The organism is Treponema sp. UBA3813, from assembly GCA_002368605.1.
GTDB lineage: Bacteria > Spirochaetota > Spirochaetia > Treponematales > Treponemataceae > Treponema_D.
Genome location: DFEB01000037.1, coordinates 33894 through 88506 on the forward strand (window position 1 = coordinate 33894; position 54613 = coordinate 88506).

The following is a 54613-nucleotide window of genomic DNA, read 5'->3' on the forward strand; positions in this document are numbered from 1 at the left end:
GTATATAGTTACAAGCACAAACTGCGTGTAGCAGGCTAGCCTGCGGTTTCGCTAAGTCGTTATCACGACTGGGAGCCTTTTTTTGATACAGCCAGTGATTTACAAACCTTTTGCCCAGTCATAGCTTGAAAGATATGGATCAGGCTTAACTGCACCAGGCGTCGCCCACACTTCATCAATAAGTCCGCTCTTATTGATTTTGCCGATTCGGACAGGCTTGTAGATGTGCTGGTTGTCTCCGTCCAGCGTGACCTTGCCTTCTGGCGCATCAAAGGAAATCCCATTGGCCGCAGCACGGATTTTCTCGACATCAAAGGAGCCTGCTTTTTCGGCTGCCTTTGCCCACAAGTAAACGCCGATGTAGCCCGCCTCAATGGGGTCGTCAGTCACGCGCTTTTCTCCATAAGCTTTCTTGTAAGCGGAAACGAAAGCCGTATTTTCTGCTGTTTTTGTGGTCTGATAGTAGTTCCAGGCCACATAATGACCTTCCAGATTCTCAATTCCCACGCCGCCGACTTCTTCTTCAGCGATTGAAAATGACATGACTGGAATGGAAGAAGAAGTGATTCCCGCATCGGTAAGCTGCTTGAAGAAAGCTACGTTCGAGTCTCCGTTCAGCGTGTTGATGATACAGTCAGGTTTTGCCGCCTGAATCTTGCTTACAATCGTTGCGAAATCAGTGTGACCCATGGGAGTGTATTCTTCACCAGCGACTGAGCCACCGATATTTGCCAGCTGAGCCTTGATGATTTTGTTGGCGGTTCGCGGAAAGACATAATCACTTCCTACAAGAAAGATATTCTTTCCGAACTGACTTGCGCAGAACTCGACCGCCGGAACTGCCTGCTGGTTCGGAGCCGCCCCCATGTACATGATGTTGGGGCTTGCTTCCATTCCTTCGTACTGAACCGGGTACCATAAAAGTGCGCCCGTTTCTTCCACGACAGGTTTTACTGCCTTTCGCGATGCGCTTGTCCAGCAGCCAAAAATTGTCGCCACTTTGTCGTTCTGAATCAGTTTTCTTGCCCTTTCTGCAAAAATCTGAGGCTCACTTGCGCCGTCTTCCTGAATCACTTGAATCTGCTTTCCGAGAACGCCGCCCGCCGCATTGATTTCATTTATTGCCAAAAGCTCTGCGTCGCGGACAGAAGTTTCTGAAATCGCCATTGTTCCGCTCAAAGAGTGAAGGATTCCGACTTTGACGGTCTTTGACTCTTCTTTTTTCTCGCAAGAAGAGAGGGTGAGTGTGCCCAAAACAGCACCGGCCGCCAGAACAGTTGTGATGATTCCGTTAATTGTCTTTTTCATAGTTTTTCCTCCATAGTTTATAAAAAAATGGCGTCCGCTTTCTTTGCCAGCACAAGAAAACAGACGCCATTGTCTTTATTATTTTAAATTTGTTTTTTTATTAATTTTGTTTATGCAGTTTTTCGCTTCTGTATAAAAGAAAGAACTGCGAAAACAAGCATTCCGCTTGCAACTATTATTGCTCCGAGAATTGAATCTTCAACGCTGAGGTCAAAAAATCCTTCGCCCTCAAGAACCGAAGCAACTCCGTCCATGCTCCACATGAGGCTTGCTGCCCAGAACATGAGCATCGTCGCAAAAACACTCTTTGAAACAGAGGAATTCTTCTTCTGGTAGAAATAAACTCCGCTGAAAGCAAGGGCTGCACAAATCGTAAGAATCAAGCACATTATATCGCCCCCTGCAAGGTAATTTTTTCTTGTTTTTTGTTAATAAGATGCGCTATTAGTTCGGCAATTCCCCAGACAGCCGTAACCACAATTGCCATTGAAACGCCGACCGTTGCCATCTCATGGAGCATTTCTATAGTATCCCCAGGATTTTTCATCGCGGTGAGGAAGGGTGGATAAAACACGACTTCGCCGTGATAAACATGCTCAATGGCGAGCAAAAAACTTCCGCCGTAAAGCATCTGCTCCAGCGCAGACAGTCGCTCCTTCCAGACAGGTTTTTCTTTAAATCCAAAATTCTTTGCCGCTAAAACCGCAAGTGCCTCGCCGAGCGGAACTAAAAAACATGCCATAATTGCCTCCAAAATAAAAAAGGAGCCGTGAATCTTCACAGCTCCCTTGCTCGTTACGGTGAGAATCTTATCGACATGGAAAAATTCTGTCAATTTGTATTTGTTCAACTTTAGTTCTAGGAAAATCAACTTAAAAAGTCTTACAAAAACATAAAAATGATGTATAATCTTGCCAATCCTATTCAATGGCAAGGGAGCCTTTTCGATTTTGAACGGAAAGGCTTCTTTTTTTGGCAAGGGAGCCGCTTTGGAGCAAAATCTAAGGCGGCTCTTTCTTTTTTATGGAGGTGGCTATGCTCTCACAAGACGAATTAAAGACTGTCAACGATATATTGCTTGAGTTGAAAAGAATTGAAAACATGATTCAAGATTTGATGAATGCAAATGCTGTCCAGAACTCTGTTGGATTCTGTCTCGAACATTCAATAATGAAATTCGCACTTTCAGAACGAGAAGCTGATGTTTTACGTCTCATTGCGGATGGCCGCTCCAATAATGAGATAAGCGAGCAGATTCATGTGAGCATTTCCACCGTCAAGAAGCACATTTACAACATTTTCAACAAAGCTGGCGTGAATTCCCGCTCGCAATTGCTTTCGATGATTTACATGAAGTAGGACTCTTGTTCTAGAGCGGTTTGCTGGGCGGGCTTACGGGCTTTTCCCTTATTCTTCTTCCCGAATCAGCTTGAATGCGGCCGTGTTCTGGTACATCAAAATTTCGCTGTGGGCGAAGGCTATGATTCCGTTTTCGCCCGCCCGGATTTCCTCTTTGAGAGCAGCTGTGTAAGGGTCGGTGATTTTTGCGAGGAGCTGACCGCGTTCCACTGAGTCGCCCGCATGAACGAAAGTCTCGAAAAATCCCGACACTTCCGAGCGGATATTCACGAAATCCTTGCTCTCAACTACGCGAGAAATATAACCCTCGCAGCCTTTGTAGTCGATAATGCCTTGTTTTGAGAGAAAATTGAGAATCGAATCCACCGCCTGGGCTGCGCTTTTTCTGTCGATGTCGCTGGTACTCGTCGTGTAGAGCGAAAATGCATCGGTTTCCCAAATCTGCCAGTTGTAGTTGAGCGTTGCCGTATCGAAGGGGCGCGGATTGTGCAGAACGACATAGGGAAGCCCGAAGTGCTTTGCCAATTCCACATTTTCGTGCCCGGTTTTCATCATTCTTACCTGGGGAACGAAATTTCCGCTCATGTAGAACGAGGCGAACTGAATTCCGTAGGAAAATTCCTTGGCAACTGAGAAAATGCCGTCGGCGATTCGCTGGGTGGTCTCGCCCAGGTTGTAGCCGGGAAACATGCGGTTGATGTCAGTGTTGTCGATTGTCCAGAAACGTTTTTTCACATTAACCGAGTAGGGGTTCGCGCAGGGAATCACGAGAATCTGCTTTCCGCTCGTGATTTTGCCTTTTTCTTCGAGGATTCTAAGTCTTTCAATCAGACGGGAGCAGGCGTAAATCTGCTGGTATTCGTTCCCCCGCATGGAGCCGACCACGCAGACCGATTTTTCACCTTGCCCGAAGGAAAAGCCCGTCACGCGGAAATTATCGCGGTAGAGTGATTTGATTTCATAAAGAGTTGATTGTGTCATTGAGTTTCTCCTTTTAAAATTCTTCCCAAAAGCGAGCCTTCGTCCACAACCGGGTACTCGCGTATCGTAAAAAGCCAGCCCGCTTCTTCTGCCATGATTTCAGAAAGAAGTTTTCCGTTCAATGGACTGATGATTTCCCCTATTTTTTCGCCTTTTTTGACCATTGCACCGTGATTTTTTTCCTTGATGAAAATTCCTGAGCAGGGCGCGTTCAGGTAGCAGACATCTTTTCCGCTCTCATCGTTTGAGACGACAGGTCTTTTGACTGGGGCGACTTTGCCTGACCAGATGCCGATTTTTTTCATCAGCGAGAAAATGCCGTCGACAAGCTGCTTTCCGTATTCGCGAGTTATTCTCATTCCCACACCCATTTCCACGACCAGCGTTTTGACTGAGCGGGAGTTCAGTGAGTAGGCTAAGGTGGATTCTAAGACCGTGCTCGCTCCGTGAACCCAGACGAAATCCACATTCGATTCCATGGCATAGGGAAGGAGAGTATTTTTGTGAAGGGTGTTGATTCTGATTTGCGGAACTTCCGTGAGGAATATGTTGCTGGCGTGAATGTCCAGGCAGAGCGAGGAGCCTTCAAGGTCGCGTATGATTTTTGAGGCTATGAATTCGTTCATGTCACCTGAGTCGTTGCCGGGAAAAATTCGGTTCATGTCGAGGTCGAAAGCCGGGATTCCGCGCGTGAGGCTGTCGATTCCGAAAGGATTCATCGCCGGGTAGATGTCAACAATTCCATGCAGGCAGCCGGGATTTTCCCTGATTTTTTGTGCAAGCTCGTAACACACGAACTGCCCCTCAAGCTCGTCTCCGTGAATTCCCGTGACAACAGAAATCCGCCTTCCGTTTTTTTCAAATTCCCGCTCGTCCTCTCCGCTCCATCCCTCCGGCAGGATTCTGTGCTTTTGGATTTTGAGCGACTCGTCAACGGGGAGAGATACCTTTGCAATCGTGATGATTTTTTCAGTCATAAAGCTCCTTTTATTCCGTGTCCGAAGACTCTTGAATTTCTTCCACGAAAACAGAAATTTCCTGCTTCTGAGTCCCGCACTTTTCTGACCAGCGGAACACGCCCTGGTTTATCAAGCAGTCCTGCGCGTCTCGGCCGCGTGAAATGACGATGTAAGTGTCGTCGGTGCGGCGCTTGTGGGTGGGGTCAAGGGAAAGCCATGCTCCGTTTTCAAAAACTTCGACCCATGCGTGGCTTGCCCCTTCGCCAATCATCATACCAGTCACATATCGGCAGGGGATTTTTGTTTTTCGGCACAAGGCGAGGAGGATATGTGCATAGTCCTGACATACGCCCTGAGTAAGTGCGAAGGCTTCTTCTGCCGTGGTAAAAACGCCCGTCACGCCTGTTTCATAGCGGAAAACACGGGAGATTGAATCCATGAAGAATTCGGCTTTCTCAAAATTGGAAAGGGCAGGATTCAGACAGCCCGAAAGTTTTTCATAAAAATCTGAAAGTCGCCTTCCGCAGGCGGTGAGTTTAGTCGCATATTTAAAAAGCGATTCTTTTCCGTCGCTGGAAAGAATCGGATTTTCGGGCGAAACTTCGGCGATTCCGGTCACTTCCACCGAAAAATAATTGTGCGGAATGTCGGCTTTTCCGAACACGCATTTGTTTCCGAAGGAATCTTTCTCTTCGCTAAGAAAATAATTCGGAAAAATCTCCGACCTCTCCTCGATTATTTTCTGCCTTGCGTCATCACACGGAAAACACCGCAGCGTGAAGTGATGCTCGGTCACAAAGAGTTCAAAAATCATCTGCATTTTGTAGCGAAATCGGAGCCGTTTCAATTAAAGTCCTGCCACAAGCGCGAGATTCGGTCTTTCGTTCAGCACGAGCGATTCGATTTCCTCGACAATGTTCTTGTAGTCCAGCGGCTCGACTTCGGAAAGCCAGTTGAGGTGCATGAGTTTGTGCGCGTCGTAATTTAAGCCTGTGCGGGCAAGTCGGATGTTCAGTCTTTTTAGTTCCCGCTTGATTTCCCCCGCGTTCATCTTCATGCGGGCGTAGTTGTCGATTCTCTCAATCCGCTTTCCGAGTTTGACGATGCTGCGCACATTGGATTCGTCCACGCTGTCATCGACCATGCCCCAGAATGCCACGATATTGTCGGTCACGCTTTGCAGGGCGAGCAGGGGAGCGTTGCTTTCTCTAGCCTTGTTCATCGCATAGACGGCAAGCTGAATGTAGCAGAGAGTGTCGCTCCCGATTTCCTCGCGGAGAACTATTGCGTTGTCGTAGGCACGAATCAGGTTCGAGTAGATTGAATTCGGGTCATCGCTCGAAAAGCAGTAGCGCGCGGTAAAGTCTTCTTTTGAAGCGTAGATGTTCGGAATATCCTGATTTTTGCAGAATTCGGCGTATTCGTAGTTTTTCAAGTCAATCATAGAGTCAAATTTGTTCGAGAAAAACTTGATGGTAGAATATACCCGCTCACTGTACCGCCCCAGCCAAAAAAGCCTGTCGCTGTTTTCCCAAGAAAGAACTTTCATTTTTACCTCCGTTATGGTAGTTTTTAATTTCCCGTCACCCAAGTGTCCTTGAATCCGCCACCCTGCGATGAGTTCACGATGAATGAATCTGGATTGCGGGAAAATCTTGTAAGCCCGCTCTTCCAAACCATCGGCTCGTCTGCCATTAGAACGAACGCCCGTAAGTCTGCCTTTCTGGGCAGACATTTTCCGTCCTCAAAAATCTCGATGTCCTTGAAGTCAATCACTTCTTGCGCGATGAATCGCCGCGGATTTTCTTTGAGGAGGGCGATGAAGTCCGTCTTTTGCGCCTTTGTCATCTTGCTTCCGAACATCACGCCGTAACCGCCCGCCTCGGCGACATCTTTTAAAACGAGCGTGTCGAATTTTTCTAGCACATACTTCATGTCGTTCTCGTAGTAGGGAAGGTAGGTCGGCGCGTTCTGGAGAATCGGGTCTTCGCCCAAATAGTAGCAAATCATCTTGGGGACGAAGTAATAGATACCCTTATCGTCGGCGACTCCGTTTCCGGGAGCGTTCAAAAGAGCTACATTTCCCTTGCGGTAGATGTCATAGATATGCGGAATTCCAATCACCGAGTCAGCGCGGAAGTTCATCGGGTCAAGGAAGTCGTCCGAAATCCTGCGGTAGACCGCCCCGACTTTCTCTTTTTTGCCTGAATAGTCGATGAAATAGAGGTGGTCATTTTCGACGGTCAGCTCGCTCCCCGTGGCAAGGTGCACCCCCGTCTGCTCGGCGAGATAGGAATGCTCGAAATACGCGGCGTTGTAGCGACCGGGCGAGAGAATCACCGTATGCCCGCCCGTGTTCACCGTGTCCATCGTTTTTCGTAAGAGGCTCGCATAGTTTCGGTTGTCTTCTATATGAATCTGCTCGAAGAGACTCGGCGCGCTTTTTCGGCACAAGTCGCGGGCAATCATCGGATAGCTCGCTCCCGACGGAATCCGCAAGTTGTCTTCAAGAATGAACCAAGAGCCGTCTTTTCCCTGCACCAAGTCGATTCCAGAGATGTGCGCGTAAATGCCTTTTGGCGGTGTCACGCCCTCGCACTGGGCAAGGTAGCCGCTTCCCGCGTAGATGAATTCTTCGGGAACAATGCCATCCTTCACGATGTGCTTTTCGGCGTAGATGTCCTTGATAAAGCAGTTCAATGCCATCACGCGCTGTTTTAGTCCGCACTCCAAAAAAGCGAATTCGTCCTTTTCAATCACGCGGGGAATCATGTCGAAGGGGAAAAGCTGTTCTTTGAAAGTGCCGTTTTTGTAGATGCCGAATTTCACGCCGTACCGCGCAAGCAATTCGTTCACCGAATCGGTGTTGCCGCACGCTTGTTCGCAAAGTTTTCTGAATTCCGATGATTCCATACGCACCTCCAAAGAAAAAAGGCGTTCCACCGAAATTGATGAAACGCCTTTGCTTGCAAAAATAATGCCATATCACGCGGATTTGGTCTATTGAACGAAAGTTCTAAGTTTTTGCATGTAAAATCTTAGAACTTCGTCTTTTTGACTTCTGCGAGCGGGATACAGGTAATTCCCATATTCTTCATGTCAAAGATGTTTGCATCTGCAACTTCCTTTGTTTTTGCAGAGCACGCATCCGTACAAATGACGGTGTTGTAATCATAGCTCATGGCATCAGCCGCCGTTCCGCGTACGCAGTTGGGATATTGAGTTCCTGAAAGAATAACGGTTTTTACTCCCATTCGGCGAAGAATCATATCAAGTTCAGTCTGAAAGAATCCGCTGTTTCGGCGTTTGCTTACGATGATGTCTCCTTCCTCTGGTTCAAGACCTTTTACGATTTCACAGCCCTTTGTTCCTGGCACACAATAGCCCGGCTTTCCGTCAGTAAAGAGCGGAATTCGTGGTGCATCTACATCAACGCCTGTCGGACGATGTTCACGAATGATGTAAATAATTGGCCAATTTTGAGAACGACCATATTTTATCAAATCCTGAATCGTCGGAATTGTGGGTTGCGCACCAGCAACACAGAGAACTGCGCCTGGCAGAACAAAATCATTCTGCATATCGATGACCAAGATTGCGACATCAGATTTGGGCGGATTTGAAGAAGAAGATTTCTTTGGAGCGGTGAATGCCATAGAACCAACCATAAGCAACAGTATACACAAAGCTGCAATTTTTTTCATACGATACCTCGTTTTTAATGAAATAAAAAAGGCGTTCTCTTTCGCTCTAGAAACGAAAAGGAACGCCTTTGTTGTGCGTTATTATTACGATTTGTAAAAAAACTGTAAAGTAGACTTTGGTTTACTTTTGAGACAGTAGGTAAGGCGTGTGAAGATGATAACACCGCGGATAGCTCCCCGTTCCATTGGCATTTTCCGTCTTTTTTCACTATCATAGCTGTATGACGGTCTTTATCTTCGCAGGCACAACGGAAGGGCGCGAGCTTGCTTTGCTTCTCTCTAAGAACGGTGTTCACTGCACGGTGAGCGTTGCCACGGAATACGGCGCGAACTTGCTTCCAAAAGCAGAACGGCTCACGGTTTTGCACGGGCGGCTGAGTCATGAGGAAATGGCAGAGAAATTTTCGCAAAATCACTACGATTTTGTAATCGATGCCACCCATCCTTTCGCCACGGAAGTTTCAAAAGAAATAAAAAAAGCGTGTAATTACACAAAAAACCGCTATATCCGCCTTGCTCGGGAAACTGAGGCGTTACAAGGGCAGAAAATCTTTGTTTTTTCGGACATCGTTTCGGCGGGAAAATGGCTTGAAGGGCAGGGCGGGAAAATCTTCGTCACCACGGGAAGCAAAGAACTTCCCTCGCTTACGGCGCAGATTTCCGACAAGGCGCGGCTTTTTGTGCGCATTCTTCCCACGGTCGAAAGCATTCAGATGTGCGCGGAGTGCGGCATTTTGCAAAAGCAGATTATCGCCATGCAAGGTCCGTTTTCCGAAAGCACGAACGAAATCCAATTTAAAGAAAGCAGGGCGAGCATTCTCCTTACAAAAGAAAGCGGACAGGCGGGCGGATTTTTCGAGAAAATCTCAGCGGCGGAAAAGCTCGGCATGAAGATTGCGGTGATTCAAAATCCCGAGCGGGCAGAAAATGCGGCAGGCGAGGAGCGATTTACTTCAATAAAAGAATTGTTGCAAAGAATCTTGGGGCAAGAAAATCAGTGTAATTAACGACATTCAAATTTTCTGCTATAATCATTGTAATGAAGGCAAAAAAACATTTATTTTTAATCGCCCTCGGCATGGGAGATGAAAATTTTCTCACAGCGCAGGCAAAAAATGCACTTAGAGAAGCCCAAATCATCTTTGGCGGAGAGCGAATCTTAGAAATCGCAAGGAAAATCCTTCTGGAAGAGGGGAATCCGTCAGAAAACGCGGAAGCCCCTTCAAAAAAGATTCCTTTCGAGCCGATTTACCGTGCCGAAGAAATTTTCGCTTATTTAAGCGGGCATCTTGATTTTTCTTGCGCGGCCGTCGTTTTTTCAGGCGACACGGGATTTTTCAGCGGGGCGGCGGCCTTTTGTGAGAGATTCCGGGTCAAGCCCGGAATGACAGAAACATTGAATTCAGGAATGACAGAGGCTGGGGCAGACTGGGAAATTTCTCTTTTGCCGGGAATTGCCTCGCCCCTTTATTTTGCCTCAAAATTGCACAAGTCCTGGCAGAAGTGGAAAATGTTTTCCCTGCACGGCGCAAAATGCAACACGATTGAGCAGATTCGTAAAAATCCCGCCTGTTTTTTCATTCTTTCTGGAATCGAAGATGTCAGAATGGTTGGCAAAAAGATTGAAAAAGCCCTGAAAAATGGCGTGATTTCGTCCGTAAAATGCTATTTAGGCTCAAATCTTTCTTACAATGTCGAAAAAATCATACAGATTCAACCAAAAGAGATGTCAGATTTTCAAGAAATCAACGAAACTGCCGACCGTTCGGGTGCAAAATCTCCTCAAAGTTCTCTCTTCGTCCTGCTTGTCGAAAACGAAAATGCCCTTAACGAAAGCGAAAGCCCGAATCTCAAAGACGAAGACTTTATCCGTGCCGAAAAAATCCCCATGACAAAAAAAGAAGTCCGCCAGCTTTCAATCGCCGACTTGGGGCTCTCAAAATCCTCGGTGGTCTACGACATCGGAAGCGGCACCGGCTCCATCACGGTTGAAGCCGCCAGAATCGCTGTGGAAGGGCAGGTCATCGCCGTGGACTCCAACAGCGACGCCCTCGCTCTCACGCAAAAAAATGCAGAGAAATTCTGCCTCGAAAATGTGACTTTCCTGCAGGGGAGCGCGCCTGACTGCCTTAAAAACGCGGAATTACCCCCGCCAAGCCATGTTTTCATCGGGGGAAGCCGCGGGAATCTCGCCGAAATAATTCAATTCGCCCTCAAAAAAAATCCTTCCGTGCGAATCGTGGCCAATTTCGTAAGCCTTGAAAACCTCACCGAGATGCAGAATTGCTTGAAAAACCTTGAAGAAGGCTCTTTTATTGAAGCGGACTGTGGCAAAATCCATATCGAGAATCTTGAAATCAAGCAGATTTCCGTAAGCCGGGCTGAAAAAGCTGGAAATTTCCATTTGATGAAAGCCATGAATCCTGTGTGGATTGTAAGTTTTTCAGGAAAAATAGAAAAAAAAGAAAATCAGGGGCATGAAAATGAAGCCTGATTCAGAGTCTAAGTCACAAATTTTCAACATTCCCCGCCTCATGATTGCCGCCCCGGCCAGTGGCAGCGGAAAGACCACCCTCACTTGTGCCTTGCTCCGTCTTTTACAGAATCGCGGAAAGTCGCCAGTCTCCTTTAAGTGCGGCCCTGATTTTATCGATCCCATGTTCCACGAGCAAGTTTTGGGCGTTCCGAGCACAAATCTGGACAGTTTTTTTGTTGATGACGAAGAGGTGCGCACGATTTTTGCCGAAAAAATTTTATCTCAAAGACAGAAGAAAAAAAATCCGGCAGATTTCGCTGTCATCGAGGGCGTAATGGGGCTTTTTGACGGACTTGCAGGAAAATCGCTCAAAGCCTCAAGCTACGACATCGCCCGAATCACGAATACGCCGATTTTGCTCTGCCTTGACGCTTCGGGAATGAGCCGCTCGATTGTGCCTCTGATAAAAGGATTTTTGGACTACGACAGGCTTCAGTTTGGAAAAGGCGGGAACCTGATTAAAGGAATTTTCCTCAATAAGGTTTCAAAAGGCTCTTTCCAGCTTTTAAAAGCTCTGATTGAAGAAGAATCTGCCGGCTACGGAGTCAAAGTCATAGGCTATCTGCCTAAAGATTCAGAATTAGTCTGGGAAAGCCGTCACCTGGGACTTTTTTTGCCTGATGAAATAAAAGATTTAAACAGCCGGATTCAAAAAAGCTCCCAAATCCTCGATGAAACAACAGATTTTACTGAATTAGCAATGTGCAATATGCAATGTGAGGGGGAAGTCTCCCCCTACGCGCCCACGCAGTTGGTCGCTACCCCTTCTCCTAAGGGGCAGAGCCCCTTAAAATCCCCGCGAGATGAATCTGTATTTAAAAAGGATTTTTCCAAATCCAAATTCTCACATTCCTTATTTAATGTGGCAGTCGCTCGCGATGAGGCATTTTGCTTTTACTACGATGAAAATCTCCGCTTGCTGGAAGAATCTGGGGCGAACCTGGTTTACTTTTCGCCCTTGCACGAAAAAGCACTTCCTTCTGGAGTCGGGGGAATTTTACTGGGGGGCGGCTACCCTGAGCTTCACGCAGCGGAACTTGAGGCAAACCGCTCCATGCGTGAGTCAATCAAATCGGCGGTGGAAAACGGAATCGCTGTCATGGCAGAGTGCGGCGGATTCATGTATCTTCAGGAAAAATTGACCGACAAAGACGGTGTCTCCTACGAAATGTGCGGCGCGATAAAAGGCGAGTGCCGTTACACAGGAAAGCTTGTCAGATTCGGTTACGCAGAATTTGCATCGAAAGACGAAGAAAAAACAGAGGGCGGATGGGAAAAACTTTCCGTGCGCGGCCACGAATTCCACTATTTCGACAGCACGAACAATGGCTCGGACTTCACGGCAAAAAAGCCACTTTCTTCCCGCTCCTGGGATTGCATGATTCACACGGAAAAAATGCTGGCGGGCTTTCCTCATTTGTATTACCGCTCAAATCCAAAGATTGTGGAGTGGTTCTTGGAATCCTGTAAGAAAGATTGACATATATAAAAATATTAGAGAAGATGTTTACGAGCGACAATAACACGAATATGGAAAACTCATCGCGCTTTTTCAAAAACACCGCCTGCTCATATTTTCCCTGCCATAAAGGGCTTGATTCTGACGAATTCAACTGCCTCTTTTGCTATTGCCCCCTTTACGGCCGGGAAGTCTGCCCTGGAAACCCCAGCTACATCAAAAAAGCAGACGGCAGGATCATAAAACGCTGTACAGACTGTACTTTCCCCCACAAGAGCGAAAATTATGAAAGAATCATGAATCTTTTGCGGGTGACAAAAAACGAAATCCCGCCAGAAGAATATCACCACGGGGGAGAAGAAAAGACAATCTTTGATTTTTCCGTGAACACAAATCCTCTGGGCTTGCCCGAAAGCGTAAAATCTTCTATAAAAAACGCCCTTGACCAGTGCGAAAAATATCCCGACCAGAATTGCACTCGTTTAAGAGAAAAAATCGCGGAGCAGCTAAAAGAAAGCCGTCAAGCCGATTTTATTTCTGCTTTCAACATCATCTGCGGAAACGGAGCCAGCGAGTTGATTTCCCTTCTGGTCCAGGTCCTTTCCCCCAAAAATGCCCTGATTGTTGAGCCGACTTTTTCGGGCTACGAGCGGGCATTAAAAGCGCAGGGGTGCAAAATCCACCGGCATTTTTTAAGCGAAGAAAATGATTTTGCCTTTGACGAGAAGATTTTGGATTCGATTGAAAGAAAGGCGGAAGTTTGCCGTAGCGGGCAGGGAAAGTCGGAAGAAATTCCCCCCGACATGATTTTTCTCTGCTCGCCCAATAATCCCACCGGACAGATGATTAAGCCAAACCTGCTCAAAAAAATCATCGCCATCTGTGAAGGAAAGGGAATTTTCCTCGTCGTTGATGAGTGTTTTATCGATTTTACGGAGCGGACTGAGGAAAGCGCCCTTCAATTTACGAAAGAAAATTCCCACCTTATCGTTATTAACGCCTTCACCAAGATTTACGCCATGGCGGGCTTGCGTTTAGGCTATCTCGTGACCTCAAACCAGGGAATTTTGCAAAAAATCAACTCTCTTCGCCCGGAATGGAATGTTTCGACCCTGGCACAAATCGCAGGGGAAGCGGCGCTGGACGAAAAGGCATATATTGAAAAAACGCGCGCCCTCATAAAAGAAGAAAGGGAATATCTCTCAAAAGAACTCAAAGCCTTGGGTTTTCACACCTTCCCCAGTGAGACGAATTTTATTTTGTTCAGAGATGAAAGGAAGGAAATACAGAAGGCTGACCGTGCAGATGTTCGGTTTTCTGGAAATAGCCTCAACTTGTCTGAAAATTTAGACAAAATCCTGCTGAAACAGGGTCTTTCCCTCCGTAACTGCGGGAATTTCCCTGGCTTAAGAGAGAATTTCTACCGAACGGCAGTTCGCACTCATGAAGAGAATGTACGCTTGATTGAAATTTTGTCCGGGAAAGAGTAGATCTAGGAACTTTCCAGCCTTCGCTAACGCTAACTCACTAATTTAACGATTCCGCTATGAAAAAAGCAAAAATCCCCAGAGAAAATGCAAACCCCAAAATCACGGCGAAAATACAGTCTTTTTTTGAGATTTTATTTTTCTTGTGGACTCTTTTTATCGTACAGTAATTCGTTTTGACAAAATCGTAGAATTCTTTCCATTTTTCTTCGGATTCAAAATTTGATTTCACCACAAAAAATGGACTCACTTTCGTCAAATACAGATAAATCGCGTCATCATCGAGGTAAATCGAATAAATATCTTTTGGATTCATGGTGATTTCTTCAACTTCATTCTTTACAATCACTTTTTCTTCTTGAAAAATCGCCGTCGTTTCGGGCAAATCCTTTGAAAAAAGCGTGTACATTTGTTTTGCCCAAGAAGTATTTTTCTTTAAAAGTGACAAAGTCCGCCAAATCGCAATGGCGAGTATAAAAATAAAATTAAAAAGCATCTTTTCAGTTTTCAGCCATATCGTAGTCGCCAGCCCAAGAATCGCCGTAAAATACAAAAAAACGAGAATTATCAAACGCAGGTAGACGAGGCTTTTTCTTGAAGAAATGAAATTCTGATATAAATTCTGAAAATCTTCTTGAGTGTTGCTTCTTTTTACGCAAAATTCCATAAATTTCCTCACATATTTTTAACTTGGACATTTTCGCCGACATAATTTTGCTTCACGAAGTCAACGATTTCTTTCCAATGTGATTCGTTCTCGCAATTATTTTTCAGCAAAAGAACGGCATGATTGAAATAAAAAATGTAGACAGAATTCTTTTTGAAAATTATCCTTTTTATCAGATTTTTCGGAAGATTTAATTTCATACATTCTGAGAAAGATTTTATATATTCCTCTGAAAGTTCGATACATTCGGGCTTTGAAATGCTTTTTGCCGAATCATAAGTCGATTTTAGCACAAAAAGATACCAAACTGAAAAAAGCACGAAAAAAACGCCAAGCAGAAAAATATGTCTATAAAAAACGCATTTTTGGCAAGAATCTCAATCGGAAAAAACAATTTTAGAAAAAACAAAGCGGCGCAAACAAGGAAAAATGCCAAAAACGCGAGAATCTTTTTGCGGGTGATTCCGCTCGCACTCAGCGAAAAATCACAATAATCAGAGAAATTGTAACTTGCATTTTCGATTTTCAGCATAGAAAGGATTATAACACGAAGATGATAAAAAAAAGAAGAAAAGTTTACTTTCGCGAAATTTCGTGGTATATTCTTGGTAGGAAATTTTCAAATCTTTTCGCAAGGAGAAAATTATGACTTCAACGATAACAATTCAGAACGCAAACAAAAATCTCGTGGACGCAATCAAAAGTCTTGTCAAACTCGCTCCTTCCGCACATCTGTCGGTCAAAAAAACGCCGAAAGACGATTTTTATAATGAAGAAAATATCCGCCACCTTGAAGAACTGAAACGCCTCGACGACGAAGGAAAGTTGCACTTTGTCAAAAAAACGATGGAAGAACTGGAGGCGATGGCAAGATGAGCATTCAGTTTGAAGACAGCGCGTGGGAGCAGTTCATTTATTGGCAAGGGCAAGACAAAAAAACTCTCAAAAAAATCAATAAACTCATTGCGGACATACAGCGCAACGGAAACGACGGAATCGGGCATCCTGAGCCGCTCAAAGACAATCTTTCGGGCTTGTGGAGCCGCGAAATTGACGAAAAGAACAGGCTGATTTACAAAATTGACGGAGATTGCGTGAGAATCTACCAGTGTAAAAATCACTACGATGACAAATAATTCCAATGGATTTCACTTACATTTTACATTCCGCGCTTCCAAAAAGTGAGGCTTCTAATTCCGAAAAAATCAGCGAAATCATCGACAAAAAATCGATTTTTCCCGCCTACCACATGAACAAATGAATCGCATTGCTTCGTCAAACACAGTGTTTCGCTTTCAAAAAATCCTCGCGTATCTTGAACTTGTCGTATTGTTCGTGTTCTGCTCGATTTCGTTTTTCATTGCTCGTGTGCCACTGGTCGCGGGCTTGGACTCCGACGGAACGCTACTTTTCGCCGAGGATTTTTCTTCGGGTGGAGACGACAATGCGGCACTTTCATTCATCGGCATACTTTGTATTCCCTGTGCCATCTGTTCCGTCCTCAAACTGCTTTTCAAAAAGCGGATTTTCTCCGTACTTAAGACAATTTTTTATCTTGTCGCACTTTCTTTTGCAGTTTTGGATTTTCTATTTATGATAGATTACGCGGACTTCTTCCTCTGCCTTCGTTACGGCGAAAAAATCTTGCAGTTTTGGCTTTTCCTCGGAATCGTACTTTGCCCGATAAAAGTGGTTCAGATTGTAAGCGCAATATCTCACATTCCCCCGGCAATCGCCGTGAAAAATTCCGCGCTCCACAAATCAAGTTTCCGCTCGTCTTGAATGAAGGGGCGCACATCTTTCTTGGCTTCGGCAAAATCGATTTCCTTGAAGCGCTCCGAAAGCATTTCTTTGAGAATCGGGAGCGTGAGCGTGTCGAAAGAATCCCATTTTCCGCTCTGTTCGAGGCGTTTTTGCAAATGCGGGAGATTCGGCTTCGTTTTTCGCGAGAGATACCAGACCAAATCGTAAAAATCCCTGCCTTTCACCCGATTTTTCCACGCTCGGCACAGAATTGCGTGAAGTTTGCCTGCGAAAAGCGACGGCTCATCGTACATTTTGACGGCGAACGGAATCGGAAGGAGCGCGTATTTCGTTTCATAAGTGGCGAGCGCGGGCGGATTCGTGTCGATTTCAAACTTGATTTTGACCAGTTCGCCCGAATGAACGCCCGCAATCGCAGGCTCGGTCGGCACGATATTCAGAAGTTGCACAATCGTCTCGCCCTTGATAAAAGCCGACTGCACCGCGCTTTCCTTTGATTTGACTTTTTGCTCCACCGAAAGTGAAAATCCCGCGGCGGAAAGTTCTTCTTCAAGGAACGAAAAATAATCGGAAAGCGAAAAATTTTGATTCGGCGCGCAGAGTGAAAAATCCATGTCCTCACTGAATCGGTCGAGTCCGTAGAAAATACGCAAAGCCGTTTCGCCGTAAAACGCCGCTTCCTTGAAAAAAATCCCGCGCGAAAGACCGCAGAGCGCGACTTCCTGAATGATTTCTTTGAGTGCGTTTTTGTAATCTTCGCTGTTTTTGCACTCGTAGCGTTCGAGCATTGATTGAATCGCGCTTGTCATTTTTCCTCCGTAAAGATTCCCGCGTCAAGCGCGGGAATGACAAAAATCTTGTCATTGTCGGGCTTGACCCGACAATCTGCTAATCATCTTCGCCAAAAAATTGAGATTCTTCTAAGGAAGAGAAGCCCGGCACCACGGACAAATCTCGGTCATGTGAGCACAGAAAATCTTAAGGACGCTTTTTCAGGCCGGATAATCGACAGGGAAACGGAATTCCTTGAACTTTCCAAAAAACGCCGTCTTGAGATTGACAACGAAGAAATAAAAGAAGATTATTTAAAAAGAATTTTAAAATAGATAATACCTTATGAAAACTTCGCCCAATCTCCTCGCCGAAACAATCGCCTCTGTCTCGCCCCTGAACGCCGCCGCCATGAGCGAAGCTGCCTCTTACCAGTCAAGCCTTGCCATGCCGCCTGAGAGCATGGGGGAGCTTCTTGCCATAGGGAGGAGGCTTTCTGGAATCACAGGTAAATTGCACAATTCTCTTCCAAAAAAGCGGATTATCGTTCTTTGCGCGGACAATGGAATTGCGGAAGAGGGGGTTTCCTCGGCTCCCCAGTCAGTCACTCTGGCTCAGGCTGTCAACATGACCAAAGGGCTTACTGGAATGAGCGCGCTGGCAAAGCACTTCGGCAATGAAGTTCAGGTCGTCGATGTGGGAATCAAATATGACTACGACTGTCCGCAAATCATAAATAAAAAGGTGAGGGCAGGCACAAAATCTTTTTTACATGGCGAGGCAATGACAAGGGACGAGGCTCTTCGTGCCATTGAAATCGGAATCGAACTCGCCAAAAATGCAAAAGCCGACGGAGTTTCAGTCTTGGGCGTGGGCGAAATGGGAATCGGGAATACCACGACTTCCACGGTGGTTCTTTCGGTTCTGACAGGCCTTTCTCCCGAAAAAATTACCGGGCGGGGCGGCTGCATCACAGACGAAATGCTAGCCCATAAAAAAGAAGTCATAAAAAAGGGAATCGACCTCAACAAGCCAAAGAAAAACGATGCCATCGATGTCCTGCAGAAGGTCGGCGGCCTTGATTTGGCTGCCATGTGTGGTGTTTTTTTAGGGGCGGCCTCTTGTAAAATCCCCGTAGTCATCGACGGCTACATTTCAATCGTGGCGGCCTTGTGCGCATCGCGTCTCTGTCCTTTGGCTTCTGGCTATTTTTTCCCATCCCACCTTTCAGAAGAGGCGGGTTACAAGCTTGCGATGACCGAACTTTCGTTAGTTCCATACCTGAATTTGCGGATGCGGCTGGGTGAGGGAAGCGGCTGCCCCCTTGCCTTTGAGATTATGGATGCCGCCTGCGTGATTATGAACGAAATGGCCACCTTCCAGCAGGCAAAAATCAACGACGATTACCTGGATGAAGTGCGAAGGGGAAAGCCTTCCCCCTGTGCCACACTTCGTTGCGCAACGCCCTCGCTGGAGACATAATGCACATACTCATCTCAGGTGGCTGCAAAAACGGAAAATCTTCTCTTGCACAGGACTTGGCCTATGAATATGCCAAAAAAACTGGCTGCCGTCCGATTTACTTTGCTACGATGATTCCCCAGGACAGGGAAGACAAGGAGCGAATCGAAAAACATCGTGCCGACCGAAAGGACATGGGCTTTCAGACAATAGAATGTGGCAAAAATCTCAGCGAGACAATTAAAAATATGGAAGCGAACAGGGTAGTTCTCTTTGACAGCCTCACGGCTTTGGTTGCCAACGAGCTTTTTAATCAGGATGACTTTCGGAATCCATCCCTCCCCGAAAAAATCAAATCCGACCTTTCCGCCTTAATCGAAAAGTCCGATTCTGTCATTTTTGTGAGCGACGGCATCTTCTCTGACGGCAAAATCTACGACGAAACGACAGAATTATATAGAAAAATTTTGGCAGAAACAGAAAACTTCATAGCCCAAAAATGCGACAAGGTGGTGGAAATGGTAGCTGGCAATGCAGAATGCACAATGCAGAATACGCAACTTCCAAACGGCGTGAATTCAGACAAAAATCATGCATTACAAATTATGAATTACGCATTAATTCTTGGTGGCTCTTATCAGGGGAAAACTGCTTGGGCAAGGCGGAAATTTTCCCTTTCTGACGAGGATATTTTTGTATGCGAGCCTGATTCTATGCCGGATTTCTCAAAAAAATGTCTCGCTCACTATGAAAATTATGTGGCTTATTGCCTGAAAAACAATCTTTCGCCTCGGACGGATTTTTTTGACGAAAATAATGCAAGTGCAAATAACCAAAAAGCAAAATGTCCTCAAATCATTATCTGTGATGACATTTTCTGCGGGGTAGTGCCGATAGATTCTTTCCAACGAAAATGGCGGGAAGAGACAGGTCTTGCCCTACAGAAAATCGCCGGCAGGGAAAATGTTAAGCTCTGGCGGGTCTTTTGCGGTAGGGCGGTGGAGATTCAATGAAAAAAGAGATTTTTCTTTTCAGGCACGGCCGCACCCTTGCCAATGAAAAAAAACTGTACTGCGGAAAAAGTGACCTGCCGCTTTCTCCAAGAGGGGAGGCGGAGCTTTTGGAAAAAAAACTGACATTTTCTTATCCCGATATTTCTCATTGCTCGCTTTTTACCAGCGGACTTATGAGGACAATCCAGACTCTAAAAACCTTGTATCCGGAATTGAGCGATTTGGCGATTGTCGAAAAGGGCTTTCAGGAAATTAATTTCGGAGATTTTGAGATGAAATCCTACGATGAACTGAAAGAAAATCCTGATTATCAAAAATGGCTGCGTGAAGAAGTAGACAGAATTTCCCTTAGGTCGACAGAATCTTCCGGTAACCCCTGTCCCAATGGTGAAAACTGGGGACAAATGAACGAACGGGTGTTAGTTTCTCTTGAAAAAATCCTGAATAACGAAAGGTCGGTCGCAATTTTTACTCACGGAGGCCCGATTTCGGCGATTATGACGCACTTTTTCACGGATGAAAGAAAATCCCTCTATGAATGGCAGCCGGATTTTGGCGAGGGCTATAAAATTACGATTGACGAAAAATCAGTTTTTTATGAGAAAATTCCGCAAGAAGGGGTGAGGCTATGAGCGATTTCCAGCCATTAGATTTTCTTCTTTCTCATCATGTCGCTTTTTCCCTTTTGGCGGGATTTTTCCTGGACTGTATTCTGGGCGATCCCCATTCTTTCCCTCATCCAGTGCGCTTTATGGGTTGTCTTATAGCTTTTCTCGAAAAAAAACTCAATAAATCCTCGGATTCTGCAAAAAAACAGCGTTTCAAGGGATTTCTGCTCGTTATAATCCTTGTTTCTGCTTCTTTTTTGCTTCCTTTCGGGATTTTATTTGTCTCCAGACTCCTTCATCCGATTCTTTTTCTGACAGTAGAAAGCATTTTTTGTTATCAGTGTATCGCGGCCCGTAGTTTGTGCCATGAAAGCATGAAAGTCTACAAAGCGTTGAAAATTTGTGACCTTCCTGCCGCCCGAAAAGACCTTTCAATGATTGTCGGCCGTGACACGGACATTTTGGACGAAAAAGGCGTTGCCAGGGCTGCAGTGGAGACTGTGGCTGAAAGCACCAATGACGGAGTAGTGGCACCGATTTTCTTTATGGCTCTTTTTGGTTCGCCCGGTGCTTTTGTCTATAAAGCCATAAATACCATGGATTCCATGATTGCCTACAAAAACGAGCGATACCTTAATTTTGGTTTTTTCGCCGCCAAACTGGACGACATGGCGAATTTTATTCCCGCACGATTGGCCGCACTTTTCATGATTTTTGCCTCTTTTATTCTCTCGCTGATTCCGTCAAAAAAGCGATTCAGCTTCAGAAATGCCGTCAGAATTTTTATCCGAGACCGCTACAAGCACGCAAGCCCCAATTCAGCCCAAACCGAAAGCGTAATGGCAGGCGCGCTGGGGCTAAGGCTTGCGGGCGATACCGTATACGGTGGCAAGGTCGAAAAGAAAGAATTCATCGGCGACAAAACGAGGGAAATCGAAGACAAAGACATTTCCCGCGCGAACCTTCTCATGTACGGCACGACTGTACTTTCTATAATGTGTATTCTGTCTACCCGTGCCGTTATTTTCTATCTTTTATCCTAGTCTAAGCCGGGGATTCTCTACTCTGCTCCTTTTTCTTTTGTAATTAAAAATTCGCCAGTTTTGATTTTTGCAATTATTTCATCTTTCGGCATAGGTTTACCGAAAAGGTAGCCTTGAATACGCTCACATCCGATCGACCGCAAGAATTCAAAGGCATCTTCTGTTTCTACACCTTCTGAAAGAGTCTGCATACCGATATCATTTGCCAGCGTAACAATATTCTTGAGAATCGGACGGCTTTTTGGCGTGTTAGAGAAATTCCTCAAAAATGCCATGTCGATTTTCATCATATCAAATTCATATTCTTTAAGAATGTTTAAGCCCGAATAACCAGAGCCGAAATCATCAAGCCAAAGTGAGTACTTTTTGGATTTAAGTATTCGAAGCGTTTCCTGCAAATGCTTGTCGCTTTGAGAAAGTGCACTCTCCGTAACTTCAACATGAATCAGGTTTTTGTCGATATTCTGTTTTTCAACACAGTCTTCAAGCAACTGCTCTACATCCATAAGCTCAAAGTCAATCCTTGAGAAGTTAATTGAAATCGGGAATACGGGCACTCCCTTTGCCGGCGCTTCAAGTATGTCCTGACAGACTTTTTTGACTATGTATGCGTCGAGTTTGTGAATTTGGCGGTATTCCTCAAGAACTGGAATAAATGAATAAGGCGGCATAAATCCGTATTTAGGATCAATCCATCGGGCAAGCGCCTCGAAACCACAAAGCTCTTTGTTTTTAGAAAGCACTACTGGCTGATAGTAAATCTGAATGTAGTCATTCTCTATTGCCTTATCGATATTGTTGATGACATATTGGCGGCGGGCAAAATCTTCGGCACTGGCCGTCGTGTATTCGCAATAATCAATATCATATTTCTTTTTGATGCTGTCACAAGCATAACGGGCAAAATCACAGGCTGTATTAGTATGACATGCAATATCTTCCGGAATGTATGAGCCTACTTTAAGACCAAGCTTTACATCAGGATCAATTACAGAAATCTTTTTACGGATTGAATCAAGTTTTTCTTGAAAACCTGCGCTCTCACCTTCACCTTCCCTCTTTGCAAAGACAACGAAATGATCGTCGGAAAAGCGCGCGACAGGATTGTCCCCAAAAGTGTATTTAATAGTGTGAGCGATAGAATTCAAAAGCTGGCTTCCTTTATCAAAACCGTGCCTTTCGTTGTAACTGGAGAAATTCCTGATGTTGAGGAAGAGGAAAATCCGAGAAAGGAAATCCTCCGGACTTGCAGAGCGAATCTCCCCCACTCTGTTGCGGAAGGAAACCATATTCCCAATGCCAGTCGCTTCATCGGTGATTGCGACTTCCCCCAGATAAGTGTTCACATTCTCAATATGCTCGGCCTTTTTTGCCTCAAGAAATTTCTGCTGAAAACGAACAATCGTTGTCACGCTGATTGAAAGCCAAGTCGTAAAAAGGTTCATTCTCGTGGCATAGCTTGCTGGACTTTTTGAACTCACAAGAAAATAAAAAGCAAGCAAAGAAGATGTAATAAGCGTAATGGAAGTCGCCGGTCGCCAAAGCAGGATTCCGAAAATAAAAATTTCCATTGTAATGAGGGTTAGAATCTGCTCACCTTTTAGATAATCAAGATATGAAATGTAAATTCCGAAACAAAGGCAGATAAGTGCAAAAGATGTTCGGATTATCTTTCCCCAAATTCTACTCAGCCGCTTGCCATTTATGTAATCCCGTGAGAATTTGAACAAAATGAAAGCACTTGAAAAAAGCAAAATGTAAGAAGAGAGGTGCTGGGCAATCCAAAGAATCGAGCGACTTTTGGAACCTGTGAAAAGATGGAAAAGAACATAGCCCATCATGTAAATTTCCAGCATCATGGTAATTACGGAAATAACTACTCCAGAATGGGCATTGTCAATATCAAAATAATGCTTAAAATAATCGCTATAACCTTGCAAACCAAGTATTTTTTTTATGAGCCTAACAACTTTCTTATACATAGATTTAAGCAAGGACATTTAATTCTCCATAAACAATAATACTTCAATGTTGCCAAAATCGCAAATGAATTTTATACTACTAGAAATCACTATTGGGCTATTTCTGAATGCAAAAAAAATCATATTCTGACAGGCGTTTCTTGTTCGTTTATTTAAATACTGGCAACGGTCATATTGCTCAAGCCAGGGTTTTAAAAGAAGCAATCGCAGAATATGCTCCTGAAGTCCATGTTGAGCTTCAAAGCGGATTCACTCAAAAGCAGCATATCGGGCATCGGATTCTCGAAACAACTTATGGAATCGCCTGCAATTATCTTCATGGCGCATGGCCGATTATTTATGGACTTGGCGAATATCCTTTCTTCCAAAAAATGGTTCGCTTCCACATGAAAGTCCAGACAATTTCCCACTTTAAAAAACTACTTCGGGAACACAATATCACTGATGTCGTGAGTTTCCACTTTGCCCTTTCCCCTTCCATGAAAGACGCGATTCGCTCCGTAAATAAAAAGATCAATCTCACGGTCATTGTCACAGATCCATTTACCGGTCCAGAAGCATGGTTTTACAACCGAAAGCTGGACTATATCGTTTCTTCCGAGGATTTCCGCCGTTTCGGAATACAAGCTGGTGTCCGCGAAAAAGACATCCGTGTCATGCCTTTTCTTCTCAATAAAAAATATCGTGCTCCCGTCTCAAAAGATGAGATGCTCTCTCTCCGCCAACAATACGGCTTTCCTCAAGACAAGAGGCTGGTACTTCTTGCAGGTGGAGGCGAAGGTCTTCCAGGAACCCTTAAAATCATAAACCAATGTATAATCCACAAGGCTGACTTTTCAATCGCCGTCGTATGCGGCAGGAACAAAGCTCTTCAAAAATCACTCAAACTTCTCGCAAAGGCAAACAGCCGCCTCGACCTCCATGTATTTGGCTTCGTTGATTTCATGGACAGTCTCATCAAGATGAGCGATTTAGTCGTATCTAAGGCGGGTGCCTCTACGGTCATGGAAATCGTCTCTCTCCGAAAGCCTGTCATCATCAACACTTACATTCATGGTCAGGAACTGGGAAACATGCGTTTCGTCGTTCAAAATGGCGCGGGATTTTTTATCCGTCATTCCGCAGACATTTTCCGCAAAATCAACCAGATTTTCTCCAGCGAAAAATCATATCAGGCTTGCCTTTCTCGCGCACAGGGGCTTTCAATCGACACTGATGTATCAAAAATCGTAAAATATCTTTTGGAAAAATAGGAGCAAGAATGAGCAACAAAATTATTCTTAAAGCAGAAGATTTGGACGGCTACCTCACAAGCGAGGACTTGGCCGATCTCAAAAAACTTGACGGCATGTTCAAGGAAACCATGAAGTCTTTTGATCCGGTTAATAAAGAAAAAATCATCGAAGGCTACGACAAAATGGGCCACGAGATGCACGCAATCTGCAAAAAACATCCCCGGATTAAAGTCTACTCCTTTGAAACCGAGCAGCAGGCTCAGGCCGAGGCAAGCCGGGTTATCGCAAAACTCCGAGACGAGCGCACTGACCATCAGGAATTTATGTATTACAGCCAGCGGGCCTACGAAATGCTTTTCCGCATGGCTTACATCAATCAAAAAACCGACAAAAAAGGCCATATCATCGTAAAAACACCAGTCAATTTCCCGGTTCAGAACTATGCGGTTCACAAAATCCCTGACATCGACCATAAAATCCACAATACAGTCATGTGCGTCATGCTCAGGGGCGCCCTTCTTCCCAGCATGATTGTATCAAAGGAAATCGAGGAATATTCTTCAGATTCTTACCTCACGCCTTTCGCTCTCTTTAAAATCAGCCGCAACGATACAAAAAACGAAAGCAACATGGAATATGTCCTTGACTTGGACAAGTCTTTCTTCAATCTCGAAGATTTGAACGGAAAGGACTTGATTTTCGCCGACCCCATGAACGCAACTGGCGGCTCTCTGGTCACGGTAGTAAAATACTTGCAGGATCAGGGAGTAAAACCGGCTTCAATCGCCTTCTTCAACACCATTTCCACCCTCAAAGGCTCAATCCGGGTCACCCGTGCCCTACCTAATCTCACCTGCTACACTCTCTGGATGGATCCCGTCATGAACGAAAAGGCTTACATCATGCCAGGTCTTGGTGACGCGGGCGACCGTCTCAACGGATGCGACACAAAAGATCATCCCCGCAACATCATCCAGCTTCTCGCCGATTACGGCCACAACATTTCAGCCCTTTACCGAAGCCAGATGTTTGAAATCGAACGCACGGTTTTAGGATAAACTTATAAGGAGTTAAAAATGGAATTAGTTTACGGAATCAAAGACCGCCCAAGTTTGGGTAAGGTCTTCTTGTTTGCCATTCAGCAGCTGCTTGCAATCATGGCGGCTACAATCGCAGTTCCGGCAATCGTGGGTAACGGGCTTACGGCTTCGGCAGCCCTTTTCGGCGCCGGCGTGGGAACATTCGTCTATCTTCTCTTCACAAAAAGCGCAAGCCCTGTCTTCTTGGGAAGCTCCTTCGCTTTCATCGGCTCGATGTTCTCTGCCTTTGGTGGTGCTGCATCAATCACAGTGGGCTACTGGGGCCTGATTATCGGTTCCCTCATGGCGGGAATCGTCTACATCATTATCGCACTTGCAGTTAAATTTTGTGGCATCGCTTGGATTGACAAGCTTATGCCGCCGGTCATCATCGGACCGACAGTGGCAATCATCGGTCTTTCCCTCTCAGGAAACGCTGTTCAAGACTTGATGAAGAGCAACATCGAGGGCGGAAGCTCCTATGTTGCCCTTATCTGCGGCCTTTTCACCCTTTTCGTAACAATGATGTGCTCAACCTACGGAAGCAAAATCGGAAAGCTCATTCCTTTCATTCAGGGAATTCTGGCAGGCTATATCCTCGCTTCGATTTTCGCAATCATCGGCCACGCCACCAACAATCCATCCCTCATCGTCATCAACTACTCTGCCCTCACGGAACTTGACTTCTCAAAATTCTCAAGCTATCTTTCCCTTCCACGCTTCACTTTTGTTCTTGGAGGAGCCGAGGGACTCAAAGGCGTCACGGGAACTTACCTTCTCACGATTTTCGCCGCTTATGTTCCCGTAGCTTTCGTTGTCTTTGCGGAGCATCTAGCCGACCACAAAAACCTTTCTGCAATCGTGGGCGTAAACCTTCTTGAAGAGCCGGGTCTCACCCGCACCCTTCTCGGCGACGGCGTTGGAACATTCGTTTCTACCCTCTTCGGCGGCTGTCCGAACACAACTTACGGCGAGTCAATCGGCTGCGTGGCAATCACCAGAAACGCCTCTACAATCTCAATCTGGGGCTGCGCGATTCTCTGTATCGTATTCAGCTTGCTCACTCCCCTCGTCGCTTTTTTGGAGACAATTCCGTCATGCGTCATGGGCGGCGTTTGCGTAGCCCTCTACGGATTTATCGCGGTTTCCGGCCTCAAGATGTTCCAGCAGGTCGATTTGAACAAAAACTCAAATCTTTTCGTAGCCAGCGTGATTCTGATTACGGGCGTCGGTGGCATGGTCGTTAAATTCGGAAAAGTCGAAATCCGAACCGTTGCCTGCGCCCTGATTCTGGGAATCATCACCAACATCCTGCTTTCACGCAAAAAAGAAGAAAAACCTGAATAATGTCAGAACCATTCTACAAAAATGGCCTTAAATTCGGCTGCAAGCGGTGTTCTTTCTGCTGCGGCCACTCACCGGGCTTCGTCTATCTTTCCTTGCGGGATTTAACGGAATTGCGCACTTTTCTCAAAATGAGCGTTACGGAATTCGTATCAAAATACTGTCGCTGGGCTGATTATTACTACGGCGAGCAAGTCCTAGCCCTTCTGGAAAAAAAGAATTACGACTGCATTCTCTGGGAAAATGGCTGCTCCTGCTATTCTGCCCGCCCTGTCCAATGCTCCACCTATCCTTTCTGGTCTTGGATGATAAAAGACCAGGCGACCTGGGATGAATGTGCCCAGGACTGCCCTGGAATGAGAAACGAAGAAGGAAAACTCTGGACTTTTGAGGAAATTGAGGCCAACAAAAATGCCTACGACACAAACAAGCCCCTGACCCGCGCCCAAGTGGAAAAAATGCTGAACGAAGAGAAAATGTGTTAGACAGTGCTAACATTTTGCATTATAATCCTTCTTATGATATAATAAAATTTATTAAAGCTAATTTTAGGTTTTAGGAGGATTTATGAATTCATATTTCGATTTAAAAGGACAGGTCGCCCTTGTAACAGGATGCTCTACAGGTCTTGGCGTTCAGATGGCAAAAGCACTTGCAAATCAAGGTGCCAAAATCGTGGCAATCGCCCGCCGGAAGGATAAAATCGAAGCAGTTGCAAAAGAAATCGCCGACACATATAAAGTTGAGACTCTTGCAATTCCCTGTGACATCACTGATACAGAGCGCGTAAACGCAACAGTCGATGAAATCATGAAAAAATTCGGAAGAATCGACATCCTTATCAACAATGCCGGAACAGGAGCCGTCGCCCCAGCCGAAGACATCACCGACGAGCAGTTCAACGGCGAGATGAATGTTGACCTTGCCGGCACCTTCAAAGTCGCCCGCGCCGTCGCCAAAAAAGCAATGATTCCCGCAAAATACGGAAGGGTCATCAATATCGCTTCAATGTACGGCCTTGTCGGCAACAAAATCGCGGGCAGCGCCCCCTACCATGCGGCAAAAGGCGGTGTCGTAAACCTTACGCGAGCTTTGGCCGCTGAATGGGGAAAATACAAAATCACCGTAAATTCAATTTGTCCAGGATATTTCTACACTCCACTCACAAAAGAGACTTTGGACTCAGATTTCTTCCAGCAGAACGCAAAGACAATGATTCCAATGGAGCGTTACGGAAATGAAGGCGAGCTTGACAGTGCGGCAATCTTCCTCGCAAGCCCAGCCTCAAGCTATGTCACAGGCGTAAATCTCCCGGTTGACGGCGGCTACACCTGTATGTAATTTTTAAACAAAAAAGGGGAAGGCAACCTTTCTCAAAAGGTTTCTTCCCCCTTTCAATCCCTCATCTTCCAAAGGTGGGGGATTTTTTATTCAATCATCCCCTGCTCAAAAGAAAGTGAAAACATAGCAGAAGAATCTGCGTTTTTCCAGTTTTGCATAATTCTTTCAGTGACGGTATTAATATCTGAATTAGAAATTTCCGGGAGCATGACAATAAACTGGAGCGCATTGTTTTTGGTCACCAAATCACTCTGCCTCAAGGAAGAGCACAGAACTTCCATAAATTCATCGGCGGCATCTTCAATCGGAACGGCGGCATGTTCCTTTTCTTTAAGCATAAAAAGCAATATTGCCGCTTCATTATTATAATTTGCCTTGAGACGGCTATAAAACTGATACATGGAACGGAAATGCTCAAAAGAAAGCAAAAATGCCCCCTTATTCTTGTTTCGTTCACTTAAAATTTTTATGGCATTCCTCAAATCACCAGACTGAGATTCTTCTTTTTGGTTATCCTCGGACAAATCGGTGTAGAACATGTAGCCGTGCTTGCCGTTTTGTTTTACCGTATAGAGGGCTTTGTCTGCCTTTTTATGCAAAGAAGCGAAATCAGTGCCTTCATTTGGAACAAAGACACAGCCAATGGACGCTCCCAGAGGAATTGTCATATCCTCGCCCATAAATTCTTTTGCGGCATCAAGAATATACTTGTTTATAAAGCGGGATTTTTTTTCGATTACAATGTCCTCTTTTACATTCTGGCAGAAAGCGATGAATTCGTCCCCACCGAGCCGGCCAACCACATCAATGGGACGAACGACTGCCTTTAAAATCTCGGCAAATCGAATGAGGATTTTGTCGCCCATGTCGTGACCGTACATGTCATTAACGAGCTTGAAGCTGTCCAAATCAATCATCATGAGAACGCCATGTGCCGATTTGCAGAGTTCGGCAATTTCGCCCTCAGAAGAAAATTTATTCAAGAGACCTGTCATTGGATCCATGACGGCGGCCTGCTTTAAGCCCTGGATTTTTTCGACAGTTTGGAGAATGTTCCCCACCCGTTTGAGCAGGATATCGGCACGGAAAGGCTTGTGAATAAAATCCATGGCACCGTTCTCGAAGCCCTTGCTTTCCGTTTCCTCGTTGGTGTCGGCGGTCATGAACATGAAGGGAATCTGCTCGTTGTACTCTTTCTGAAGTGACTGTTGAAGTTCGTAGCCTGACATTCCCGGCATTCGTAAATCAGAGAGAACCATATCAGGCTTTTCTTTTTTAAAAAGCTGAATTGCCTCTTCGCCGGAACTTGCGCATACCGTTGAATAGGCTGAAGAAAGAATATGATTCGTCATCATCAGAGAAATTTTTTCGTCATCAACAATCATTATCTTTTTCATAAACAGCCACCATTCATTAAAAAAAGGTAAGAGTAATATGTAAAGATTTTACCATAGGATTTCTGAATTCACAATGTTTTAAATTTCAGATTTTTTTAAAAATTTCCCGTAATTTTTCTGTGCATTTTGGAAAAAACGGTTTATAATATTTTGTTATAAGGAATTAACAAAAAAATGATTCGACGAGATACCGAATTTAAACGAACCGTTCTGGTTGTTGACGATGAAGATGTAAACCGCGCTCTTCTTGGTGCGATTATCGAACAGAAATACAATGTACTGTATGCAAAAAACGGAAAGGAAGCCTTAGACCAAATCAAACAAAACGCCGACGGTCTTTCCCTTGTCCTTTTGGACATTCTCATGCCAGAAATGGACGGCTACGAAGTCCTGGGCGAAATCAACAAAGACTCAAAACTCAAAAAAATTCCGGTTGTCGTACTCACCAGCGAAAAATCCGCCGAAGTCAAAAGCCTTGAACTGGGAGCGGCAGACTTCCTTTCAAAACCCTACGACCTTCCCGAAGTCATTCTTGCGCGAGTCCAGCATTCAATCCAGCTTTTTGAAGGCAATAAAATCATTCAGGCCACCGAAAACGATGCCCTCACCAACCTTTACACGCCGGAATTCTTCTTTGAATACGGCCATCAATACGATAAGCGGCATCCAAGTCACGAGATGGACTCAATCGTCATCGATTTCAGCCGCTTCCATCTTTTAAACGAGCTTCACGGTCGCGAAACTGGCGACGAAGTTCTTATCAAAATTGCCGATGGAATCCGAGAAATCTTCAACGAAATCTTCGGGATTGCCTGCCGCCACGACGCAGACACTTTCTATCTTTACACAAAACACCGGGCTGAATACACAAGCGTTATCGAAAAAATCACGGTCAAACTCATTTCTATCCTAAAATCTCAGGAAATTCGGATCCGAATGGGCGTATATTTTGACAAAGCCCACGAAATTCCATTTGAGTCTCGCTTTGACCGGGCTTTACAGGCTTGCAACGGCTTACGAAACAAACACGGCTCAGCGGTCGCAATTTACGACGAAGAAATGCATCAAAAAGAAATGTTTGCAGCCCGCTTGCTGGAAGATTTTGACACTGCAATCCGCGAAAAACAATTCAGGGTTTATTTCCAGCCAAAATACAACATCACTGGTGACACTCCCCTGCTCTCAAGCTCCGAGGCTCTTATCCGCTGGATTCACCCGGAACTGGGCTTCATCCGCCCTGATTTGTTCATTCCCCTCTTTGAGGAAAACGGTCTGGTTCAAAAGCTCGACCGCTATGTCTGGAAGGAGGCCGCCGAACAAATCAAAAAATGGCGTGACAAATACGGCATAACAAAGCCCGTTTCAGTGAATGTAAGCCGGGTTGACATCTCTGACCCCGACATGACCGACTATATCTGTAAAATCGTCAACGAAAACGAAATTTCTTCCCACGATTATCTTCTTGAAATCACGGAATCAGCCTACACTGACAATTCCCAGCAGATTATCGACATCGTAAACAATTTGCGCAACAAAGGATTCCGTATCGAAATGGACGACTTTGGCTCAGGCTACTCTTCCCTCAACATGCTGACCACCCTTCCCATTGACGCTCTCAAACTCGACAAAGGCTTTATCAACAATATTGCCCACGGAAACAAAGAAATGCGCATGGTAGAGCTGATTCTCGAAATAGCCGAATTCCTTAAAGTCCCCGTCATCGCAGAAGGTGTGGAAACGAGGGAACAGCTGGAGCTTTTAAAAATAGCAAAATGCGATGTCATTCAAGGCTACTATTTCTCAAAACCACTCCCACCCGAAGAATTTAACGCCCTCATCGAAAAAGACATTGAAGTACGAAAAGAACTTAAAGCAAAAGAAAAGGAAAAAGAACAGAAACAACGCTAAGTCGAAGTTTAAAAGGAGAAACTATGATTACGATTGAATCACTTAAATCTTACGGCGCAAATGTTGAAGAAGGACTGGCTCGCTGCCTTAACAAAGAAGATTTTTACATTAAAATGGTAAATCTTGGTTTAAAAGACGAACGATTTGATAAGCTGGCTGACATTCTCGCCTCAAAAGATTTGGACTCTGCTTTTGAAGCCTGCCATGCCTTAAAAGGCGTTATCGGAAACCTTGCCCTCACCCCGCTTTACGAGCCAATCAGCAAGATGACAGAATTGCTTCGTGCCAATACCGATACGGATTACTCAGAGCTTGTCGCTGAAGTCAAAAGTCAGCGCGACAAACTCCTTGCAATGTAAAATCCCCTTATCTACTTCCAAATAGAAGTAAGGGCCGGAAGTGAAAGCAAGACAGGATTTCCGCGTACATCAGTCACAAGAATTCCCTCGCTGAAGAAGTTGAGCGGGCTTGCACCGTTGATTGCAACATCACTCTTCTTTTTGAGATTAAGATTTTTATCGTAAGAAGCAAGATAGTATTTTCCATTTTCATTGACAATCACATAGAAAGCGTCCCCACTCTGCACAAGAGAAGAATTTTCTGAAAGAGTTTCCGCGCTCTGCTTTTTGATTTCCAAAGTCACTGAATCGACAAGGCAAAGCTTTACAGCCGCTTTTTTGTCGTTTACGCCACACACAGCCACAAAAGCCTCTCCCAAAGTCTCATTGCTTCCATCGTCTTTTGGAACACTTACATTTGATACAGGGAAAATAGATTTCTCACGGATTTGCTTTAATGATGACTTTTTGACAACATTTCCGTTTTCCGGGTTGACCGTCATAAGCGAATACAGTTTATTCTTTTCGTCAACAATAAAAAGACTTGTAAGATAGTTCTGATTCTGACTTTGGCTTGCCTTTGCGACTTCTTCTTTTTTAACCTCAGTCTTATCTTTTGCAATTTGCTCTCGTTCAGTCTTTACTTCTTCGCCTTTTTTATCGGCGAGCTTCTGCTGTTTCTCTGACTCTTTGGCACTTGCGCTTGCACTTACTTTGTCACCGTCTTTTTTTGCCTGAGCTGCTTCTTTCTGAGCTGCCTTTGCCTTTTCGCTGGCATCCCCTGCTTCTTTTTCTTTTATATCGGTGAGTTTTTCGCGAGTCTCCACGCTTTTGTCAGTTTCGGCCCGCAATGCCTCGATAACCTTGTTGTCACTGATTTCAGAAGTTTCGATTGAGGCAGTTCCTGCTGAAATTTCACCAAGAGGAATGACAATCTGCGTTTTGCCAGCCCAATCTTCCCAATTTGTACTCAAACCAACGGCCTCTTCGGTTAGGTATGTAAGAACTGCATTTTTGTATTTTGAAGAGAAATTTGAAAGCTGGCCGCGGTAAACCGCATTGTAGACCGTGACGAAAACTGCAAGGGTCTCGGCATCTTCCATTGAATAACCGTAGGCCGCCATGAGGTAACCAGTGATGATTCTGCGCAAATTGTTGATATGGTCAACGCCTGCCGTTGCATTCAAGAAAAGAATGTCTGCATCAAGCCCCTGCTCATCGATACCGCCAACAACATGATAGACTGAGTATTTTGCATTGGGCTGCACCGACAAAGGGTTTTCAACATCAGCTGCAACTTCGTTACCAAGTGCCGTTCCTATTCCAAGAATTGCCGCAGCCGAATCTATGATTCTGTGAGTGCCGCCATAGTTCTCAAATTGCACGGCCGCATCCTGAGCAGACTGCAATTCGTTCTTATTAACATCAAGGGTAAAAACCTGAGAAGAAAACAAGAAAATTCCTGAAAGCACGAATGCCGTCTTCATCAACAATTTTTTCATAACCTTTCCTTATGTAGCTTATGACTCAAACTGATCAACCATTGAGGATATTCTTTAAAACGAAAATGTATGATACACTCAAAAAAATCGCGACAATCAGCATTGAACCGATTGTTCCAACCAAAAGCTCGCTCTGAAGTGACATGTATTTTTTATTTTTCATTTACTCTTTCCTATATTAGTGTCGATTTAACCAATTAATCACGGCATTTATTAACTTTATTCCAAACACAATAAACAAAATTAAAAATACAAGAGAAAATATGCCAATAATTACACTTGTAATAATCATCATCATTTTAGTTTCCTTTTACCAATTCTTTCACACTGGTCAAAAATCCCGCCATGTTCTGAATGTCTGACGGAATTATGATTTTATTAGCCGCTCCTTTGCTTGCAGTCTCAAATGCCTCAAGACTTCGGAGTTTTATGACTGACTCGTCGGCTCCAGCTTCTTTAATCATCTGAATACCCTGAGCAGTTGCCTTCTGAACTTCAAGGATTGCCTCGGCCTCACCCTTTGCCTTTTGGACAGCCGCTTCTTTTTGAGCCTCGGCCTCAAGAATCATGGCCTGTTTTTTACCCTCGGCTTCAAGAATCGCGCTCTGCTTGTGACCTTCGGCAATAAGAATCTGCTCGCGGCGTTCACGCTCAGCCCGCATCTGCTTTTCCATCGCTTCCTGAATTGCCTTTGGCGGATCGATATTCTTTACTTCGACGCGGGTGACCTTGATTCCCCATGGGTCTGTAGCCTCATCAAGAATACTGCGCATTTTTGTATTGATTACATCGCGGCTGGTAAGCGTTTCGTCCAGTTCAAGTTCACCAATGATGTTTCGGATTGTAGTTGAAGTAAGATTCTCCAGCGCGAAATTGGGATTCTCAACTCCGTAAGTGTAAAGCTTAGGGTCCGTTACCTGACAGTAAACTACAGTATCAATCTGAATCGTAACATTATCTTTTGTGATTACCGGCTGGGGCGGAAAATCCATGACCTTTTCTTTGAGAGACATAGAATTTGCAATTCGATCGATAAAAGGCAGCTTAACATGAAAACCCACTTGCCATGTGGTACAATAAGCACCCAGTCGTTCAATAATGCAAGCCCGTGATTGGGGCACAACACGAACATTTGCCACAATCATCACGAAGACAATGAAAAGAACGACAACAAAAACTGGAATCATCATAAAATCTCCTTAAAAAATCACTTTTATTATAATCCATAATTTGAATTTTATAAAGAAAAATAGGCATATTTTTTGTTAATGCTCTGCCGACAATTCTCTTGTGGCAAGTGAGCCAAAAACTGACAGTCAGGGAGCAACAAAGAATTTGCCGAATTCGCATTTATTTTATTATATTTAGTACAATATGAATTTTGAACAGAACTTTGAGAATCAGACTTTTGACGAAGAACGCGCCCTTTATGGCATAAAAAATGCGCTGGTAAAGAATTGCTCTTTTGACGGCCCGGCTGACGGCGAATCAGCCTTAAAAGAAGCCAGCGATTTTGAAGTAAAGGACTGCTACATGAACCTGCGCTATCCTTTCTGGCATGTGACAAACGCAAAAATCAGCGGAAGCGAACTGACGGAAAATTGCCGGGCTGCCCTCTGGTACGACAAAAATGTAGAAATTGACTCATGCAAACTCAACGGAATCAAGGCTTTGCGGGAATGTGAGGGCATCACTCTCAAAAACAGCAGCGTCTCTTCTCCAGAATTTATCTGGAAGTGCAAGAATCTTTTAGTCGAAAATGTCGAAATCAACGAGTCGGAATATCCTTTCTTTGAGGTGGAAAATGCAAAAATCACCAATCTTAAAATGAAGGGAAAATATTCTTTTCAGTACGACAAGAATATCGAAATCTGCGATTCGGATTTGGACACAAAGGACGCGTTCTGGCACACAAAAAATGTGACCGTTCGGAACAGCACTGTCAAAAGCGAATATTTAGGCTGGTACTCAGAAAACCTTACCCTCATAAACTGCCGCATTATCGGAACCCAGCCCTTCTGCTACTGCAAAAATCTTGTTTTGGAAAATTGTACCATGGAAGGCTGCGACCTTGCCTTTGAGCGAAGTTCAGTCCAGGCGGATGTAAAAGGAAAAATCGACAGCGTAAAGAACCTGTTTTCAGGCAGCGTGACGGCAGACGAAATTGGCGATATTATTATGGAAGAAAACATCATTGACAGGGCGAAATCCAAGATTATTTGCCGGAAACGCCAGCGTTCATGATTTCATAGATTTTCTTCATGTCCAAGTGGGCGCGGAGCGTGTCGGCCAGAAGATTGTACTGGCTTTCCTTAAAATCCTGAATCGTGGGAAATCCGTTGAAAATTTGTGACTCACCTTCCCCGTCCTGTTTTTCTTTTGCGGCCAAAAAGGATTTTTCAAAATCGATTCCCTTTCGTCTGGCGAGGATTTCAACAAACTTCTGGCATAATTCCGCCTGGTCAAAAAATCCGTGAATGTAGGTGCCGAAGACATTTCCCTTAACCGCGCCGTCAAGCTTGGTCACGCCGGAAACGCTGTCAGTAACCTGCGCCAAAAAGGACTCAGCCGCCCCCGCAACAAAGCGCGTCCGTCCCATGTGGATTTCATAGCCGGAAACAGGAAGAAAATCGAGGGCAGAAAAGAGAGATTCGGAATTAACTTCGGAATGACGCAAACCATCGGATTCAGGATGACCGATTTCACCATCAGAAGAATCATTAATCATCAATTTTCCCGAAACGCGGGTGCGTGTCTTCTCCGAAGAAAAGACTGTCTCCACAGGAAGCAAGGAAAGTCCAATGAATTGTGCATTCTGCATTACACATTCTGAATTATATTCGCTTCCCGAAATCTTTTCCCCCAGCATCTGAAAGCCGCCACAGATTCCTGCGATTGGCGTACCTTTTTTTGCCTCGGATTGAATAAGAGAAGCAAGGCCAGATTTTTTGAGCCAGTCCAAGTCAGCGAGAGTGTTTTTTGTTCCCGGAAGGATTATGCAGTCGGGAGAACCTAAGTCTTTGGGTTCTGAGACATAATAGAGGTTCACCAGAGGAGAATTTTGCAGAGGAATGAAGTCAGTGAAGTTTGAAATATGAGGCAAACGAACGACCGCTAGTTGAATTTTTTCTTTATCGTCTTGAAATTTTGTAAAAGTGTGCAAATTTTCAGACAGCGAATCCTCGTCGTCCAGCTGAATTTTCATATAAGGGATGCAGCCGACTACAGGAATACCTGTTTTTTCTTCCAGCATTTTGATTCCGCTTTCAAGAATGGTCTCATCCCCGCGGAATTTGTTGATTATAAAGCCTTTTACCCGCGACCGTTCGTTAGGCGTAAGCAGTTCCACGGTTCCTACGAGCTGTGCAAAAACTCCGCCCAGGTCAATGTCGGCCACGAGAAGCACCGGGCTGTCGGCGATTTCTGCCATTCCCATGTTTACGATGTCATTTTCTTTGAGGTTGATTTCGGCAGGACTACCCGCCCCTTCAAGCACGATTATGTCATGCTGGAGGCTGAGTTTTTCGTAAGCGGCCTTTATGTGTGGAATCAGGGATTTTTTGTAGGCGAAATATTCTTTTGCGGCCATGTTTCCCAGCACTTCGCCATTCACGATGACCTGACTTCCCGTGTCGCTGGTGGGTTTAAGGAGAATAGGATTCATGAGGACACTCGGCTCTACTCCGGCCGCTTCTGCCTGCATGACCTGCGCCCGCCCCATTTCCAGGCCTTCGTTGGTGACAAAGGAATTCAGGGCCATGTTCTGGGACTTAAAGGGCGCGACTGAAAATCCGTCCTGCTTGAAAATACGGCACAAGCCCGCCACGACAAAAGATTTCCCCGCATTAGACATCGTTCCCTGCACCATCAAACAAGAATTATGTCCGTGTAATTCTTGTTTTGACGCTGCAGTACCGCATCCTTGCGGAGATTTTTCAAAGATTTTTTTCTTGCAAAATTTCTGTACCAATTCTTCGTAAGCCTTTTCTTCGTTGAAGAAATTTTCGTCCAATTCGTACAAAGCGCTCAACTGAGACTTACACGCCTTTTCCTTTCGGGAAAGTTCCCGGATTTCTTTTTTCCCGACGCAGAGGATTCGGCTGGAGATTTTAAGGGCAAGGTCGATTTCGTGGAGGGAGGCGATGATCGTGACGCCTTTCCCAGCGAGATTTTTGAGAATCGCAAGGAGTTCAAGCCGCCACTTGATGTCCAGGTAGCTGGTCGGCTCATCTAAAACCAATAGCTTTGGGTTTTGACAGAGGGCACGGGCAATCATTATCCGCTGTTTTTGACCGTCACTGACGCACATAAAGTCTTTCTGGGCAAAATCCTGAGCGTGAAGCAAGGAAATCGCCTCGTCAACCGCCTTTTCGTCATCTGAATTCAAAAGTCCAAAATAGCCGGTGTGGGGATAACGGCCAGAAGCGACCACATCACGACAGGTCAGCAATTCGGGCTTGACGCTGGTGGTAAGCAAAACCGAGATTTTTTTTGACACTTCCTTTTGCGTGTAGGATTTCAGCTCCGATGAATCAAGGAAAACCGCACCTTCAATGGGTTCTAGCTGACGGATAATCGTTTTGAGGAGAGTGGATTTGCCTGAGCCGTTGGGCCCGATAAGCGAGAGAATTTCGCCTGCGCGCAGAGAGAGGGAAATGCCACTATGGAGAGGAGATTTTCCGTAGCCCACGGCGAGATTTTTTAGGATTAGGGGGAAGGTGGCTGGAGAAAGGTTGTTTTTCATATAATCTCCCAATGTCCGCCTTTGTCTGCGCCCACGCGACGGATAATATTTTTTTCCTGTAACCTTGCAATCTGCTTGGCAACTGCACGCCTGGAAATTCCCAGTTTATCTGCCATGTCCTGAGTAGTTATATTTCCATCAGACTTTATAAGTTCAATAATTTTCTGTGAACTTTTCTGTGAACTTTTCTGTGAACTTTTCTGTGAACTTTTCTGTGAACTTTCTATGTATTTTCCATGCTCAACATCCCAAGTATTCTGGCCTGGTGCAAGGTTTTCCTTATAAATCAAACCGTCTTTTGCAGTTCCGGCCACAGCCTCAAAAGTGACAGTAAAATCGTTGTTATCTATGGAATATTTAGGAAGGGGATTTTCATTTTCTTTGCAGGCATCACAAATCTTTTGAATACCACGCCCCCAAGTTTCAATATATCCGGCCTTAAAAAAAGCTTCTGCAATCAGCGGATTATATTTTATGGACTTATGTTTCTGGAAAAGTTTTTCTTCCGTCCAATCTTCGGTGACATTTGCGGCATCATTTGAAATCACAATCTTATTATAATAAACCCGAATCTGAGTCGGATTCATGTAATTATACGCACGGTGAACAATCGAATTATAAATGGCCTCGCGAATCGCACCATACGCAAATGGAAAAGTTTCAATTCGGGTTGTTCCGTCGTAAGTTATTGTCGCCTTTAAGTATTTGGTAAAAATCAAATCAATGCACTTTTCCGCCTGCTCAAAAAGAGAACCCTTCACCTCGTCCTGATACAGAATATCAGAGTCTTCAAAATAGCCTACCTTGATATATGAATTGAATGCAACCTTATTCGGGTCTTTTGCAAACAAAAGATATGCAGCGCGGGTAAGTTTTCCGTCTTCCGTTAAAAGCTGAAGTTTTTCCAAAAGCTCGCGCTTGGAAAGATTCAAGTCATCAACAGAAAGTCTTTTGTGTTTTAAAGCCTGTTCCCTAAAAATATCAAATGAAGTGTCAGGCAACTGCTCCGGCTTTACGTTTTCTACAACCGCACTTTCCCAACTGACCCCCATTTTCTTCATTAAAAAGGAATTCAATGCATTACCCTTAAGCTGCTGTTTCGTGCTTCCAGAACGGTAATGATACTCACCCCTATAGTTCACAGGAAACTGGCTCGGCTCTACCTTTATTTCAATAACATCCTTTCCATCCTTTTTACTAAGATTCACTTCCGCAAGTATACCAAGCGCATCTCGGATTTTATTTGGTAAATCTTCCAAGGACTTTTTGGCATCACTTACACCAACAGCCTTTCCTTTGTCATCTATACCAATATAAAGCACACCGCCCTGAGCATTTGCAAAACCACAAATCCATTTGAGATATTCATCACGCCAAGATTCTTTGTATTCGACTAACTGGGATTCGGACATTATTGGGCTCCTTTTTTGGGGGTGTTCCCTGCCTTTCGGCAGGTCGGGCTTTTCGCACTTCCGCTATCGCTTCATTCCTACGCTTACGCTTCGGAACGCCTTCGGCGGTGCTACAATCCCTAACGACTGTTTTAAAATAATATATTATCTACTTTCCATTCTTTATTAAGTTTATCTCTATATGAATCAAAAACTATACAATCATCTGTCATTATTTTTGAAGTATCCAACTCAGGTATATAAAAGGATTTTATATCGACATTCTCCATCTCAATTGTGAACATCTGATTTATAGTTGCAGAAAAGACAGTAGAATTATTGATTAAAGATAACGGACTATAACGTATAGCATATAAAACAATATTAGCAGCTATGGCTTCAATAATAAATTTTAGTTTTGCATCGCTGAAAGAATTATATCTATCATGCTTTGTTTTATTATATGCATCATACCACACCAATGATTTTGTAGGATTGGAAACATTCCATAATAGAAACGGAGTTATTTTTGTCCTAAATGAATTATTTCGGAGTCTTATAGAAAAATCCGTTAGAAAGATCTTATTAATTAATTTTGCATAATCCTTAGTTGTATAGTCCTTTCCGTTTATCGGTGTAATTTTATTATGTACAAGGATACTTCTCCATTGGTTTTCAACTTCTGTACATGATAAAATTAACAATTCTCTTGTCTTATAACTATAACATTCCAAACCTTCTATTGATGGTTCTATATATATAAGCAATTCATCTAGTTTTTGTACTAATAAACGAATACTTTGCTCCTGTGAAACTTGCTCAGATTCATTAATCCTCAATGCATTACATGTATCGTACCAATAATATAATGACGGTCTCCAAATTCCTTCGAGTACATGTCCAACATCACGTGTCATAACTTGAATTTCATCAGCTCCAAATCTATATTTTACCCAATCTTCCAGAGACTTATATTTCGCTTTACCTTCTGTAACGGTCAAACCTACAGAGATAATATAAAAGCTTTCTTTTCCATAAAAATGGACATAATGTGTTGGAGTTTCATACGCATAACCATATTTTTGTTCTACATGAACATTATCTACCCATCCAGGAAGATTTGTTTTTGTGTTTTTATAACATATAGCTTTCATAATATCCTTTACATCTCCTTCACCTTAGTCTCAATAAACTCGATTTCATCTTTTGAAAGCCCATATTTCTTATACAACTGTTTATCTATTTCTGGAATAGACTTGCTCCAGTCAATGTCGCTGGTTGCGGTGAAGTCTTGGAGCGGAACAAAGCGATATGTTTTAGCGGTTGCGTCTTGGCTTGCTTTTGCAAGGCTGTGCATAAACCTTGCAAATTTTGTCTTGAAATATCTGCAAATATTATTAGCAGCTGTTTCATCAAGATTCAAATTAATACCTAAAAGTAGATATGATTCAGTACAAACAGTATTTGGCTTTCCTACAACGGCATTTAAATTATCATCATTCAACTCTGTTCCAATGTTATTTGCCCGTGAAGTGAACACCTTCCAATTGTTTATCCATTCTTTATGCGCTGGAACTTGCTCATTTTCGATATATCCAACACTCCAATTCTTTCCATAACAAAATACTGGTTTTTTAAGTCCGTCACTTGAATCTTTGAAATGGGAACTTTTTGCAAAAGTTGTGTCCAAACCAAAAGGTTTACGAGATGACACATACTCAGAGAAAGATTTTGACTTATTCTCAGAAAATATTTTTTTTATTATTTCAATCGCAACTGCACTTCTTATAAAAATCTCTGTTCCCTCTATTTTCATAGGGCGCATTATATCGCTTTCAATTCCTTTATCGTTGTGCGTGATAACCCTTGTAAGTTTTTTCGTATTGTCATAATTTTTATTTCTAAAGAAATAGCAAATTCCACCTCGATTATTTGTATCAGGAAAAAGAAGTTCTGGGTGTAAAAAATCATGAAGTTCTTGCAAATGAATATCATTCAGCATTTTGTTTCTGAATTCATCAAGATTTTTTCCACCAGCATACCATCGTGAGGGCATTATGATTGATACAAGATTCGGGTCAACTTTTTCTGAAAAATCTACAAAATCATTATAAATTGGTCTTGCACTAGCTTGTGCACCACCATCCATCACCTGATACGGTGGATTACCAATTATCGCATCAAAATTCATATCTTTAAGCTCCTTGAGAATTTCTTCATTTTTTGTTGTGTCTATCAAATCATACGATGTAAAGTCAGAATAAATATGTTCTACAGGAAGACCTAAAAGTTTGTAAATCTTCCTTGTACATTCATAGGTTACGCCCGATGTCGGAATGCTGTACACATTATTCTTTATTTTTTCGCCATATCTTTGTAAAAGCGCATTTGCAAATTCCCCGGTCTTTGAGGCAATGTCAAGGAATTTGTCGCTTGCGCAAATATCATCCGGCAGATTGTTCACCAGTTCCATTGCGACATTATCCGGCGTTACTACTTCCGAAACAGAAAGGCGTGACATTTTCTTTAATGCTATTCCAATCTTATCCGGTCTTATTTCTTTTCCAAGCTGGTTGATGTTTTGGATTTTATCTTCAAGATAAGAAAGAATCTGCGGATTGATTTTGTCACGAACAAGTTTTAATTCTTTTACATTAATCTGAAGGTTCTTTCCAATGCGTTTTCCGTCTGTATCATTTTCAATATTGAGAATTATATCTGAAACGCTCTTTTCATCTTTTTCAGAAATAAAGGCAAAAAGCAAGAGCTTAAAATAATAGCCTTGCAGCTTGCTTGCCAATGCTTTGCTGTTATCTTCTTCACTTTGAGAATTATCTTTTTTCTCTGTATTTTGAGGCTCCAAATCTCCGGCCGTTTGTGCATCTGGAATATCAATATCATCACCGTCGTCTTCTGAGCCGTAAGCTGGCACATCAAACTTAATGCCTTTTACCGTAACTTCCGGCTGTTTTTCAATTATTGAACGAATTGCTTCATCTTCAAAAATCCGCTGGTCAATTTCTATGTCGAAAGTTTCATCCATCATGCTCTTATTGGCATTGTAATTACGGATTGTATCGACAATATCTTGCGCTTCTACCCTACCCAATTTTGAATGATTCATAAAAATGATGGGAGCAATTTCAAGTTCTCTTTTTAATTTTGCGTCCAGAACTTCATTTCCTCGTTCAGATTTATTTATGTTTGCTATAAGAGACTTTTTGTGCTGCAATGTGTACATTCTGACAGGATCAAAATCAACAAGAATTGTCTGAGGCTTCATGTCTTGCCTGATTATTTTGCCGTCCTCACTCTTTATAGTCTTAATATACTGACTTTGCAAACGGAAAATTGCCTGGTCATAGTCCTGCGGACTAGATGTATTCCGCAAGAAAATCATCGTATCCCACTCTTTGACGGTCGAGCCTGTAAGCATTTTTCCTACCGTCAAAGAAATTGTCTTTTTCCCTTCTGATTCAAACTTTTCGATTTTTTCTTTGACACGAGCGGCATAATCAGGCTTATTCATTATTGTTCCTGAATCAAAACCTGCAATATTTATAATTTCGTAATCATTCAGATTATTAAAACGCTCAGCCTTTAAAAGATTTTCCATTGCATCACAGGAAGCACAATATGGAAGTACCATGACGATATGGCGGCACATTGAGCCTTTTTTGATTTTGTCATAATTTAAGAAACTGAAAATATTTTCATCCTCTTTGCTTCCGTCAATCGCGCGGAGCAAATCTATAACTTCATCTTTATATTTGAACTGATTGTGTTTTTCGTCTGCTTTTGATGTTGATTCAGGAGAAAACAGTTCATCCAAATCATAGGCATAGCCGTTATTTTTTAAGTCTGCCAGCTTTGCTTTTGCAGATTCGTTCAGATTAAAGGCAAAGCGAATCATCTGTGGAAAGCCATAATAAGGATTTTCCCATTCGTCTTTTTCAATATTTTCCTTATCCCACTTTTCTTTTTCGTTGATAATGTCGCTGTATTGAACCATTCCGACAATATCATCACTTTCAAATTCGTTATCCAAAAGAATTCTGTAAGGAGTACCTGAAAGATGGAGCTTCACTTTTGGAGAAAAGACTTTTATCTGATTCTCAAGATCATCAAAAGATTCGTCATAACCAGTTGATTTTTCTGTCTTTGAAAGTTTCGTACGATTGTTTTGGTTACTGAGCGTAGTCGAAGTACCAAGAACTTTTCCGAATTCTTCTGCCCTTGCTCCAAAATGAGTTTCATCTATAATGAGCAAATCAAGTTTTTTCTGACTGTTTAAGCTGAATAAATCGGCATGGCGAGTTTTTATATCTTCTCCAAGCAAATCCTGCATGGTAAGAAAAACAACTACAAAATGGCCTTCTGCAAGTTTTTCTGAAATGACGGCTGGATTTCTTGACATTGAATCTGAATCAATAAATTCAAAGCCGTCTAGTATTTTTGGACGCTGAACATTTTCTTTCCATTCCAAACGAACTGCTGTCTTTCCGCAAACAACAACAGTCAGTTTTGCTTTCATTGCCTTAGCACAACAAAGAGATGTAAAAGACTTTCCAAAACGCATGACTGCGAACATCAACAAATTGTTGCGGCCTTTTTTGACTGCATTTGAAAAATTCTCTATGACAGCTTTCTGATTTTCTCGCGGTTTCCAGTCCGCATCACGCTTAAAGTCAAAATCTCCTAAAGGCAAGTTATCTTCCACATCATAAAAAGCGTACCTGTTATCTTTCTTCTCAAATGATTTTTGAATGTCTTTTATAGCTTCCTCAACATTTTCCTTTTTTGCATTCATAAAAAACTCGTTTGAAAGATAAATTCCGCTTTTGACATCATCTTTTTCAATTCGGCGGAAGCCATTCTGAATCAAAAAATCATGTACGGAATAATCGCGAAAGTATGTTTTCTCGTCAACTTTTGCAATATGCTCGTATTTCTTTTTCAAATCAGAATAGAATTTTCGCCACTCATCAAGACGGACTTCGACAGGACGGTAAGTGTCACCGACTTTGAGAAAATTAGGAACGGTGTTTGTTTCAAAAGCGTAGATGTATGGATCAACACGGCCTCGAATGAGAGAATTCAGGTTTATATTTTCAATCATTTTTCTCTCCCTCTTTCATAATATCTACGAAGCGTAAAGTTTTATTCTCCTTCCAGTCACGGATTTTGCAATAGATTCCGTTGTGCTTGAAATAAGAATTTTTGCCGTAACCAAGCTTGCAGCCCTCACATGGTTTCGAAATCACATGGCTTTCAAATAAATCTTCCTCCACAATTTCTTTTGTACAACAGGAATTCGGTATAACAAACTTCAAGCCGTCCATTTGCCAGATATTCCATGCAATCACTTTGGCAAAGCCGATTAAATCCTGAGTTTGAAGTTTTTCATGGAAGTTTGCTTCATAGTGCTCTGCGACATCAAAAAGAAGATTTTCTCGTGCAATAAGAATATTATCTCCCTGCCACTCAAACCCATAAGAACTTTGTACAGCAACCATTGCCCATTTTAGCCAATCTTCGCGACTATCAGTATTCTCAGCAACAACACGAAGTTTTCTGTCCAATAGACCTATCCTATTTGGAACCTCTATATATTCACCAGTAACAGTGTCATAACGGCTCGCAAGATAAGGAGCCTCACCGCAAGTAATTTCCAGCCGGTTTGAATTGACATAATCCTGCCAACTTTTGCCTTTTTCGTCTGAGAATTGAATTTTTTCTTTTGTTGCTTCCCATGAGCGTTCCTTTTCTATATTAAAAACATCTTTTCGCCCCAACCAGACTTCATCAACCAAATTGTTCTGAAGATTGCAAACCCAGCTTGGAGTAAAGACTTCTGCTTTTTGTCTCACTCTCTTCTGCTGTTCTTCCTTTGATTTTTTTGTGCGCGGTTTTATAATTCCGCCATGCCGTGAGGTAATTAATTCTATTTTGATTTCTTTCTCAGCAGAATAAGAAAAACCATATTTGGAATAATTGTCCGTTGCCCAAATGATATTTTTTCCTGTCGTTTTGTCCTTCAGAAGAATTTCAAGCAGAGTGCGGTCAATTTTGAGAAGGTCATTTTCTTTTATATCTATCAAATTTTGGGCTTCCATCACTTTTATTCTAGCACATTCCTAGACTTTTTTCATTCAGTTTCCTCTTTAGGCCACCGCTCCGCCATCACTTCTCCCGCTTCCTTCGGTTCACCAGCATGAAAATCACCACGGGCGCGCCGAAAACTGATGTGACCGTGCTTATGCTTAGTTCCATCGGGGAAAGGACTGTGCGGGCGATAAGGTCAGATATGATGCAGAAAACTGCCCCGCCCAAAAATGAAGCCGGAATCACGACCAGACTTTTTGAAGTGAGAAGGAGCCGCTTGACCAAAAAAGGCACGGCGATTCCCACGAAGGAAACCGGGCCTGCAAAAGCCGTGACGGTAGCGGAAAGCAGGCTTGAAAGGAGAATCAAAAGCGGGCGGAAGATTTTTGTGTTCACTCCCATGGACTGAGCGTAACTTTCTCCCAGCTGAAAGGCCTGAATTGGTTTTGCAAGCAAAAAAACAAGGGCTGTAGTCACAAAGATGATTCCGAAAGAAAGCGCGCAGTCGCCCATACCGAAGCCAGAAAAGCTTCCCTTTGACCAGCCGTGCAAGTTCACGATATCGGCGTCTTCGGCAAAGGTAATCAAAAAATCCGTGACCGCCGAAGTGACATAGCCAATCATGATTCCCGCCACCAGAAGGGAACCGGCGGAAGAAATTTTCCGGGCTACCAGTAGAATAAAAGCCGTGGAAAGAAGGGCACCGACAAAGGCCGAAGCGACCAAAATAAGAGACGATGATGCAAATCCCCTTTTGAGCAGAAAAATCAGCGCGAGGGCAACCGTCATCTTGGCTCCCGAAGAGATTCCCAGAACGAAGGGACCTGCAATTGGGTTCTGAAAGTAAGTCTGTAGTAAAAATCCAGAAAGCGAAAGGGCTCCCCCCAGCAAAAACGCCATGATAAGCCGGGGAAAGCGAATCTGCATGATGATGTTGACTTCCTGTGTCGAGCCGCCATGACGCGCCAGAATCGAGCAGACCTTACCGAAAGACAGGGGAACCGAGCCAATGGAAAGAGAGAGCACGGAGGAAAGCGCGAGCAAAATGAGAAAGACGATAAAAACTAAGGGGATTCGATTTACTTTCACTTGCAATCCCTCTACTCCACCCGCTCCAAAAATGCCAACTGCCTCTCTTCCCCGCTGATAATCGCCTTTAAATCGAGAATCATATCGCCGATGCTGTCGGTAGCCTGATAGAGATATTTCCCGGTCGCCCACACTGAGCCGCTCTGCACTGCCTTGAATTCGGCAAAGAGGGGGCTTTTTGCGCGCAGATCCTTTAGGGAATGAACGCTGTTATCAATCGAGGAATTGTAAATGAGGATGTCGGCATCGGCGCACTGGGCGTAAAATTGCTCCATGGAAATCGTGACCGAGGGACTGGTGGATTTCCGCGTGGAGGCAAAGGCATAAGTTCCACCGGCCATTTCAATCATTTTTACGATGTAGTCGTCGCTGCCACGGATTACCACAAGACCGTTGGGTGTTATATAGAAAAAAGCGATTTTGGGGGAGATTCCCGCATCTAAGTGCGGGAATGACGGTGAATCATGGTGTGTGGCTGACGGTGAATCAAGTGCTGGGGTCAGGGCGGAAATCTTTTTTTGGAAGAAAGATTCAGCCTCCCTCTCCTTTCCCAGCATGGCTCCGTAAAGTTTAATCCATTCCATGCGGCCAAGGGGATTCGGCTCATAGCTGGACTTATCCACGAAAACCGGAATTCCCAGAGACTCAAGTTTTTCTTTGATTTGGGGCGAGTGATAAATCATCGTGGATTCCACGGCCAGAGACGGCTTTTCCTTCAGCAAAAGCTCAAAATCGGGGGCATTGTATTTCCCGGCGTAGAGGATTTTTTTCTCTTCCATGGCGCGGGCGGCTTCTTCTATATACCAGTCTTTTTTTTGGATAGCGGAAAAGCGGATTGCGTCCAAAGAATCAAGGCGAGCCCAGAGAGCCATTGCGGAAGATGCGCAAAGATAAGTCTTTTTTACGGGATATTGAATCAGGATAATTTCAGGAGGAAGATTTTTGGGAAGAGGCGCGTTTGCGGGAATCAAGAGATAGCGGTCACTGTCGGCCACGGTAATCAGGCGATAACCACTCGAAGCAAAAGCCCTGTCACTGTCAGAAGATTCTATCGGGCGATATTCGTCAATGCGGAAGATTTTCGCATATTTTAATGGAAGAGACTTTTCAAAAGTCAGGCCTTCGATTTCAAGGGGCGCGTCATTTTTAATAGAAGATTTTGTGCATGAAGAAAGAATTAAGAGAAAGCAAAGAAGAGGAAAAAAAATTCTGACACGGATAGACGCAGAAAACTGCGGATTCATATTTTTAAATTCCTCTCATCTCTTAAAAAAAACTTACCAGCCAAAAAATTTCTTCTTCGCGGATTTTGAATCGAAGTTAAGGTAATACAAAATCTCGTGGCTTTTGCTCATGGCGAGGGTGTCGGCGTAAAGAGGAAGTTCCCGGTCGAAAGCGTAAATCGGAATCGTGAAAGTTGAGTTTCCGCCCTTGTCCAGGATTTTTTTGTCCACATCGAACCTCTCTCCGTTGACCTTCATGTAATCATAGTTGGAGCTTGACCATTCGATTATGGCGACTGCCTTTCCGTCCTTTACGGTGACTTTTGCAGGGCTGGTGATTTTTGCCTTTCCGCTGCCACCAGAAAGCGTGACCTTTACGAGATAAGAGCCGTCTTTAAGGGGAGAAGGATTTCGCTCCGGGGAGACAAAAAGGGATTTTTCGGGCAGGCTTGAAGCGTCAAAGAGGATTTCCCGCTCATACCACTTGCCTTTTTTTGAGCTGAATGCGGCACATTTAATAGAAGAATTAAGTTCTGAAATCGGGAAAGAAAAGAAAATCGCGCCATTTTCATCGCTCTGGGCTAAAATCTCCCCCTTTCCTTTCGAGTCAGAAGCATCCTGTGCGCTTCCCAGGAAAAATTTCGTGTAGGACTTTCCGCTCATGGTGATTTTAACGCTCATCTGCCCCTCTTTTACAGAAAGAAGGGATTTTGTGATTCTGAACATTGAAGAGCTGGACTCAGACTCAACTTCATATTCTCCGTCAGCGATGTCGGAAGCAGAGACAGGAATCATAGTCTCCCGCCCCACCTTCTCCGGCACAAGCATTTCATCACTGGAAGCAACCTGAGCGTCCAAAGGCGAAAGGAAAAATGAGCAATGAGCAATAAAAATCGCAAGTACGAAGATTTTTCGCATGGGAAGTGTCCTTTTAAATTCCTCACAGAGCTGGAATTATTTAAAGTGAATCGATTGCTGATTTTGCGTGGTCTACATAAATCTGCTGGATTGTTTCGTCCTGGCCTAAGCCTTCGAGAACGCACTCAACATCGTAGCCGGCTTTTTTAAAGATTGATTTCCATGAATCATCCTCGTCGCCTGCCATGTCATTTGTGGCGTGATCTCCCGCAACGACCATGAGGGGAAGGAGAACGACTTTTGAGTAAGTTGCTTTTTTGTGAAGCTCTTTTCGCAAATCTTCAACAGATGGAGTCGCCTCAACCGTGCCGATGTAGTAGTTTGCGAATCCTTTTGAAGAAAGAACGCCCTGCATTTTAGAGTAAACGCCGTTTGAAGCAGCCTCTGTTCCGTGTCCCATGAAGACGATTGCAGTTTTTCCGTCGTCGAATTTCTTTGTTTTGGCTGTGATTGCGTCAGCTACGCGGGAAAAATCCTCGTCCGTGGTGAGAAGTGGTTTTGAGAGGACGACCTTAGAAAATTTGCTCTCGTATTTTGAAAGGGTTTTCTGCAAGTCGGTGTACTCAAAGCCGTCCATCAAGTGGGTTGGCTGAACGACCAGTGTTTTGACCCCATTGTTTGCGGCGCGGGCAAGAGCTTCGTCCACATTGTCGATTACGAGATTTTCCCGTTCTTTAAGGATTTTGATGATTGTGTCTGCGGTAAAGGCACGGGCAACTGTGTAATCAGGGTAGGCTTTTGCGATTGCATTTTCGATTCCGCCGATTGTAAGGTCACGGGAAGAATTGTAGCTTGTTCCGAAAGATACGACCAGGATTTCCTTGTCTTTTGAAGCGACTTTTGTGCTGCCACAAGAAGTGAAAACCGAAGCGAAGAGAGCGCTTGCACCAAGAGCAAGTGCGACCAATTTTGAACATTTGTTCATTTGTAAATACTCCTTTGTCTCGAAGAAGACTTTTTATTAACTTCAGGCTGGTGTCTGACTCGAAGAACGCTGTCATTCTGAACTTGATTCAGCTTCTCTTCACACAGTAGCGGCACTGCTTGGGATTCTCACCCAATTCCCAGTTAGGCTCGCCCCCAGTTTCCTGTTATGCGAGCACCTAAAATCTTACCTACTTTATCACAAGGCTGTTTTTTGTGCAATTATTTATTGGCGCACCCCTTCGGCTACTTCGGGGCTACCAGCGCTTGTGCATCATCGCCCGACCTTGTATTTGGCTGTAATCGGCACAGTCCAAAGCCAGCGGTATTCACCGTCAGTGATTTCTTTGTAGAAAGTGTCCCAGCCTGCCGTCACCGTCCATTTTTCAAATTCAAAGAGAATGCGGGGATAAAACTCCCAGGTGTCAAAAGATTTTGATGAATCGCTCGTGTCGTAGGCGGCGTAATATCCTGCCATGGGCTTTAAGGCAATGGCGCCGACCACAGGGAAATAAAGTTGCAGGGCTGAGTAAAACGGAATCATTGTGCCCTCGACTGAATGACCGATTTCGCTCTCGCTGGTGATTTTTACGCTTCCGATTGTAGGCCGGATTGCCAGAGAGAAAAGATTCGAGCGTTTGACTTGGGCATATTGCTCTGACTTACTGCTGCTCACCACAGAGACCGGACTTAAAACCGTGTGGGCTACATAAGGACGGACATTGTGGGAAAAAGCAAAGAAAAACGAAAAATTCTTAAAAATTGACAGATTCTTTTTTGAATAGTTTAGGGAGACGCATTCTGAAAAATCTTTTTCTGAAACAGAGTTTACATCTTCATTATCATCGCCTGTCGCAGAATAAAGCAAATCTGCTCCAAGAGTAAGGGGAAGATTTTTTGAAAGCTCGGCAAAATTGTAGGAAATCGCTCCGTTGACACCCCAATTTTTTTTAAAGGTGACATAGCTTTCGGTGACAGGAAGAGCCGCGCCGAGCGTGAAGCCTTTGAATTCTGTCTTTGCCCCTACCCCACTTTCGCCCCAGCGGGTCGCTCCCGTGTAAGTTTCAGTAAGCGAGAAATATCCTCCGGTCAGATAATACGAATAAAGTTTTCCGATTGCAGCCTCAAAAATGTTCGTTCCAAAGGGCCGGATTTTTGCGTAGGCCCGCTTTACATCTAATTTTTGCGATTCCTCGTCAGTGTTTTCGGCAGAACTGAGCCTGTAATACAGCTTCCCGCCTAGAGTCGTGTAGTCGTCTGAGAGAGTGCTTTCGACGAGAGTATATGCTCCGTCATATTTTACATGATCTTTTTCATCTTTGTTTGTGGGAGTAACGGCAAATGTAATGGAAGTGTTGTTTTTCATCTGAGCAGAAAGGGAAGATAGTATAAGAGAAAAACTGACCAAGAAAAAAAACTTTTTCATAAAAACCTCATTTTTTTGATGGCTAGAGAATATACAAGTTCTGTAAAATTTATGCAATACTAGACTTAAATGACAAAAATCTCTAAAATGTCAAAATAATATCGCACAAATTTTACACACTTTAAGGAGCGTCAAAATGAAAAGAATCGCCGCATCAGCCTTTCTTGCAGTGATGGGTTCAGTCTTACTTTTTGCGAGCGGAGTCGAGAACAAAACTAACATGAGCACAGGCTACCTGCGAAATCCAAGCCGCAACACCGAGGCAAAACGTCCGGAGGCTTCATATTACAATATCGCAGGAACGGCGTTCATGAAAAACGGTCTTCACATTGAAGCCGGAAACCAGTTCGTCTTCAAAGAGTACGGAAATGAATTGAACACAGGAAATGCAGCCTTGGATTTCTACTCAAATGACGAGACCACGGTCTGGCTCTACCCGGACGCAGATTTTGTCTACAAGCACGACAAGTTCGCAATCTTCGGCAACTTCGGCGTATATGCAGGCGGCGGCTCCCTTGAATACAGCGAGGGAACAAGCGCGACAAAAATGTTATTTTTAGGCAGTGCACTCGCCACTTCAGGTATCGCAAATAACCACTCCCTCAAAGTCACTTCAATCACTTACGGCGGTCAGCTTGGCGGAGCCTACAAATTCCTCGACAATCTTTCATTTGCCGCAGGCTTGCGCTATGTTCACGGAACGCAAACCATGTCAATCAAGTCAAACTATTTTTCTGGAGTCGGAAACGGCAGTAACGAAATCTCTTACAAGGCAAACGGCTACACCGTAAGCGGCGTATTCGGAATCCACTGGCAGCCGATTGAAGTCGTTGATTTGGCGGTTCAGTACCAGTCTAAATCTTCCGTAAAATACAAGGTTACAGATGTTGATGGAAATCTCGCTGAGCAATTCAATATCAAAAACGGAAAAACTTTCCACACAGACCTTCCGGCAGCATTGAATCTTGGAGCGGGCTGGCAGGCTTTGGAAAATCTATACCTGAGCACAAGCTTCAACTATTACTTCAACACATTCGCCGACCAGAATTCGATTCTTGGTGAAACAGACTATGCGAACTCATGGGAAATCGCCCTTGGCGCGGACTGGAAAATCTGCAAATGGCTTTCTTACAGCGCAGGCATTCAGTACGGAAAACAGGGAACAAAAGACGGCTCTAACAGCACATTTAACCCGGTTTTGGACAGCGTTTGTTTCGGAACTGGCGTTGAAATCTATCCGACAGAAGAGTTAACCCTTGCCTTCTCAGGCTTGTTCGCAAAATACTTCGACACGGATTATTACTTGCAGGACACTTACAAGACCACATTGAGCAAAAAAGTCACAAACCTTTCATTTGGCGTTACATATCATTTCCCAAACCTCTAGTCTTTTGAATAATTAAAGAAAATTCATAAATCAGAAAGCCCCTGTGGTAAAAGTAAATCACCATAGGGGCTTTTGCTTTTTTTATTTATGTTTTATCGAAAGATTCAGTGAACTACTGAACTACAGGAATCATTCCTGCTCCGGCATTTGCCTTTACATAGTCAGGAACTTCTTCCGCGGTAATCGTTGCATAAGTGTAAGGAATGGTGAACAAAGGTGATTTTGAAACCTTGTACTGACCAGTCTTCTTGCCGTTCGTTGTTTTATCGATATCACCGATTGAATAGACCGTTCCTTGTTTGCTTCCAGAATAACCTGAGAAAGAATAGCTCGTTCCAGAACCGTAGTAGTTATTTTCTGACTGAATCAAAGCATTATATCGGACTCCGAGAGCGTAATTGCTCTTGTATGGAGCGTCTTTGGCAACCTCAAAGAAATTGTTGTATGTGTGGACGGTCGTGAGGCGAACCATAGGCAATCGCTGACCACAGTTGTAAAAATAATTGTGGTGAAGAGTGATATGACGGTTTTCTGGCTTGATTGATTCAGAATCGCTTGAACCGATGAGCATTGTTTTGTCGTGATTCATGAATTTGCAATAAGAAATCGTAATATTGTCATTTCCGTTCGTAATGTCGCACAAGCCATCGAAAGTCTGCCATTTTTTGTCATTTTTGCCAGCCGTAAGGACATGAGAAACATTAATCGTATCAGCAAATGTGCAGTGATCAACCCATATATTCTTAGATCCCTGGATTGCAACAGTATCGTGCTGCGCATTGTAGCCATCATTTGCCTCATGATGAGGGAAAGGATCATAAGCATCGCGAATGGTGAGATTTCGGAGAATTACATTTGAAACACCGTTAATGCTGATTGTAGCTCCAGAAAATCCAGATTCACTTGTAAGACCGATAAGGATTGTATTGCTTCGAATAGCCACCTGAATCACATCTCGGTAAGTCAAGTTCAAATCATGCATAGTAGTATACATCGAGCTTTGCGGTCCCTTGCTGTCATCATTTGTTGAAGTCGTACAGGCAGCGGCATAGGCATCTTTATATTCTTTATAGGTAGAGAATCGGCTGTGTTTTTTTACGAATGCATCCAATGCGGCATTTGAAGCTCCGCCCTCACTTGGCAACATTCCGTCAGACATGTCAATCATGCCGTTCACATAAATGACACCACCCTTTCGAAGAGCAGAACGAAGTTCTTCTTTTGTGCTGACAGTTTTAGCTGAAGAAAAATCAACTTTACTAGAAAAATTTGTCGATGCAAAGCCGTCAGGAAGTTGACTTGCAGAAATTGATTCCGGGCGAGCAAAAGGAACTCTTTCGTTTTTTGTTGTAGTCGCCGCAGATGCTTTAGTTGTAGAAGAACAAGCCGCAATTGACAAAGAAAAAAGCAACGCACTTGCATATAAAGAAAAAGTTTTTTTCATAAAAAATCCCCCAAAGATTAGATTTAAAAATTATAACCTAAAATCGGGGGAAAATAAACCACATTACGGCTTTTTTATTTTTTGCACTGTTTTGAGAATGTCTTGACACCCTCAACGACGAGAACAACTGCAAGAATTGCCATGCTACCTGCAAACAAGAGCTGGAAGTAGTCGCCCCACATTGCAGCGTTGCCTTCGACAAGGCCTGCAATCAATTTGATTTTTCCGATTACTGTAAGAATCAAACTTGTGAGTGTTGCGGCGAGCATGAATACCATAGGGATGAAGAACATTTTGTTGTTCTTTCCGACTTCACCAAGCCATGCAGCTACAGCCATGAGCGCGATACCTGCAAGAAGCTGGTTTGCAGCACCGAAGAGTCCCCAAATCTGAGAAAGTGAGAGGCCGCCCAAGATACATCCGACGATTACCATGAATGAAGTTCCAACGAAAGGATTTGCAAGAATCTTGCGGACAGGGCTTTTTGCGTCTTTCCATGTTGGCTCATCATCTTTAAGGAAAAGCTCTGAGAACATGAATCGGCTCAAACGGGTTGCAGAGTCCAAAGATGTGAGTGCGAATACAGAAACAGCGAGTGTAAGAAGCGCGCTGATTGTGTTGTAAACAGGAGTTCCCTTTTCGCCGAAAAGCGTTGCGATACCGGCACCGAAAGCAGCAGATGGAGATCCGAATTCTTTTTTGCCCCAAGCTTCCCA

51 protein-coding genes and 1 riboswitch are annotated in these 54613 nt (G+C 43.9%); of the genes, 22 read left to right on the forward strand and 29 right to left on the reverse strand.

The window, feature by feature from the left end:
* Nucleotides 1-99 precede the first annotated feature (99 nt).
* From urtA to B2089_RS06215, 3 genes are all read right to left on the reverse strand, one after another.
* Nucleotides 100-1308, reverse strand: coding sequence for an urea ABC transporter substrate-binding protein (gene urtA / locus B2089_RS06205; RefSeq protein ID WP_296321144.1), 1209 nt, complete (start codon nucleotides 1306-1308; stop codon nucleotides 100-102).
* 110 nt (nucleotides 1309-1418) lie between these two features.
* Nucleotides 1419-1697 (reverse strand): hypothetical protein, encoded by a 279-nt coding sequence (locus B2089_RS06210; RefSeq protein WP_296321140.1) that lies wholly within the window; start codon nucleotides 1695-1697, stop codon nucleotides 1419-1421.
* Nucleotides 1697-2050 carry a hypothetical protein gene (locus B2089_RS06215; RefSeq protein WP_296321137.1) on the reverse strand — a complete coding sequence of 118 codons (354 nt, stop codon included), beginning with the start codon at nucleotides 2048-2050 and terminating at the stop codon, nucleotides 1697-1699. Before B2089_RS06215 ends, B2089_RS06210 begins: the two co-directional genes overlap by 1 nt.
* A 293-nt stretch (nucleotides 2051-2343) precedes the next feature.
* On the opposite strand from B2089_RS06215, the gene B2089_RS06220 reads away from it, so the two are divergent.
* Nucleotides 2344-2667 (forward strand): response regulator transcription factor, encoded by a 324-nt coding sequence (locus tag B2089_RS06220; protein ID WP_296321134.1) that lies wholly within the window; start codon nucleotides 2344-2346, stop codon nucleotides 2665-2667.
* A 48-nt stretch (nucleotides 2668-2715) separates the two neighbouring features.
* Here the strand turns inward: B2089_RS06220 and B2089_RS06225 are convergent, their stop codons facing one another.
* The 6 genes from B2089_RS06225 to B2089_RS06250 all read right to left on the reverse strand — a co-directional run bounded on the left by B2089_RS06225 (nucleotide 2716) and on the right by B2089_RS06250 (nucleotide 8311).
* Nucleotides 2716-3648, reverse strand: coding sequence for a M14 family metallopeptidase (locus B2089_RS06225; RefSeq protein ID WP_296321131.1), 933 nt, complete (start codon nucleotides 3646-3648; stop codon nucleotides 2716-2718).
* Nucleotides 3645-4625 (reverse strand): M14 family metallopeptidase, encoded by a 981-nt coding sequence (locus B2089_RS06230; RefSeq protein WP_296321127.1) that lies wholly within the window; start codon nucleotides 4623-4625, stop codon nucleotides 3645-3647. Before B2089_RS06230 ends, B2089_RS06225 begins: the two co-directional genes overlap by 4 nt.
* A 10-nt stretch (nucleotides 4626-4635) precedes the next feature.
* Nucleotides 4636-5427, reverse strand: a complete 792-nt coding sequence (locus B2089_RS06235; protein ID WP_349675782.1) for a transglutaminase family protein — start codon at nucleotides 5425-5427, stop codon at nucleotides 4636-4638.
* 27 nt (nucleotides 5428-5454) lie between these two features.
* Nucleotides 5455-6156 (reverse strand): alpha-E domain-containing protein, encoded by a 702-nt coding sequence (locus B2089_RS06240; protein ID WP_296321119.1) that lies wholly within the window; start codon nucleotides 6154-6156, stop codon nucleotides 5455-5457.
* Nucleotides 6157-6179: 23 nt separating this feature from the next.
* Nucleotides 6180-7520 (reverse strand): circularly permuted type 2 ATP-grasp protein, encoded by a 1341-nt coding sequence (locus B2089_RS06245; protein WP_296321117.1) that lies wholly within the window; start codon nucleotides 7518-7520, stop codon nucleotides 6180-6182.
* A 125-nt stretch (nucleotides 7521-7645) separates the two neighbouring features.
* Complete coding sequence (locus B2089_RS06250; RefSeq protein ID WP_296321114.1) at nucleotides 7646-8311, reverse strand: cysteine hydrolase family protein; 666 nt, start codon at nucleotides 8309-8311, stop codon at nucleotides 7646-7648.
* A gap of 221 nt (nucleotides 8312-8532) precedes the next feature.
* On the opposite strand from B2089_RS06250, the gene cobK reads away from it, so the two are divergent.
* The 4 genes from cobK to B2089_RS06270 are packed head-to-tail and all read left to right on the forward strand — an operon-like array spanning nucleotide 8533 to nucleotide 13796.
* Nucleotides 8533-9318, forward strand: a complete 786-nt coding sequence (gene cobK / locus B2089_RS06255) for a precorrin-6A reductase (RefSeq protein WP_296321111.1) — start codon at nucleotides 8533-8535, stop codon at nucleotides 9316-9318.
* Nucleotides 9319-9350: 32 nt separating this feature from the next.
* On the forward strand, nucleotides 9351-10805 hold the full coding sequence (cbiT, locus tag B2089_RS06260; protein WP_296321108.1) for a precorrin-6Y C5,15-methyltransferase (decarboxylating) subunit CbiT: 1455 nt from the start codon (nucleotides 9351-9353) through the stop codon (nucleotides 10803-10805).
* Nucleotides 10789-12327, forward strand: a complete 1539-nt coding sequence (locus tag B2089_RS06265; protein WP_296686376.1) for a cobyrinate a,c-diamide synthase — start codon at nucleotides 10789-10791, stop codon at nucleotides 12325-12327. Before cbiT ends, B2089_RS06265 begins: the two co-directional genes overlap by 17 nt.
* A 50-nt stretch (nucleotides 12328-12377) precedes the next feature.
* Nucleotides 12378-13796 carry an aminotransferase class I/II-fold pyridoxal phosphate-dependent enzyme gene (locus B2089_RS06270; RefSeq protein WP_296321100.1) on the forward strand — a complete coding sequence of 473 codons (1419 nt, stop codon included), beginning with the start codon at nucleotides 12378-12380 and terminating at the stop codon, nucleotides 13794-13796.
* 37 nt (nucleotides 13797-13833) lie between these two features.
* Here the strand turns inward: B2089_RS06270 and B2089_RS06275 are convergent, their stop codons facing one another.
* On the reverse strand, nucleotides 13834-14460 hold the full coding sequence (locus B2089_RS06275) for a hypothetical protein (RefSeq protein WP_296321099.1): 627 nt from the start codon (nucleotides 14458-14460) through the stop codon (nucleotides 13834-13836).
* Nucleotides 14461-14468: 8 nt separating this feature from the next.
* The gene (locus tag B2089_RS06280; RefSeq protein ID WP_296321096.1) at nucleotides 14469-14780 is read right to left on the reverse strand and encodes a hypothetical protein; all 312 of its coding nucleotides are present in this window, start codon (nucleotides 14778-14780) and stop codon (nucleotides 14469-14471) included.
* Between the two features lie 325 nt (nucleotides 14781-15105).
* Between B2089_RS06280 and B2089_RS06285 the strand changes: the two genes are divergently transcribed.
* From B2089_RS06285 to B2089_RS06295, 3 genes are all read left to right on the forward strand, one after another.
* On the forward strand, nucleotides 15106-15336 hold the full coding sequence (locus B2089_RS06285; protein WP_296321093.1) for a hypothetical protein: 231 nt from the start codon (nucleotides 15106-15108) through the stop codon (nucleotides 15334-15336).
* A complete protein-coding gene (locus tag B2089_RS06290; protein ID WP_296321090.1) occupies nucleotides 15333-15596 on the forward strand; it encodes a Txe/YoeB family addiction module toxin in 264 nt (87 codons plus the stop codon). The genes B2089_RS06285 and B2089_RS06290 overlap by 4 nt, the downstream gene beginning before the upstream one ends.
* Before the next feature lie 121 nt (nucleotides 15597-15717).
* Complete coding sequence (locus B2089_RS06295) at nucleotides 15718-16242, forward strand: hypothetical protein (RefSeq protein WP_296321087.1); 525 nt, start codon at nucleotides 15718-15720, stop codon at nucleotides 16240-16242.
* Here the strand turns inward: B2089_RS06295 and B2089_RS06300 are convergent.
* Nucleotides 16176-17033, reverse strand: coding sequence for a nucleotidyl transferase AbiEii/AbiGii toxin family protein (locus B2089_RS06300; RefSeq protein WP_296321075.1), 858 nt, complete (start codon nucleotides 17031-17033; stop codon nucleotides 16176-16178). The genes B2089_RS06295 and B2089_RS06300 overlap by 67 nt on opposite strands.
* A gap of 36 nt (nucleotides 17034-17069) precedes the next feature.
* Here B2089_RS06300 and B2089_RS06305 point away from each other — a divergent pair, with 36 nt between their 5' ends.
* From B2089_RS06305 to cbiB, 5 genes are read left to right on the forward strand one after another with little or no spacing between them, the layout of a single operon-like run.
* Nucleotides 17070-17330: a hypothetical protein gene (locus B2089_RS06305; protein WP_296321071.1), complete on the forward strand. Its 261-nt coding sequence runs from the start codon at nucleotides 17070-17072 to the stop codon at nucleotides 17328-17330.
* Nucleotides 17331-17340: 10 nt separating this feature from the next.
* Nucleotides 17341-18477: a nicotinate-nucleotide--dimethylbenzimidazole phosphoribosyltransferase gene (cobT, locus tag B2089_RS06310; protein ID WP_296321068.1), complete on the forward strand. Its 1137-nt coding sequence runs from the start codon at nucleotides 17341-17343 to the stop codon at nucleotides 18475-18477.
* Complete coding sequence (locus tag B2089_RS06315; protein ID WP_296321065.1) at nucleotides 18477-19469, forward strand: bifunctional adenosylcobinamide kinase/adenosylcobinamide-phosphate guanylyltransferase; 993 nt, start codon at nucleotides 18477-18479, stop codon at nucleotides 19467-19469. Before cobT ends, B2089_RS06315 begins: the two co-directional genes overlap by 1 nt.
* Nucleotides 19466-20101 (forward strand): histidine phosphatase family protein, encoded by a 636-nt coding sequence (locus tag B2089_RS06320; protein ID WP_296321063.1) that lies wholly within the window; start codon nucleotides 19466-19468, stop codon nucleotides 20099-20101. The genes B2089_RS06315 and B2089_RS06320 overlap by 4 nt, the downstream gene beginning before the upstream one ends.
* Nucleotides 20098-21120, forward strand: coding sequence for an adenosylcobinamide-phosphate synthase CbiB (gene cbiB, locus B2089_RS06325; RefSeq protein WP_296686385.1), 1023 nt, complete (start codon nucleotides 20098-20100; stop codon nucleotides 21118-21120). Before B2089_RS06320 ends, cbiB begins: the two co-directional genes overlap by 4 nt.
* A 17-nt stretch (nucleotides 21121-21137) precedes the next feature.
* On the opposite strand, the gene B2089_RS06330 is transcribed toward cbiB, so the two are convergent.
* Complete coding sequence (locus B2089_RS06330; protein WP_296321055.1) at nucleotides 21138-23120, reverse strand: EAL domain-containing protein; 1983 nt, start codon at nucleotides 23118-23120, stop codon at nucleotides 21138-21140.
* An 89-nt stretch (nucleotides 23121-23209) separates the two neighbouring features.
* Between B2089_RS06330 and B2089_RS06335 the strand changes: the two genes are divergently transcribed.
* The 5 genes from B2089_RS06335 to B2089_RS06355 all read left to right on the forward strand — a co-directional run bounded on the left by B2089_RS06335 (nucleotide 23210) and on the right by B2089_RS06355 (nucleotide 28101).
* Nucleotides 23210-24355, forward strand: a complete 1146-nt coding sequence (locus B2089_RS06335) for a glycosyltransferase (RefSeq protein ID WP_296321053.1) — start codon at nucleotides 23210-23212, stop codon at nucleotides 24353-24355.
* Nucleotides 24356-24363: 8 nt separating this feature from the next.
* Entirely contained in the window at nucleotides 24364-25395 is a 1032-nt protein-coding gene (locus B2089_RS06340; protein WP_296321050.1) for a uracil phosphoribosyltransferase, read from the forward strand.
* A gap of 18 nt (nucleotides 25396-25413) precedes the next feature.
* Nucleotides 25414-26763 (forward strand): uracil-xanthine permease family protein, encoded by a 1350-nt coding sequence (locus tag B2089_RS06345; RefSeq protein WP_296321047.1) that lies wholly within the window; start codon nucleotides 25414-25416, stop codon nucleotides 26761-26763.
* On the forward strand, nucleotides 26763-27245 hold the full coding sequence (locus tag B2089_RS06350; protein WP_296321044.1) for a YkgJ family cysteine cluster protein: 483 nt from the start codon (nucleotides 26763-26765) through the stop codon (nucleotides 27243-27245). Before B2089_RS06345 ends, B2089_RS06350 begins: the two co-directional genes overlap by 1 nt.
* Before the next feature lie 82 nt (nucleotides 27246-27327).
* The gene (locus tag B2089_RS06355; RefSeq protein WP_296321041.1) at nucleotides 27328-28101 is read left to right on the forward strand and encodes an SDR family oxidoreductase; all 774 of its coding nucleotides are present in this window, start codon (nucleotides 27328-27330) and stop codon (nucleotides 28099-28101) included.
* An 86-nt stretch (nucleotides 28102-28187) separates the two neighbouring features.
* Here the strand turns inward: B2089_RS06355 and B2089_RS06360 are convergent, their stop codons facing one another.
* Entirely contained in the window at nucleotides 28188-29498 is a 1311-nt protein-coding gene (locus B2089_RS06360) for a GGDEF domain-containing response regulator (protein ID WP_296321037.1), read from the reverse strand.
* A gap of 174 nt (nucleotides 29499-29672) precedes the next feature.
* Here B2089_RS06360 and B2089_RS06365 point away from each other — a divergent pair, with 174 nt between their 5' ends.
* Together B2089_RS06365 and B2089_RS06370 are read left to right on the forward strand one after the other, a co-directional pair.
* Nucleotides 29673-31406 (forward strand): two-component system response regulator, encoded by a 1734-nt coding sequence (locus tag B2089_RS06365; protein ID WP_296321034.1) that lies wholly within the window; start codon nucleotides 29673-29675, stop codon nucleotides 31404-31406.
* A gap of 23 nt (nucleotides 31407-31429) precedes the next feature.
* Nucleotides 31430-31765: an Hpt domain-containing protein gene (locus B2089_RS06370; RefSeq protein WP_296321031.1), complete on the forward strand. Its 336-nt coding sequence runs from the start codon at nucleotides 31430-31432 to the stop codon at nucleotides 31763-31765.
* A gap of 11 nt (nucleotides 31766-31776) precedes the next feature.
* Here the strand turns inward: B2089_RS06370 and B2089_RS06375 are convergent, their stop codons facing one another.
* The 3 genes from B2089_RS06375 to B2089_RS06385 form a co-directional block, all read right to left on the reverse strand.
* Nucleotides 31777-33246 (reverse strand): P83/100 family protein, encoded by a 1470-nt coding sequence (locus B2089_RS06375; protein WP_296321025.1) that lies wholly within the window; start codon nucleotides 33244-33246, stop codon nucleotides 31777-31779.
* 34 nt (nucleotides 33247-33280) lie between these two features.
* Nucleotides 33281-33409, reverse strand: a complete 129-nt coding sequence (locus tag B2089_RS06380) for a hypothetical protein (RefSeq protein ID WP_296321022.1) — start codon at nucleotides 33407-33409, stop codon at nucleotides 33281-33283.
* 136 nt (nucleotides 33410-33545) lie between these two features.
* A complete protein-coding gene (locus B2089_RS06385) occupies nucleotides 33546-34436 on the reverse strand; it encodes an SPFH domain-containing protein (RefSeq protein WP_414717862.1) in 891 nt (296 codons plus the stop codon).
* 184 nt (nucleotides 34437-34620) lie between these two features.
* Between B2089_RS06385 and B2089_RS06390 the strand changes: the two genes are divergently transcribed.
* Entirely contained in the window at nucleotides 34621-35490 is an 870-nt protein-coding gene (locus B2089_RS06390) for a DUF3737 family protein (RefSeq protein ID WP_296321019.1), read from the forward strand.
* Here the strand turns inward: B2089_RS06390 and B2089_RS06395 are convergent.
* The 10 genes from B2089_RS06395 to B2089_RS06440 all read right to left on the reverse strand — a co-directional run bounded on the left by B2089_RS06395 (nucleotide 35462) and on the right by B2089_RS06440 (nucleotide 51066).
* Nucleotides 35462-37990 (reverse strand): cobyric acid synthase, encoded by a 2529-nt coding sequence (locus B2089_RS06395; RefSeq protein WP_296321017.1) that lies wholly within the window; start codon nucleotides 37988-37990, stop codon nucleotides 35462-35464. The two genes, B2089_RS06390 and B2089_RS06395, sit on opposite strands and share 29 nt — an antisense overlap.
* Entirely contained in the window at nucleotides 37987-39402 is a 1416-nt protein-coding gene (locus tag B2089_RS06400) for an RNA-binding domain-containing protein (protein WP_296321015.1), read from the reverse strand. The genes B2089_RS06395 and B2089_RS06400 overlap by 4 nt, the downstream gene beginning before the upstream one ends.
* 131 nt (nucleotides 39403-39533) lie before the next feature.
* Complete coding sequence (locus B2089_RS06405) at nucleotides 39534-40535, reverse strand: hypothetical protein (RefSeq protein WP_296321012.1); 1002 nt, start codon at nucleotides 40533-40535, stop codon at nucleotides 39534-39536.
* Nucleotides 40536-40543: 8 nt separating this feature from the next.
* A complete protein-coding gene (locus tag B2089_RS06410; RefSeq protein ID WP_296686397.1) occupies nucleotides 40544-44500 on the reverse strand; it encodes an Eco57I restriction-modification methylase domain-containing protein in 3957 nt (1318 codons plus the stop codon).
* Nucleotides 44493-45497: a restriction endonuclease subunit M gene (locus tag B2089_RS06415; protein WP_296686400.1), complete on the reverse strand. Its 1005-nt coding sequence runs from the start codon at nucleotides 45495-45497 to the stop codon at nucleotides 44493-44495. Before B2089_RS06415 ends, B2089_RS06410 begins: the two co-directional genes overlap by 8 nt.
* A gap of 67 nt (nucleotides 45498-45564) precedes the next feature.
* Entirely contained in the window at nucleotides 45565-46575 is a 1011-nt protein-coding gene (locus B2089_RS06420) for a FecCD family ABC transporter permease (protein WP_296320994.1), read from the reverse strand.
* A gap of 11 nt (nucleotides 46576-46586) precedes the next feature.
* Complete coding sequence (locus B2089_RS06425; RefSeq protein ID WP_296320992.1) at nucleotides 46587-47819, reverse strand: ABC transporter substrate-binding protein; 1233 nt, start codon at nucleotides 47817-47819, stop codon at nucleotides 46587-46589.
* 33 nt (nucleotides 47820-47852) lie between these two features.
* Nucleotides 47853-48716, reverse strand: coding sequence for a hypothetical protein (locus B2089_RS06430; protein WP_296320989.1), 864 nt, complete (start codon nucleotides 48714-48716; stop codon nucleotides 47853-47855).
* Between the two features lie 40 nt (nucleotides 48717-48756).
* Entirely contained in the window at nucleotides 48757-49641 is an 885-nt protein-coding gene (locus B2089_RS06435; protein WP_296320986.1) for a sirohydrochlorin cobaltochelatase, read from the reverse strand.
* A gap of 28 nt (nucleotides 49642-49669) precedes the next feature.
* Nucleotides 49670-49838, reverse strand: a riboswitch (cobalamin riboswitch).
* A 76-nt stretch (nucleotides 49839-49914) separates the two neighbouring features.
* Nucleotides 49915-51066 (reverse strand): hypothetical protein, encoded by a 1152-nt coding sequence (locus tag B2089_RS06440; protein ID WP_296320984.1) that lies wholly within the window; start codon nucleotides 51064-51066, stop codon nucleotides 49915-49917.
* Between the two features lie 136 nt (nucleotides 51067-51202).
* Here B2089_RS06440 and B2089_RS06445 point away from each other — a divergent pair, with 136 nt between their 5' ends.
* Nucleotides 51203-52453 carry an OmpP1/FadL family transporter gene (locus B2089_RS06445; RefSeq protein ID WP_296320971.1) on the forward strand — a complete coding sequence of 417 codons (1251 nt, stop codon included), beginning with the start codon at nucleotides 51203-51205 and terminating at the stop codon, nucleotides 52451-52453.
* A gap of 112 nt (nucleotides 52454-52565) precedes the next feature.
* Here the strand turns inward: B2089_RS06445 and B2089_RS06450 are convergent, their stop codons facing one another.
* Nucleotides 52566-53897, reverse strand: coding sequence for a pectate lyase family protein (locus tag B2089_RS06450; protein WP_296320968.1), 1332 nt, complete (start codon nucleotides 53895-53897; stop codon nucleotides 52566-52568).
* Nucleotides 53898-53971: 74 nt separating this feature from the next.
* A partial coding sequence (locus B2089_RS06455; protein WP_296686406.1) for a carbon starvation CstA family protein occupies nucleotides 53972-54613 on the reverse strand: 642 nt, incomplete at its 5' end.

Coding starts and splice junctions, on each gene's coding strand:
- B2089_RS06330 (WP_296321055.1), bottom strand. CDS start 23,120: ATGTCCTTGCTTAAATCTATGTATAAGAAAGTTGTTAGGCTCATAAAA.
- B2089_RS06365 (WP_296321034.1), top strand. CDS start 29,673: ATGATTCGACGAGATACCGAATTTAAACGAACCGTTCTGGTTGTTGAC.
- B2089_RS06385 (WP_414717862.1), bottom strand. CDS start 34,436: ATGATGATTCCAGTTTTTGTTGTCGTTCTTTTCATTGTCTTCGTGATG.
- B2089_RS06355 (WP_296321041.1), top strand. CDS start 27,328: ATGAATTCATATTTCGATTTAAAAGGACAGGTCGCCCTTGTAACAGGA.
- B2089_RS06295 (WP_296321087.1), top strand. CDS start 15,718: ATGAATCGCATTGCTTCGTCAAACACAGTGTTTCGCTTTCAAAAAATC.
- B2089_RS06435 (WP_296320986.1), bottom strand. CDS start 49,641: ATGAACAAATGTTCAAAATTGGTCGCACTTGCTCTTGGTGCAAGCGCT.
- B2089_RS06225 (WP_296321131.1), bottom strand. CDS start 3,648: ATGACACAATCAACTCTTTATGAAATCAAATCACTCTACCGCGATAAT.
- B2089_RS06315 (WP_296321065.1), top strand. CDS start 18,477: ATGCACATACTCATCTCAGGTGGCTGCAAAAACGGAAAATCTTCTCTT.
- B2089_RS06340 (WP_296321050.1), top strand. CDS start 24,364: ATGAGCAACAAAATTATTCTTAAAGCAGAAGATTTGGACGGCTACCTC.
- B2089_RS06440 (WP_296320984.1), bottom strand. CDS start 51,066: ATGAAAAAGTTTTTTTTCTTGGTCAGTTTTTCTCTTATACTATCTTCC.
- cbiT (WP_296321108.1), top strand. CDS start 9,351: ATGAAGGCAAAAAAACATTTATTTTTAATCGCCCTCGGCATGGGAGAT.
- B2089_RS06215 (WP_296321137.1), bottom strand. CDS start 2,050: ATGGCATGTTTTTTAGTTCCGCTCGGCGAGGCACTTGCGGTTTTAGCG.
- B2089_RS06380 (WP_296321022.1), bottom strand. CDS start 33,409: ATGAAAAATAAAAAATACATGTCACTTCAGAGCGAGCTTTTGGTTGGA.
- B2089_RS06415 (WP_296686400.1), bottom strand. CDS start 45,497: ATGGAAGCCCAAAATTTGATAGATATAAAAGAAAATGACCTTCTCAAA.
- B2089_RS06275 (WP_296321099.1), bottom strand. CDS start 14,460: ATGGAATTTTGCGTAAAAAGAAGCAACACTCAAGAAGATTTTCAGAAT.
- cbiB (WP_296686385.1), top strand. CDS start 20,098: ATGAGCGATTTCCAGCCATTAGATTTTCTTCTTTCTCATCATGTCGCT.
- B2089_RS06410 (WP_296686397.1), bottom strand. CDS start 44,500: ATGATTGAAAATATAAACCTGAATTCTCTCATTCGAGGCCGTGTTGAT.
- B2089_RS06290 (WP_296321090.1), top strand. CDS start 15,333: ATGAGCATTCAGTTTGAAGACAGCGCGTGGGAGCAGTTCATTTATTGG.
- B2089_RS06305 (WP_296321071.1), top strand. CDS start 17,070: ATGACAAAAATCTTGTCATTGTCGGGCTTGACCCGACAATCTGCTAAT.
- B2089_RS06270 (WP_296321100.1), top strand. CDS start 12,378: ATGGAAAACTCATCGCGCTTTTTCAAAAACACCGCCTGCTCATATTTT.
- B2089_RS06370 (WP_296321031.1), top strand. CDS start 31,430: ATGATTACGATTGAATCACTTAAATCTTACGGCGCAAATGTTGAAGAA.
- B2089_RS06235 (WP_349675782.1), bottom strand. CDS start 5,427: ATGCAGATGATTTTTGAACTCTTTGTGACCGAGCATCACTTCACGCTG.
- B2089_RS06210 (WP_296321140.1), bottom strand. CDS start 1,697: ATGTGCTTGATTCTTACGATTTGTGCAGCCCTTGCTTTCAGCGGAGTT.
- B2089_RS06350 (WP_296321044.1), top strand. CDS start 26,763: ATGTCAGAACCATTCTACAAAAATGGCCTTAAATTCGGCTGCAAGCGG.
- B2089_RS06230 (WP_296321127.1), bottom strand. CDS start 4,625: ATGACTGAAAAAATCATCACGATTGCAAAGGTATCTCTCCCCGTTGAC.
- B2089_RS06390 (WP_296321019.1), top strand. CDS start 34,621: ATGAATTTTGAACAGAACTTTGAGAATCAGACTTTTGACGAAGAACGC.
- cobK (WP_296321111.1), top strand. CDS start 8,533: ATGACGGTCTTTATCTTCGCAGGCACAACGGAAGGGCGCGAGCTTGCT.
- B2089_RS06395 (WP_296321017.1), bottom strand. CDS start 37,990: ATGAAAAACAACCTTTCTCCAGCCACCTTCCCCCTAATCCTAAAAAAT.
- B2089_RS06445 (WP_296320971.1), top strand. CDS start 51,203: ATGAAAAGAATCGCCGCATCAGCCTTTCTTGCAGTGATGGGTTCAGTC.
- B2089_RS06245 (WP_296321117.1), bottom strand. CDS start 7,520: ATGGAATCATCGGAATTCAGAAAACTTTGCGAACAAGCGTGCGGCAAC.
- B2089_RS06250 (WP_296321114.1), bottom strand. CDS start 8,311: ATGAAAAAAATTGCAGCTTTGTGTATACTGTTGCTTATGGTTGGTTCT.
- B2089_RS06265 (WP_296686376.1), top strand. CDS start 10,789: ATGAAAATGAAGCCTGATTCAGAGTCTAAGTCACAAATTTTCAACATT.
- B2089_RS06450 (WP_296320968.1), bottom strand. CDS start 53,897: ATGAAAAAAACTTTTTCTTTATATGCAAGTGCGTTGCTTTTTTCTTTG.
- B2089_RS06220 (WP_296321134.1), top strand. CDS start 2,344: ATGCTCTCACAAGACGAATTAAAGACTGTCAACGATATATTGCTTGAG.
- B2089_RS06300 (WP_296321075.1), bottom strand. CDS start 17,033: ATGACAAGCGCGATTCAATCAATGCTCGAACGCTACGAGTGCAAAAAC.
- B2089_RS06405 (WP_296321012.1), bottom strand. CDS start 40,535: ATGAAAGCTATATGTTATAAAAACACAAAAACAAATCTTCCTGGATGG.
- B2089_RS06425 (WP_296320992.1), bottom strand. CDS start 47,819: ATGAATCCGCAGTTTTCTGCGTCTATCCGTGTCAGAATTTTTTTTCCT.
- B2089_RS06240 (WP_296321119.1), bottom strand. CDS start 6,156: ATGAAAGTTCTTTCTTGGGAAAACAGCGACAGGCTTTTTTGGCTGGGG.
- urtA (WP_296321144.1), bottom strand. CDS start 1,308: ATGAAAAAGACAATTAACGGAATCATCACAACTGTTCTGGCGGCCGGT.
- cobT (WP_296321068.1), top strand. CDS start 17,341: ATGAAAACTTCGCCCAATCTCCTCGCCGAAACAATCGCCTCTGTCTCG.
- B2089_RS06360 (WP_296321037.1), bottom strand. CDS start 29,498: ATGAAAAAGATAATGATTGTTGATGACGAAAAAATTTCTCTGATGATG.
- B2089_RS06335 (WP_296321053.1), top strand. CDS start 23,210: ATGCAAAAAAAATCATATTCTGACAGGCGTTTCTTGTTCGTTTATTTA.
- B2089_RS06320 (WP_296321063.1), top strand. CDS start 19,466: ATGAAAAAAGAGATTTTTCTTTTCAGGCACGGCCGCACCCTTGCCAAT.
- B2089_RS06285 (WP_296321093.1), top strand. CDS start 15,106: ATGACTTCAACGATAACAATTCAGAACGCAAACAAAAATCTCGTGGAC.
- B2089_RS06400 (WP_296321015.1), bottom strand. CDS start 39,402: ATGTCCGAATCCCAGTTAGTCGAATACAAAGAATCTTGGCGTGATGAA.
- B2089_RS06345 (WP_296321047.1), top strand. CDS start 25,414: ATGGAATTAGTTTACGGAATCAAAGACCGCCCAAGTTTGGGTAAGGTC.
- B2089_RS06375 (WP_296321025.1), bottom strand. CDS start 33,246: ATGAAAAAATTGTTGATGAAGACGGCATTCGTGCTTTCAGGAATTTTC.
- B2089_RS06430 (WP_296320989.1), bottom strand. CDS start 48,716: ATGCGAAAAATCTTCGTACTTGCGATTTTTATTGCTCATTGCTCATTT.